Source organism: Streptomyces sp. NPDC002809, assembly GCF_040295435.1.
Classification (GTDB): Bacteria; Actinomycetota; Actinomycetes; order Streptomycetales; family Streptomycetaceae; genus Streptomyces.
This window is the reverse complement of record NZ_JBEOVJ010000053.1, coordinates 1-56,305: the sequence shown is the minus strand read 5'-3', so window position 1 is coordinate 56,305 and position 56,305 is coordinate 1. Positions and strand designations below refer to the sequence as shown.

The 56,305-nt window shown below is 70.6% G+C and carries 51 protein-coding genes, 1 tRNA gene and 2 pseudogenes (1 of these 54 cut by a window edge); 26 read left to right on the top strand and 28 right to left on the bottom strand.

Features of this window, described 5'->3' with window-relative positions; genetic code table 11:
* Positions 1-368: the 3' portion of a transglycosylase SLT domain-containing protein gene (locus ABT025_RS26750; protein WP_350999483.1), read on the top strand. The gene continues 400 nt to the left of window position 1, outside the view; 368 of the gene's 768 nt are visible here — the last part of the coding sequence; the start codon falls outside the window, past its left edge; its stop codon occupies positions 366-368.
* An 80-nt stretch (positions 369-448) separates the two neighbouring features.
* Here ABT025_RS26750 and ABT025_RS26745 read toward each other — a convergent pair whose 3' ends face one another.
* Positions 449-2,992: an ABC transporter ATP-binding protein/permease gene (locus tag ABT025_RS26745; protein ID WP_350999481.1), complete on the bottom strand. Its 2,544-nt coding sequence runs from the start codon at positions 2,990-2,992 to the stop codon at positions 449-451.
* Positions 2,993-3,275: 283 nt separating this feature from the next.
* Between ABT025_RS26745 and serB the strand changes: the two genes are divergently transcribed.
* Entirely contained in the window at positions 3,276-4,532 is a 1,257-nt protein-coding gene (gene serB, locus ABT025_RS26740) for a phosphoserine phosphatase SerB (protein ID WP_350999479.1), read from the top strand.
* 82 nt (positions 4,533-4,614) lie between these two features.
* Here the strand turns inward: serB and ABT025_RS26735 are convergent, their stop codons facing one another.
* The 4 genes from ABT025_RS26735 to ABT025_RS26720 form a co-directional block, all read right to left on the bottom strand.
* Complete coding sequence (locus ABT025_RS26735; protein WP_350999476.1) at positions 4,615-5,133, bottom strand: SixA phosphatase family protein; 519 nt, start codon at positions 5,131-5,133, stop codon at positions 4,615-4,617.
* 73 nt (positions 5,134-5,206) lie between these two features.
* On the bottom strand, positions 5,207-5,413 hold the full coding sequence (locus ABT025_RS26730) for a hypothetical protein (protein WP_350999473.1): 207 nt from the start codon (positions 5,411-5,413) through the stop codon (positions 5,207-5,209).
* Positions 5,414-5,561: 148 nt separating this feature from the next.
* A complete protein-coding gene (locus ABT025_RS26725; RefSeq protein ID WP_266786054.1) occupies positions 5,562-5,672 on the bottom strand; it encodes an SGM_5486 family transporter-associated protein in 111 nt (36 codons plus the stop codon).
* Positions 5,673-5,698: 26 nt separating this feature from the next.
* Positions 5,699-6,985: a CynX/NimT family MFS transporter gene (locus tag ABT025_RS26720; protein WP_350999470.1), complete on the bottom strand. Its 1,287-nt coding sequence runs from the start codon at positions 6,983-6,985 to the stop codon at positions 5,699-5,701.
* Between the two features lie 116 nt (positions 6,986-7,101).
* On the opposite strand from ABT025_RS26720, the gene ABT025_RS26715 reads away from it, so the two are divergent.
* The gene (locus ABT025_RS26715) at positions 7,102-7,776 is read left to right on the top strand and encodes a FadR/GntR family transcriptional regulator (protein ID WP_350999468.1); all 675 of its coding nucleotides are present in this window, start codon (positions 7,102-7,104) and stop codon (positions 7,774-7,776) included.
* 98 nt (positions 7,777-7,874) lie between these two features.
* Here the strand turns inward: ABT025_RS26715 and ABT025_RS26710 are convergent, their stop codons facing one another.
* The 4 genes from ABT025_RS26710 to fabG all read right to left on the bottom strand — a co-directional run bounded on the left by ABT025_RS26710 (position 7,875) and on the right by fabG (position 11,611).
* Complete coding sequence (locus tag ABT025_RS26710; protein WP_350999466.1) at positions 7,875-9,413, bottom strand: hypothetical protein; 1,539 nt, start codon at positions 9,411-9,413, stop codon at positions 7,875-7,877.
* A 154-nt stretch (positions 9,414-9,567) separates the two neighbouring features.
* Positions 9,568-9,960, bottom strand: a complete 393-nt coding sequence (locus ABT025_RS26705; protein WP_350999463.1) for a hypothetical protein — start codon at positions 9,958-9,960, stop codon at positions 9,568-9,570.
* 158 nt (positions 9,961-10,118) lie between these two features.
* Positions 10,119-10,886, bottom strand: a complete 768-nt coding sequence (gene fabI, locus ABT025_RS26700) for an enoyl-ACP reductase FabI (RefSeq protein WP_350999460.1) — start codon at positions 10,884-10,886, stop codon at positions 10,119-10,121.
* Between the two features lie 5 nt (positions 10,887-10,891).
* A complete protein-coding gene (fabG, locus tag ABT025_RS26695; protein ID WP_350999457.1) occupies positions 10,892-11,611 on the bottom strand; it encodes a 3-oxoacyl-[acyl-carrier-protein] reductase in 720 nt (239 codons plus the stop codon).
* Between the two features lie 269 nt (positions 11,612-11,880).
* On the opposite strand from fabG, the gene ABT025_RS26690 reads away from it, so the two are divergent.
* The 3 genes from ABT025_RS26690 (at position 11,881) to tyrS (ending at position 16,381) form a co-directional block, all read left to right on the top strand.
* Positions 11,881-13,404, top strand: coding sequence for a TldD/PmbA family protein (locus ABT025_RS26690; RefSeq protein WP_350999455.1), 1,524 nt, complete (start codon positions 11,881-11,883; stop codon positions 13,402-13,404).
* A gap of 82 nt (positions 13,405-13,486) precedes the next feature.
* Entirely contained in the window at positions 13,487-14,881 is a 1,395-nt protein-coding gene (locus ABT025_RS26685; protein WP_350999452.1) for a metallopeptidase TldD-related protein, read from the top strand.
* 231 nt (positions 14,882-15,112) lie between these two features.
* The gene (gene tyrS, locus ABT025_RS26680; protein WP_350999449.1) at positions 15,113-16,381 is read left to right on the top strand and encodes a tyrosine--tRNA ligase; all 1,269 of its coding nucleotides are present in this window, start codon (positions 15,113-15,115) and stop codon (positions 16,379-16,381) included.
* Positions 16,382-16,459: 78 nt separating this feature from the next.
* On the opposite strand, the gene ABT025_RS26675 is transcribed toward tyrS, so the two are convergent.
* A complete protein-coding gene (locus tag ABT025_RS26675) occupies positions 16,460-16,735 on the bottom strand; it encodes a GlsB/YeaQ/YmgE family stress response membrane protein (RefSeq protein WP_350999446.1) in 276 nt (91 codons plus the stop codon).
* A gap of 245 nt (positions 16,736-16,980) precedes the next feature.
* On the opposite strand from ABT025_RS26675, the gene ABT025_RS26670 reads away from it, so the two are divergent.
* Entirely contained in the window at positions 16,981-17,358 is a 378-nt protein-coding gene (locus tag ABT025_RS26670) for a DUF3099 domain-containing protein (protein ID WP_350999443.1), read from the top strand.
* Positions 17,359-17,578: 220 nt separating this feature from the next.
* Positions 17,579-17,836: a hypothetical protein gene (locus tag ABT025_RS26665; protein ID WP_350999440.1), complete on the top strand. Its 258-nt coding sequence runs from the start codon at positions 17,579-17,581 to the stop codon at positions 17,834-17,836.
* 11 nt (positions 17,837-17,847) lie between these two features.
* Here ABT025_RS26665 and moaA read toward each other — a convergent pair whose 3' ends face one another.
* From moaA to ABT025_RS26650, 3 genes are all read right to left on the bottom strand, one after another.
* Positions 17,848-18,837 (bottom strand): GTP 3',8-cyclase MoaA, encoded by a 990-nt coding sequence (gene moaA / locus ABT025_RS26660; protein WP_350999437.1) that lies wholly within the window; start codon positions 18,835-18,837, stop codon positions 17,848-17,850.
* Positions 18,838-19,023: 186 nt separating this feature from the next.
* Positions 19,024-20,664 carry a monocarboxylic acid transporter gene (locus ABT025_RS26655; protein WP_350999434.1) on the bottom strand — a complete coding sequence of 547 codons (1,641 nt, stop codon included), beginning with the start codon at positions 20,662-20,664 and terminating at the stop codon, positions 19,024-19,026.
* The gene (locus ABT025_RS26650) at positions 20,661-21,026 is read right to left on the bottom strand and encodes a DUF485 domain-containing protein (protein ID WP_328948045.1); all 366 of its coding nucleotides are present in this window, start codon (positions 21,024-21,026) and stop codon (positions 20,661-20,663) included. The genes ABT025_RS26655 and ABT025_RS26650 overlap by 4 nt, the downstream gene beginning before the upstream one ends.
* A 291-nt stretch (positions 21,027-21,317) precedes the next feature.
* Here ABT025_RS26650 and ABT025_RS26645 point away from each other — a divergent pair, with 291 nt between their 5' ends.
* Both ABT025_RS26645 and ABT025_RS26640 read left to right on the top strand, forming a co-directional pair.
* Positions 21,318-22,853 (top strand): S8 family peptidase, encoded by a 1,536-nt coding sequence (locus ABT025_RS26645; protein WP_350999431.1) that lies wholly within the window; start codon positions 21,318-21,320, stop codon positions 22,851-22,853.
* A 200-nt stretch (positions 22,854-23,053) separates the two neighbouring features.
* Positions 23,054-24,475 (top strand): CoA transferase, encoded by a 1,422-nt coding sequence (locus tag ABT025_RS26640; RefSeq protein ID WP_350999428.1) that lies wholly within the window; start codon positions 23,054-23,056, stop codon positions 24,473-24,475.
* Here ABT025_RS26640 and ABT025_RS26635 read toward each other — a convergent pair.
* The 3 genes from ABT025_RS26635 to ABT025_RS26625 are packed head-to-tail and all read right to left on the bottom strand — an operon-like array spanning position 24,465 to position 27,112.
* The gene (locus tag ABT025_RS26635) at positions 24,465-25,508 is read right to left on the bottom strand and encodes a zinc-dependent alcohol dehydrogenase family protein (protein WP_350999425.1); all 1,044 of its coding nucleotides are present in this window, start codon (positions 25,506-25,508) and stop codon (positions 24,465-24,467) included. The two genes, ABT025_RS26640 and ABT025_RS26635, sit on opposite strands and share 11 nt — an antisense overlap.
* 21 nt (positions 25,509-25,529) lie before the next feature.
* Positions 25,530-26,222: a lysoplasmalogenase gene (locus ABT025_RS26630; RefSeq protein WP_350999423.1), complete on the bottom strand. Its 693-nt coding sequence runs from the start codon at positions 26,220-26,222 to the stop codon at positions 25,530-25,532.
* On the bottom strand, positions 26,219-27,112 hold the full coding sequence (locus ABT025_RS26625; protein ID WP_350999420.1) for a sterol desaturase family protein: 894 nt from the start codon (positions 27,110-27,112) through the stop codon (positions 26,219-26,221). The genes ABT025_RS26630 and ABT025_RS26625 overlap by 4 nt, the downstream gene beginning before the upstream one ends.
* Positions 27,113-27,260: 148 nt before the next feature.
* Here ABT025_RS26625 and ABT025_RS26620 point away from each other — a divergent pair, with 148 nt between their 5' ends.
* On the top strand, positions 27,261-30,359 hold the full coding sequence (locus tag ABT025_RS26620; RefSeq protein ID WP_350999417.1) for an NACHT domain-containing protein: 3,099 nt from the start codon (positions 27,261-27,263) through the stop codon (positions 30,357-30,359).
* 10 nt (positions 30,360-30,369) lie between these two features.
* On the opposite strand, the gene ABT025_RS26615 is transcribed toward ABT025_RS26620, so the two are convergent.
* From ABT025_RS26615 to ABT025_RS26595, 5 genes are read right to left on the bottom strand one after another with little or no spacing between them, the layout of a single operon-like run.
* Positions 30,370-31,083 (bottom strand): VIT1/CCC1 transporter family protein, encoded by a 714-nt coding sequence (locus tag ABT025_RS26615; protein ID WP_350999414.1) that lies wholly within the window; start codon positions 31,081-31,083, stop codon positions 30,370-30,372.
* 25 nt (positions 31,084-31,108) lie between these two features.
* Positions 31,109-32,335 carry an amidohydrolase family protein gene (locus ABT025_RS26610; RefSeq protein WP_350999411.1) on the bottom strand — a complete coding sequence of 409 codons (1,227 nt, stop codon included), beginning with the start codon at positions 32,333-32,335 and terminating at the stop codon, positions 31,109-31,111.
* On the bottom strand, positions 32,332-33,609 hold the full coding sequence (locus ABT025_RS26605; protein ID WP_350999409.1) for an amidohydrolase family protein: 1,278 nt from the start codon (positions 33,607-33,609) through the stop codon (positions 32,332-32,334). The genes ABT025_RS26610 and ABT025_RS26605 overlap by 4 nt, the downstream gene beginning before the upstream one ends.
* Before the next feature lie 17 nt (positions 33,610-33,626).
* A complete protein-coding gene (locus tag ABT025_RS26600) occupies positions 33,627-34,511 on the bottom strand; it encodes an SDR family NAD(P)-dependent oxidoreductase (protein ID WP_350999406.1) in 885 nt (294 codons plus the stop codon).
* On the bottom strand, positions 34,508-35,308 hold the full coding sequence (locus tag ABT025_RS26595) for an acetoacetate decarboxylase family protein (protein ID WP_350999403.1): 801 nt from the start codon (positions 35,306-35,308) through the stop codon (positions 34,508-34,510). Before ABT025_RS26595 ends, ABT025_RS26600 begins: the two co-directional genes overlap by 4 nt.
* Before the next feature lie 112 nt (positions 35,309-35,420).
* On the opposite strand from ABT025_RS26595, the gene ABT025_RS26590 reads away from it, so the two are divergent.
* From ABT025_RS26590 to ABT025_RS26550, 9 genes are all read left to right on the top strand, one after another.
* Entirely contained in the window at positions 35,421-36,047 is a 627-nt protein-coding gene (locus tag ABT025_RS26590; protein WP_350999400.1) for a TetR/AcrR family transcriptional regulator, read from the top strand.
* Positions 36,048-36,116: 69 nt separating this feature from the next.
* Entirely contained in the window at positions 36,117-37,160 is a 1,044-nt protein-coding gene (locus ABT025_RS26585) for a DEDDh family exonuclease (RefSeq protein ID WP_350999398.1), read from the top strand.
* 64 nt (positions 37,161-37,224) lie between these two features.
* On the top strand, positions 37,225-37,458 hold the full coding sequence (locus ABT025_RS26580; protein ID WP_073735263.1) for a metallothionein: 234 nt from the start codon (positions 37,225-37,227) through the stop codon (positions 37,456-37,458).
* Between the two features lie 71 nt (positions 37,459-37,529).
* Positions 37,530-38,333 (top strand): SURF1 family cytochrome oxidase biogenesis protein, encoded by an 804-nt coding sequence (locus ABT025_RS26575; protein ID WP_350999491.1) that lies wholly within the window; start codon positions 37,530-37,532, stop codon positions 38,331-38,333.
* A gap of 94 nt (positions 38,334-38,427) precedes the next feature.
* On the top strand, positions 38,428-40,239 hold the full coding sequence (locus ABT025_RS26570; protein WP_350999396.1) for a glycoside hydrolase family 15 protein: 1,812 nt from the start codon (positions 38,428-38,430) through the stop codon (positions 40,237-40,239).
* A 4-nt stretch (positions 40,240-40,243) separates the two neighbouring features.
* Entirely contained in the window at positions 40,244-40,999 is a 756-nt protein-coding gene (locus ABT025_RS26565) for an SDR family oxidoreductase (RefSeq protein WP_350999393.1), read from the top strand.
* Between the two features lie 133 nt (positions 41,000-41,132).
* On the top strand, positions 41,133-41,708 hold the full coding sequence (locus ABT025_RS26560; RefSeq protein WP_148017459.1) for a TerD family protein: 576 nt from the start codon (positions 41,133-41,135) through the stop codon (positions 41,706-41,708).
* Between the two features lie 69 nt (positions 41,709-41,777).
* The gene (locus tag ABT025_RS26555; protein ID WP_350999390.1) at positions 41,778-42,911 is read left to right on the top strand and encodes a DUF475 domain-containing protein; all 1,134 of its coding nucleotides are present in this window, start codon (positions 41,778-41,780) and stop codon (positions 42,909-42,911) included.
* A 153-nt stretch (positions 42,912-43,064) separates the two neighbouring features.
* Positions 43,065-43,799, top strand: coding sequence for a TerD family protein (locus tag ABT025_RS26550; RefSeq protein WP_350999387.1), 735 nt, complete (start codon positions 43,065-43,067; stop codon positions 43,797-43,799).
* Between the two features lie 168 nt (positions 43,800-43,967).
* On the opposite strand, the gene ABT025_RS26545 is transcribed toward ABT025_RS26550, so the two are convergent.
* Complete coding sequence (locus ABT025_RS26545; protein ID WP_350999385.1) at positions 43,968-44,801, bottom strand: TerD family protein; 834 nt, start codon at positions 44,799-44,801, stop codon at positions 43,968-43,970.
* 221 nt (positions 44,802-45,022) lie between these two features.
* On the opposite strand from ABT025_RS26545, the gene ABT025_RS26540 reads away from it, so the two are divergent.
* The 4 genes from ABT025_RS26540 (at position 45,023) to ABT025_RS26525 (ending at position 50,587) form a co-directional block, all read left to right on the top strand.
* Complete coding sequence (locus tag ABT025_RS26540; RefSeq protein ID WP_350999382.1) at positions 45,023-46,186, top strand: HpcH/HpaI aldolase/citrate lyase family protein; 1,164 nt, start codon at positions 45,023-45,025, stop codon at positions 46,184-46,186.
* Positions 46,187-46,213: 27 nt separating this feature from the next.
* Positions 46,214-48,805 (top strand): phosphoribosyltransferase, encoded by a 2,592-nt coding sequence (locus tag ABT025_RS26535; protein ID WP_350999380.1) that lies wholly within the window; start codon positions 46,214-46,216, stop codon positions 48,803-48,805.
* Positions 48,802-49,635: an HAD family hydrolase gene (locus tag ABT025_RS26530; RefSeq protein WP_350999377.1), complete on the top strand. Its 834-nt coding sequence runs from the start codon at positions 48,802-48,804 to the stop codon at positions 49,633-49,635. Before ABT025_RS26535 ends, ABT025_RS26530 begins: the two co-directional genes overlap by 4 nt.
* Before the next feature lie 292 nt (positions 49,636-49,927).
* The gene (locus ABT025_RS26525; RefSeq protein WP_350999374.1) at positions 49,928-50,587 is read left to right on the top strand and encodes an O-methyltransferase; all 660 of its coding nucleotides are present in this window, start codon (positions 49,928-49,930) and stop codon (positions 50,585-50,587) included.
* 25 nt (positions 50,588-50,612) lie between these two features.
* On the opposite strand, the gene ABT025_RS26520 is transcribed toward ABT025_RS26525, so the two are convergent.
* From ABT025_RS26520 to ABT025_RS26505, 4 genes are all read right to left on the bottom strand, one after another.
* Positions 50,613-50,828 (bottom strand): FmdB family zinc ribbon protein, encoded by a 216-nt coding sequence (locus ABT025_RS26520; protein WP_350999371.1) that lies wholly within the window; start codon positions 50,826-50,828, stop codon positions 50,613-50,615.
* An 86-nt stretch (positions 50,829-50,914) separates the two neighbouring features.
* The gene (locus ABT025_RS26515) at positions 50,915-51,502 is read right to left on the bottom strand and encodes a DUF4383 domain-containing protein (protein WP_350999368.1); all 588 of its coding nucleotides are present in this window, start codon (positions 51,500-51,502) and stop codon (positions 50,915-50,917) included.
* A 336-nt stretch (positions 51,503-51,838) separates the two neighbouring features.
* On the bottom strand, positions 51,839-53,242 hold the full coding sequence (locus ABT025_RS26510) for a hypothetical protein (protein ID WP_350999365.1): 1,404 nt from the start codon (positions 53,240-53,242) through the stop codon (positions 51,839-51,841).
* 71 nt (positions 53,243-53,313) lie between these two features.
* A complete protein-coding gene (locus ABT025_RS26505) occupies positions 53,314-54,108 on the bottom strand; it encodes a DUF4097 family beta strand repeat-containing protein (protein WP_350999362.1) in 795 nt (264 codons plus the stop codon).
* 192 nt (positions 54,109-54,300) lie between these two features.
* Between ABT025_RS26505 and ABT025_RS26500 the strand changes: the two genes are divergently transcribed.
* A tRNA-Val gene (locus tag ABT025_RS26500) sits at positions 54,301-54,375 on the top strand.
* Between the two features lie 68 nt (positions 54,376-54,443).
* Here the strand turns inward: ABT025_RS26500 and ABT025_RS26495 are convergent.
* Positions 54,444-54,624: pseudogene (locus ABT025_RS26495) on the bottom strand (tyrosine-type recombinase/integrase); the annotation flags it as partial.
* Between ABT025_RS26495 and ABT025_RS26490 the strand changes: the two are divergent.
* Positions 54,572-54,814, top strand: a complete 243-nt coding sequence (locus ABT025_RS26490) for a GNAT family N-acetyltransferase (protein ID WP_350999359.1) — start codon at positions 54,572-54,574, stop codon at positions 54,812-54,814. The pseudogene ABT025_RS26495 and the gene ABT025_RS26490 sit on opposite strands and share 53 nt — an antisense overlap.
* 1,406 nt (positions 54,815-56,220) lie before the next feature.
* On the opposite strand, the pseudogene ABT025_RS26485 reads toward ABT025_RS26490, so the two are convergent.
* Positions 56,221-56,305, bottom strand: a pseudogene (locus ABT025_RS26485) (IS5/IS1182 family transposase); the annotation flags it as partial.

Genomic DNA, 56,305 nt, shown 5'->3' with positions numbered 1-56,305 from the left:
GCAACACGCAGGCCGCCAGCCGCTCCGAGTCGCGTTCCCCCGTGTACGCGAACAACCTGGACGGGTGGATCAAGGAGTCCCTGGCCATCATGAAGGCCAAGGGCATCCCGGGCACCTACGACGGGCTGCACCGCAACATCATCCGTGAGTCCAGCGGCAACCCGAACGCGATCAACGACTGGGACGTAAACGCCCAGAACGGCGTGCCGTCGATCGGTCTGCTCCAGATCATCAAGCCGACCTTCGACTACTACCACGTCAGTGGTACCCCCCACACCCAGTACGACCCGGTCGCCAACCTCACCGCCGCGGCCAACTACGCCGCGGACAAGTACGGCTCGATCGACAACGTCAACAGCGCGTACTGAGCAGTTCCGGACCACGCCGAAGGGCGGCACCCCGTGTGGGTGCCGCCCTTCGGCGTCGGGCTGTGCGCAGGGGCGCCCCGCTACTTGCGCATGACCTCGGGCTCGTGGCGGCGCAGCAGTCGCGCGACCGCCACCCCGCAGATGATGCCGAGGACCAGCAGCACCGCGACGTTCATCCCCCACTGTCCGGCCGTGTGCTCCCACAGCGGGTCCAGGTCCGTGGGGTTCTTCTGGTCCCACGGCGGCATGAGGTGGGCGAGGTCGAGCGTGGAACCCGCGCCGGCGATGGCCCAGCGGGACGGCATCAGCCAGGCGAACTGCTCCAGGCCGGGCGATCCGTACACCTGGAACAGGATGCCGGTGAAGACGACCTGGACGATCGCGAACATGACCAGCAGCGGCATGGTCTTCTCGGAGGTCTTCACCAGCGAGGAGATGACCAGGCCGAACATCATCGAGGTGAAGCCGAGCGCGATGATCGTCACGCAGAGTTCCACGGCCGGCGGCATGATCAGGCCCTCCGCCGGCAGATCGCGGGTGGCGAAGCCGATGCCGCAGATGATGACGCCCTGGATGGCCGTGATCACGCCGAGCACGATCACCTTGGACATCAGGTAGGCCGAGCGGGAGAGGCCGGTGGCCCGTTCCCGTTCGTAGATGACGCGTTCCTTGATCAGTTCTCGTACGGAGTTGGCCGCGGCGGAGAAGGTCATCCCGATCACCAGGATCAGCATGATCGTGCCGGCATCGCCGTTGAAGCGGGACGGCGGCTTCGGCGGGGCGAGGCCGAAGTCGGCCGGGATGACCACGCTGACGATGCCGAGCACCGCGGGCAGGATCACCATCAGGCCCATGAAGCCCTTGTCGGACGCGATCACCGAGACGTAGCGGCGCATCAGCGTCCACAGCTGCGTCATCCAGCCCTGCGGCTTCGGCGGGCGCATCTGCTGGTGCGGCGGCATGTGCACGGGCTGTGCGGCGACGGCGTCGATGTCCGCGGCGTACATCTGGTAGTGCTGCGAACCGCGCCAGCGGCCCGCCCAGTCGTAGTCGCGGTAGTTCTCGAACGCGGAGAAGACGTCGGCCCAGGTGGAGTAGCCGAAGAAGTTCAGCGCCTCCTCCGGCGGACCGAAGTAGGCGACGGCGCCGCCCGGCGCCATCACCAGGAGCTTGTCGCAGATGGCCAGCTCGGCGACCGAGTGCGTGACGACGAGTACGGTACGGCCGTCGTCGGCCAGGCCGCGCAGCAGCTGCATGACATCGCGGTCCATGCCCGGGTCGAGGCCTGAGGTCGGCTCGTCCAGGAAGATCAGCGAGGGCTTGGTCAGCAGCTCCAGGGCCACGGAGACGCGCTTGCGCTGGCCACCCGAGAGCGAGGTGACCTTCTTGTCCTTGTGGATGTCGAGCTTGAGCTCGGCGAGGACCTCGTGGATCCGGGACTGGCGCTCGGCCTCGGTGGTGTCCGCGGGGAAGCGGAGCTTGGCCGCGTACTTGAGGGCCTTGGTGACCGTGAGTTCCTTGTGCAGGATGTCGTCCTGCGGGACCAGGCCGATGCGCTGGCGGAGCTCGGCGAACTGCTTGTACAGATTCCGGTTGTCGTAGAGGACGTCGCCCTGGTTGGCGGGCCGGTAGCCGGTGAGCGCCTTGAGCAGGGTGGACTTTCCGGAGCCGGACGGGCCGATGACCCCGATCAGCGACTTCTCCGGGACGCCGAACGACACGTCCTTGAGGATCTGCTTGCCTCCGTCGACCGTCACCGTCAGATGGCGCGCGGCGAAGGAGACCTCACCGGTGTCGACGAACTCCTCGAGCCGGTCTCCGACCAGCCGGAACGTCGAGTGGCCGACGCCGACGATGTCGTTCGCGCCGATGAGCGCGGAGCCGGACTTCGAGAGCGGCTGGCCGTTGACGTACGTGCCGTTGTGGGATCCGAGGTCGCGGATCTCGAAACGGCCGTCGGGTGTCGCGTGGAACTCGGCGTGGTGGCGCGAGACCTGCAGGTCGGAGACGACCAGCTCGTTCTCCAGCGCACGGCCGATCCGCATCACCCGGCCGAGGGCCAGCTGATGGAAGGTGGTGGGGCTCCGGTCGCCGTACATCGGCGACGCCCCCGCCGCGCCGCCGTGAGGTGCCGGTGCCATGCCCTGCTGCTGCGGCACGTGGGGCTGCTGCGGCCGGGCCTGAGGTGTCTGCTGCCAGGCCTGCTGCTGGGCGGGCGGCTGCTGCCCGCCCGCTCCTCCCTGGTGCGGGGCCTGCTGCGGCGGCTGCGGCTGCTGGACGGGGGCCTGGGCACCCGCTGCGGCCTGCCCGCTGTACACATCGGCGCCGCTGAGGCTCAGCCGAGGTCCGTCGGTGGCGTTGCCCAGGTGCACGGTGGAGCCGGGCCCGATCTCCATCTGATGGATCCGCTGGCCCTGCACATACGTGCCGTTGGTACTGCCGTGGTCCTCGATGAGCCAACCGCGCCCGCTCCAGCTGATCGTGGCGTGCCGCCACGACACCCTGGCGTCGTCGATCGTCATGTCGCCCTGCGGATCACGTCCGAGGGTGTACGGCCTGGACGGATCGAGCGTCCAGGTCCTGCCATTCAATTCCAGTACGAGTTCCGGCACTCCGCGCCCCACTAGTTGTCCCCCGAATTACCCCCGTTGCAGGGAGTCTAGGGATGCTGAACATCGTGGGGAACTATTCCAGGAGCAGTCCCCGATACGAAAGCCGGGCGGGTGGATGACCGAACCGAGACCGCACTGTTGCGAACGCCCCGGCCCGAACGGCTGCCTAAGGCCACGAATGGGCATGCGAACGAACAGGTCGCAACAAACTTAGACATTACGGATGTCAGGTCGCTGTCCGGCCCTCGGGACGGGCCGTCGGGGGCGCACGGCGGACCGATACGGTGGAAGCACCATGAGCGCATCTCAGCCCCCTCAGCCCTCCCTGTCTCCTGAGCCTCCTGAGTCACGTCGGGACGCAGACACGCCCACCCTTCTCGTGAAGATCTTCGGGAAGGACCGGCCCGGAATCACGGCCGGCCTCTTCGACACCCTGGCGGCCTACTCGGTCGATGTCGTCGACATCGAGCAGGTCGTCACCCGTGGCCGCATCGTCCTGTGCGCACTGGTCACCACCCCGACCGCGGGCGGGACCACCGCGGGCGACCTGCGGGCCACCGTGCACAGCTGGGCGGAATCGCTGAAGCTGCAGGCCGAGATCATCTCCGGTACGGGTGACAACCGCCCGCGCGGCGACGGCCGTTCCCATGTGACGGTGCTCGGGCACCCGCTCACCGCGGAGTCGACCGCCGCCATAGCGGCCAGGATCACCTCGACCGGCGGGAACATCGACCGGATCTTCCGGCTGGCGAAGTACCCGGTCACCGCCGTCGAGTTCGCGGTGTCCGGCACCGGAACCGAGGCGCTGCGCACCGCACTGGCCGTCGAGGCCGCCGGCATCGGCGTCGACGTGGCGGTCGTCTCGGCCGGGCTGAGCCGCCGGGCACAGCGGCTCGTCGTGATGGACGTCGACTCGACGCTCATCCAGGACGAGGTCATCGAGCTCTTCGCGGCCCATGCCGGCTGCGAGGCCGAGGTCGCAGCGGTGACCGAGCAGGCGATGCGCGGTGAGCTCGACTTCGAACAGTCGCTGCACGCGCGGGTGGCGCTGCTGGCAGGGCTGGACGTATCGGTGGTGGAGAAGGTGCGCGCCGATGTCCGGCTGACGCCGGGCGCCCGCACCCTGATCCGTACGCTGAAGCGCCTCGGCTACCAAGTGGGCGTCGTCTCCGGCGGGTTCACACAGGTGACGGACGATCTCAAGGAGCGGCTCGGGCTCGACTTCGCCTCTGCCAACACTCTGGAGGTCGTCGACGGGAAGCTCACCGGCCGGGTGACCGGGGACATCGTCGACCGGGCGGGCAAGGCCCGGCTGCTGCGCAGCTTCGCCGCGGAGGCCGGGGTGCCGCTGGCGCAGACGGTGGCGATCGGTGACGGGGCGAACGACCTGGACATGCTGAACACCGCGGGGCTCGGGGTCGCCTTCAACGCCAAGCCGGTGGTCCGCGAGGCCGCGCACACCGCGGTGAACGTGCCGTTCCTGGACACCGTGCTCTATCTGCTCGGCATCACGCGCGAGGAGGTCGAGGCCGCCGACGGCCTCGTCGAATAGGGGCGCGAGCCCGGCACGTACACAGGGCCCGGGTGCACACGCCGAAGCGTGCGCATCCGGGCCCTGTCGGCAGCCGGGGCGGTCAGTCGTTCGGAGTCCAGTACTCGACGAGCTTGCCGACGCCGTGCTCCACGCTCTTCCAGGTACCGGGGACCTCGACCACGGCGAACGCGGCGGTCGGGAAGCCGCCGCGGGTCATCCGCGCCAGGGCGTCACCCTCGGCCCCACCCGCCAGGGCGTCGGCGACGGCGTGCATGCCCGGGTTGTGGCCGATGACCAGCAGATCGCGGACGTCGTCGGGGGTCTCGTTGATCAGCGCGATCAGCTCGCCGAGCGAGGCCTCGTAGAGCCTCTCCTCGTAAACGGTCCTGGGGCGCTCCGGCATCTCGTGCACGGCCAGCTTCCACGTCTCGCGTGTCCTGGCCGCGGTCGAGCAGAGGGCCAGATCGAAGACGATCCCGGAATCGGCTAGTTTGCGGCCCGCCACGGGGGCGTCCTTGCGGCCGCGCTCCGCGAGCGGTCGCTCATGGTCGGAGTCCTGCGACCATTCCGCCTTTGCATGCCTGAGAAGGACGATCCTGCGAGGTGTATCGACGCTCATACACCTCAGCTTCGCATGAAATGTGCCACCTGGCGCAGGGTGTTGGAGGGCTCCTTCGCCCTGCTCCCGGGCGTCAGGGGGTCAGCAGCTCCACGATTCGCTCGAGCAACCGGCCGACCGCGGGATCGCCCGTGGCGGCGTGTGCCTGCCCCGGTCCGGCGATCAGCAGGAGGAGCGCGCCGAAGGCCACGGCGGGCAGCGCGACCGCCCACCACGGCAGCCGGACCTCGACGCCGGCGGCGTCCGGGCGGGCGGAGCGGGTGTGCGTACGGGTCGGCATGTCCGCCTCCGTGGGTCCTGGATTCCGATACTCAGAACCTACGGATCCGGGGACGCCGCTCCCATCCGGTGACCCACCCACTTCACCCTGACCCTGGCCCCCTAGGGGATGGTGGGGCCAGCCCCACCATCGCGCCGGGAGCCGTGCGTCACGGGGAGGCGATGGAGGCGATCACGCCGATGACGACCGTGATCAGCAGCATGGCCCCGAAGACCATGAGCAGCTTCTTCTGACCGTTCTGGGGATTCGGATCGAGCACAGGAGACATGGCCCCAGTCTCGCATCTCAGCATTCGTCCTCGATCGTCCGGTCCCGGCCGGCCAGGACACCCGCCACCATCTGGGGCACCATCAGGGCCGCCATGAGCGCGATCGGCAGCCCCCAGCCGCCGCTGTGCTGGTAGAGCACACCGACCAGGAGCGGGCCGGGGATGGAGATGAGATAGCCCGTGGACTGGGCGAACGCGGACAGCCGTACCACTCCGGCGCCGCTGCGGGAGCGCATGCCGATCATGGTGAGGGCGAGCGGGAAGGCGCAGTTCGAGATGCCCAGGAGCAGCGCCCAGGCCCAGGCCCCGCCGGAGGGGGCGAGGTAGAGGCCCCCGTAGCCGATGAGGCCGCAGGCGCCGAGGAAGACGACGATCGGCCCCTGGTTCTTCATCCGGGCGGCGACCCTGGGGATGACGAAGGCCAGCGGTACGCCCATGGCCATGGTGACGGCGAGCAGGACGCCCGCCGTGCCGGCCGAGACCCCGGCGTCGCGGAAGATCTGCGGCATCCACCCCATCGTGATGTACGCGGCGGTGGCCTGGAGGCCGAAGAAGCAGGCGAGGGCCCAGGCGGTGCGGCTGCGGGTGATCCGGAGCGCGGGGGCCTCCGGCCGCTGGGCCGCTCGGTGGCCGGTGCCGCCGCTGCGGTCCCTTGCCAGCGGGATCCAGGGCAGGATCGCGGCGGCGGCGAGGGCGGCCCAGATGCCGAGACCGGCCTTCCAACTGCCGCCCATCGCCTCGGTCATGGGTACGGTCACGGCCGCGGCCAGCGAGGTGCCGAGGGCGAGGGCCATGGAGTAGAGGCCCGTCATGGAGCCGACGCGGTCCGGGAACCAGCGCTTGACGATCACCGGCATCAGGACGTTGCTGACGGCGATGCCCATCAGGGCCAGCGCGCTCGCGGCGAGGAAGCCTGCGGTGCCACCGACGAGGGGCCTGATCGCCAGACCCGCGGTGATGGCGACCATGCCCGCGCAGACGACCGCGCCCGGTCCGAAGCGGCGGGCCAGGCGCGGCGCCATGACGCCGAAGACGGCGAAACAGAGCGGCGGAACGGAGGTGAGCACCCCGGCGACGCTGCCGCTCATGTGCAGCCCGTCGCGTACCTCTTCGAGGAGGGCGCCGAGGCTGGTGATGGCGGGGCGGAGGTTGAGCGCGGCGAGGACGAGCCCGACGACGACCAGGCGGAACACCCAGGGGGCGGGGCCGGCCGCCCGGGCGGGCGACTCGAGGCGGGGGGCCGCGGGCGCGGCCGGGTCCAGCGTCCTGGTGGGGGTCCGGGGAGGGGTTACGTCGTCATGCATGGGGCCATCATAGAATCATGGGATGATTACTTGTCCAATGCTCTGAGAAGATTCGGATACCTCCGCGAGACGGCAGCGGCCACCGCCGCCCGCCGCACACCCGAGCAAGGAGCACCATGGCGTTGACGTCCCCGGGGCGTTCGGCACTCGCCGACCAGGTGATTGCCCAGCTGCGGAACCAGATCACGTCGGGCGAGTGGCCCGTGGGTTCGCGCATCCCCACCGAGCCCGAGCTGGTCGAACAGCTCGGGGTGGCCCGCAACACCGTCCGCGAGGCGGTCCGCGCGCTCGCGCACAACGGGCTGCTCGACATCCGGCAGGGTTCGGGCACCTATGTGGTGGCCGTCAGCGAGCTGGCCGGGGTGATGCACCGCCGGTTCGCGTCCGCCGATCCCCGACATGTGGCCGAGCTGCGCTCGACGCTGGAGTCGTCGGCGGCGCGCCTGGCCGCCGGCCGGCGCACCGAGCGGGACCTGAAGCAGCTGGACGCGCTCATGCGGCGCCGGGAGGAGACCTGGGCGGCGGGGGACGCCGAGGCGTTCGTGGCGGCGGACGCGACGCTGCATCTGGCCGTGGTCGCCGCCTCGCACAACGAGGTGCTCACCGGGCTCTACGCCGACCTGGGTGATCTGCTGCGGGACTATCTGCGAGTCGACATCGGCCATGAACTGCGGCCGGAGAACCACATGGACCACAGCCAGCTCGTCGAGGCGATCCGGGCCGGTGACGCGGAGGCCGCCGCCGCGGAGGCCGCGAGCCACGCGCTGAGCTGCCTGGTGGACCGGGTCTGACGCGTCGGCCGGACCCTGTGCCGTTCAGGCGCCCGTTCGCTCCGGGGGTTCCGGCCCGGCGTACGGGGCCGGCGGCGTGCCGGTACGTCCGGGTTGCCTCATGAGCCCGGACGGGCCCGGACCGGGGCGCTGTCCGGCGGCGGGAACAGATAGGCGCTGTACGGACCCCCGTCCCGGGTCTCCGCCAGGAAGACGGGCGGCCCCGAGGGTGCGTACGCCGGCCGGGGGCCGCCGCCGGCGACGAGTACGGCCGTCGGGACCCGTCGGGCGGCGTCCCTGAGACCCGCGGGCGTGATGCTGCCGTCGTGCCCGGCGGTCTGCCGTGAGGCACAGCCCGTGTAGTAGGCGATCGGGACCGCCTGCTCGCCGCTGATCACGCAGGGCGGGCGGATTCCGTTGCGGTGGAGCGCGGCGGCCACGGCCGCGAAGTTCGCGCTGGTCGAATGGCTGCTGGCGGACACCCTGCTCGTCACCTGGATCTGTACGGCCAGGTGGGCGGCGAGGACGGCGGCGAGCGCGACGACGCGCCACTGCCCCGTGACGGTACGCCTCGGGCTCCCTGCACGGCGCGCCCAGGCGTACAGGCGCACCAGGCACTCCGCCACCGGCAGGGACAGCAGTGCGTAGGCGGGCAGCAGGAAGCGGGGTGCGGCGTACTCGATCAGGAAGAGGTACGGCACCGCCAGTGATACCGCCGTCCCGGTCGCCAGGAGGATCACCGTGCCCCGGCCCGCCCTGCGTGCGACGAGGGCCCCGCCTGCGGCCAGGAACGGCAGCAGGGCCCACCAGACCGTCGTGCCGGGCCGCTTCCACGGGATGGCGCAGGGACGGCAGAGCGTGCGTCCCTCCAGCGCCTTGGCCTGGTCGTCCACCGCCAGGTTCCAGCCCAGGCCGCCCTGGATCTCGCTGGCCCGGTGCAGCCGGGTGAGCGGCCCCCCGTAGTGCGCGAACGCCTCCACGATCCACGGCGCGGCGCCCGCGATGAGCCCTACGGCCAGCGCGGCGAACATCCGAGGCCGCACCACCGTGACCAGCAGCAACGGCAGAGCGAGCCATGCCCCGTCGGCCGGCCGCATCAGGACGACGACGGCCACCGCCGCCCCCGCACCGAGGAGCTCGGCCCGCCCCGCCCCGCGCAGCAGGGCGCGCGCGACCCAACCCGTCGCGGCCAGGGCGCCCAGCGCGCACCAGAGGTTCGGCATGGCCATGGAGCCGTAGAACAGGGTCGGCCAGAGAGTGGCGAACAGGACCCCCGCGCAGACCAGGACACGGCCGGGCACCAGGGTCCGCCAGACCTGGAAGGCGCCGACGAGCGCGCCGGCCGAGAGGACGGCGAGGTAGATCCGCAGGACGGTCGTGGACGCGGTGAGGGCGGTGACCGGAGCGACCAGGTAGGAGATGCCCCGGGCGCGAGGGGCGCTGAAGAACGCGGCCGGGGTGTCGCCCCCGGCCTGGCTGACGTAGACGGTCTCGTCCCACCCGAGGCCCGATCCCGGTACGACGAAGGCCAGTTGCACGGCGACGCCGACCACCGCGATGGCCGCAAGCCAGGGCAGCAGCAGCCGCGGCGAGGACGCGGGGGCCGGATCCGTCGACGCGCGCACCCGGGCAGGGCTCGGGGCCCGTAACTCGTACATGACCGCTCCTCGGCAGGGCAGTTGGGATGAGCCCTGACCGAGGCCAGCCTGCCCGATCACCGTGTGCCGAAGAGGCCGGGCGCGCCGTACCGGCACGAGACCTTGTCCCCGGGCCTTCGCCCGGGAGACCGTGGCCCTGCTCGCTCCTGCGCGTCTAGGACTCCTCGGCCCTGTACGTCTCGGTGGCGTGGGTGACCCAGGCGGAGCGCACTTCCTTCCAGCAGCGGTCGTCCAGCCGTACGGTCCGGCCCGCGGGGACCTCGACCGGCCTGGAGTCGGCGTCGACGTCCCACCAGCGGGCGCACTCGGTGTGCAGCTGGACCCGGTCGGTGGAGGGGTAGGGGTTGTGGCAGTAGGCGACGACTCGGGATCCCTTCACCGATGTACGGCATTCGGCGCCGGAGGGTTCGGGGGCGGCCGCGGCGGGCGCGGCCGAGCCTGCGGCGCCGACGTGACCCGCCGCGTACAGGCCGACGGGCACGAGCAGCCCGGCGACGACGGCGGAGGCCACCAGCAGGGATCGGGTTCGGTGACGTGTGCCGCGCACAGCGATCTCCTCCCCTCAGCCTGACCAGAAGTCCGGTTCCTCCACATTCTGCGGTGAATCGACCAGCTTTTCGACCTGAGCGCCCGGAGGCCGGGCGGGGCAAGGAAAACGGCCGCCCACCACCTCCGGAGAGGTGGTGGGCGGCCGGGGTGCGAGGGTCAGGCACCCATCATGTGCACGCCACTGTCGACGTGGATGATCTCGCCCGTCGTCCTCGGGAAGAAGTCCGAGAGCAGCGCGACGACGCCGCGGCCGGCCGGCTCCGGGTCCTTCATGTCCCACGCCAGCGGCGCGCGGGTGTTCCACACGTCGGCGAGCTCACCGAAGCCCGGGATGGACTTGGCGGCCATGGAGCCGATCGGTCCGGCCGAGATCAGGTTGCAGCGGATGCCGTCCTTGCCCAGGTCACGGGCGAGGTAGCGGGAGGTGGCCTCCAGCGCGGCCTTCGCCGGGCCCATCCAGTCGTACTGCGGCCAGGCGTACTGCGCGTCGAAGGTGAGGCCGACGATCGAACCGCCCTCGCTCATCAGCGGCTTGCACGCCATGGCGAGCGACTTCAGCGAGAACGCCGAGACGTGCATCGCCGTGGCGACCGACTCGAACGGGGTGTTGAGGAAGTTGCCGCCGAGTGCGTCCTGCGGCGCGAAGCCGATGGAGTGGACGACGCCGTCGAGCGAACCGAGCTCGTCCCGCACCAGACCGGCGAGCCGGTCGAGGTGCTCGGTGTTGGTCACGTCCAGCTCGATGACCTTGGCCGGCTTGGGCAGCTTCTTGGCGATGCGCTCCGTCAGCGTGGGCCGCGGGAAGGCGGTCAGGATGACTTCGGCGCCCTGCTCCTGGGCCACCTTGGCGGTGTGGAACGCGATGGACGACTCCATCAGCACCCCGGTGATGAGGATGCGCTTGCCGTCGAGAATTCCGCTCATGGTGATCAGTGACCCATGCCCAATCCGCCGTCAACGGGGATGACGGCTCCAGTGATGTACGACGCGTCGTCGGAGGCGAGGAAGCGCACCGCGGCGGCGATCTCCCCGGGCTGCGCGTAACGCGCGAGCGGCACCTGGGCGACGATGCCCTTGCGCTGCTCCTCGGTGAGCGCCTGCGTCATGTCGGTGTCGACAAAGCCGGGCGCGACGACGTTGAACGTGATGTTCCGCGAGCCGAGCTCACGGGCGAGCGACCTCGCGAAGCCGACCAGACCGGCCTTGGACGCGGCGTAGTTGGCCTGTCCGGCCGAGCCGAGGAGGCCGACGACGGAGGAGATGAGGACGACGCGGCCCTTCTTGGCGCGCAGCATGCCTCGGTTGGCGCGCTTGACCACCCGGAAGGTGCCGGTGAGGTTGGTGTCGAGCACGGACGTGAAGTCCTCCTCGGACATCCGCATCAGCAACTGGTCCTTGGTGATACCGGCGTTGGCGACCAGTACCTCCACATTGCCGTGCTTCTCCTCGACCTCCTTGTAGGCCTGCTCCACCTGCTCGGCGTCGGTGATGTCGCAACGGACCGCGAGAACACCGGCCTCGGCGAGCTCCGCAGGCGGCTCGCCGGAACGGTAGGTGATCGCGACTTTGTCGCCGTTGTCGGCGAAAGCGCGGGCGATGGCGAGGCCGATGCCCCGGTTTCCTCCGGTGACGAGAACCGAGCGGCTCAACGGATCACCCTTTCCTTGGCGGTCTGGTACATCGAAAACCTATCGGTACCGTCGTCTCCACGAGGAATCGGCCCCTGACAGCGCCTTCCCCCGGTCACTGTGGGGTTCCTACAGAGACGTACCCGGCCCGGCAGGCCACGACCGGACCGGGGGCCGCCGGACGGTCCGCCCTCGCGCGCGGCCCGGAATTCGACCGCGACGCCCCTGCGGCCGTGCTTCACTGCCTCGTAAACGATCCGAGGGTATGTGACGCAGAGGAGAGGCCGCCCGTGCCCCATGAGGTAGATGAGTCGTTCCTGGCCCTCCCGCTACGGCCGCTCGCCGACGCGGCGCTGGCCCGCGCGCGGGCGCTCGGCGCCGTGCACGCCGACTTCCGCTTCGAGCGGGTGCGCAGCGCCACGTGGCGGCTGCGGGACGCCCGGCCGGCCGGGTCGTCGGACACCACCGATCTCGGGTACGCGGTGCGGGTGGTTCACGGCGGGGCGTGGGGGTTCGCCTCCGGGGTGGACCTGACGATGGACGCCGCGGCGAAGGTGGCCTCGCAGGCCGTCGCCATGGCGAAGCTGTCGGCGAAGGTGATCGCGGCTGCGGGTTCGGACGAGCGGGTGGAGCTGGCCGGCGAACCGGTGCACGGGGAGCGGAGCTGGGTGTCGGCGTACGACGTCGACCCCTTCGACGTGCCGGCCGAGGAGAAGGCGGGGCTGCTCGCCGAGTGGAGCGGCCGGCTGCTGGGGGCGGAAGGCGTGGCCCATGCGGATGCCTCGCTGATGACCGTCCACGAGAACAAGTTCTACGCCGACACGGCGGGCACCGTCACCACGCAGCAGCGGGTGCGGATCCATCCGCAGTTCACCGCGGTCGCGGTGGACGCGACGACCGGCGAGTTCGACTCCATGCGCACGATCGCGCCGCCGGCGGGGCGCGGCTGGGAGTACCTGACCGGCACCGGCTGGGACTGGAACGCGGAGCTGGAGAGCATCCCCGGGCTGCTGGCCGAGAAGATGCGGGCCCCGAGCGTGGAGGCGGGGACGTACGACCTGGTCGTCGACCCGTCCAACCTGTGGCTGACCATCCACGAGTCGATCGGCCACGCCACCGAGCTGGACCGGGCACTGGGGTACGAGGCGGCGTACGCCGGGACCTCGTTCGCCACGTTCGACCAGCTGGGGAAGCTGGCGTACGGCTCCCCTGTGATGAACGTGACGGGTGACCGAACCGCCGAGCACGGGCTCGCGACGATCGGGTACGACGACGAGGGCGTCGAGGCGCAGTCCTGGGACCTGGTCAAGGACGGGACGCTGGTCGGTTACCAGCTGGACCGCCGGATCGCGAAGCTGACGGGCCTGGGCCGGTCCAACGGGTGCGCGTACGCGGACTCGCCGGGCCATGTCCCCGTACAACGGATGGCGAACGTGTCGCTGAAGCCGGATCCGGGCGGGCTCTCCACGGAGGATCTGATCGGCGGGGTGGAGCGCGGGATCTACGTGGTCGGCGACCGGTCCTGGTCGATCGACATGCAGCGGTACAACTTCCAGTTCACCGGGCAGCGGTTCTTCCGGATCGAGAACGGACAGCTGGCCGGGCAGTTGCGCGATGTCGCCTACCAGGCGACGACGACGGACTTCTGGGGCTCGATGGAGAAGGTCGGCGGTCCGCAGACTTACGTCCTGGGCGGCGCCTTCAACTGCGGCAAGGCCCAGCCGGGCCAGGTAGCGGCCGTCTCGCACGGCTGTCCCTCCGCCCTCTTCCGGGGCGTGAACATCCTCAACACGACGCAGGAGGCCGGGCGATGAGCGGCGACCACGGAATCGGCCGGGGGTCCGGGGGTCGCTCCCCGGGCAGGCACAGTCTCAACACGACGCAGGAGGCCGGGCGATGAGCCGCGTCAGCAAGCCGCACGAGATCGTCGAGCGCGCGCTCGAACTGTCCACCGCCGACGGCTGTGTGGTCATCGCCGACGAGGAGTCGTCGGCCAATCTGCGCTGGGCCGGCAACGCGCTCACGACGAACGGCGTGACGAGGGGCCGCACCCTGACCGTCATCGCCACCGTCGACGGTGCCGAGGGCGCCGCCTCCGGTGTCGTGTCCCGGTCCGCCGTCACCGCGGCCGATCTGGAGCCGCTGGTGCGGGCAGCCGAGGCCGCCGCGCGCGGGGCCGGTCCGGCCGAGGACGCGCAGCCGCTGGTCACCGGGGTGCCGCAGTCCCCCGACTTCACGGACGCGCCCGCGGAGACGGGCTCCGACGTCTTCGCGGCGTTCGCCCCCGCGCTCGGCGACGCCTTCGCCCGGGCCCGTTCCGGCGGTCGCGAGCTGTACGGCTTCGCCAACCACGAGATGACCTCGACGTACCTGGGTACGTCGACGGGGCTGCGGCTGCGTCACGACCAGCCGAACGGGACGCTGGAGCTGAACGCCAAGTCCCCCGACCGGTCGCGCTCCGCCTGGGCGGGACGCTCGACCCGTGACTTCAAGGACGTCGACCCGGCGGAGATGGACGCCGAGCTCGCGCGGCGGCTGGTCTGGGCGGAGCGCCGGATCGAGCTGCCCGCCGGGCGGTACGAGACGCTGCTGCCGCCGACCGCCGTCGCCGACCTGCTGATCTACCAGCTGTGGTCGGCGACCGCGCGGGACGCCGTCGAGGGCCGGACGGTGTTCTCCAAGCCGGGCGGCGGCACACGGCTCGGCGAGACCCTGTCGCCGTTGCCGCTGACCCTGCGCAGCGACCCGAACGTGCCGGGGCTCGAATCGGCGCCGTTCGTCATCGCCCACTCCTCGGGGGACGGCGGCTCGGTCTTCGACAACGGGCTGCCGCTGGGCCGGACCGACTGGATCAGGGACGGCCGTCTCGACCGGCTGACGACGACCCGGCACACGGCGGGGCTGACGGGGCTGCCGGTCGCTCCGGCGATCGACAACCTGGTGCTGGAGGGCGGCGGTGAGCGGTCCCTGGAGGAGATGGTGGCCGCGACGACCGGCCGCGCACTGCTCCTGACCTGCATGTGGTACATCCGGGAGGTCGATCCGGCGACGCTGCTGCTGACCGGGCTGACCCGCGACGGGGTGTATCTCGTGGAGGACGGCGAGGTGGTCGGCGAGGTGAACAACTTCCGTTTCAACGAGTCCCCCGTGGACCTGCTGTCGCGGGCCACCGAGGCGGGCCGCACGGAGAAGACGCTGCCGCGCGAGTGGGGCGACTGGTTCACCCGGGCCGCGATGCCCGCGCTGCGCATCCCGGACTTCAACATGAGCTCGGTGAGCCCGGGCGTATGACCCGCCTAAGGGCTGTCCCGTAATCCGTGGTGGATCAGCGCGCGGCGTCGGCTGCGGTGCATCGCAAGGCGGAGGAGCGTCCGCATACTGGATGTATTCGGACGTTCCGACAACGCGGCGAGGTGCCGTAGCTGTCGTCGCGCGCCCGCCAGGGATTACGGGACAGCCCTTAGACTGACTGTTGCCTTTCGATACACGTATCGACACACGTAGCCGAGGAGACACGGAACAGTGACGGACATCGTCGACGAGCTGAAGTGGCGCGGGCTGTTCGCCCAGTCCACTGACGAGGACGCCCTGCGCAAGGCTCTCGCGGACGGTCCTGTCACGTTCTATTGCGGCTACGACCCCACCGCGGCGAGTCTGCACGTCGGCCATCTGGTGCAGGTGCTCACCATGCGCCGGCTCCAGCAGGCCGGCCTGCGCCCGCTCGCCCTGGTGGGCGGGGCCACCGGCCAGATCGGTGATCCGCGGCCGACCGCCGAGCGCACGCTGAACGACCCGGAGACGATCGCCGCCTGGGTGTCGCGGCTGCGGTCCCAGATCGAGCCGTTCCTGTCCTTCGAGGGCGAGAACGCGGCGGTCATGGTGAACAACCTGGACTGGACCGCGGGCATGTCCGCGATCGAGTTCCTGCGGGACATCGGCAAGCACTTCCGGGTCAACAAGATGCTCACCAAGGAGTCCATCGCCCGGCGGCTGGAGTCCGACGAGGGCATCAGCTACACCGAGTTCAGCTACCAGCTGCTCCAGAGCATGGACTTCCTGGAGCTGTACCGCCGCCACGGCTGCACCCTCCAGCAGGGCGGCAGCGACCAGTGGGGCAACCTCACCGCGGGCCTCGACCTGATCCACCGCCTGGAGCCGGGCGCCGAGGTCCACGCGCTGGCGACGCCGCTGATGACGAAGGCGGACGGCACCAAGTTCGGCAAGTCCGAGAGCGGGGCCGTCTGGCTCGACCCGGAGATGACCACGCCGTACGCGTTCTACCAGTTCTGGCTGAACGTGGACGACCGCGACGTCTCCCGCTACATGCGCATCCTCAGTTTCCAGACCCCTGCCGAGCTGGAGGAGCTGGAGAAGGCCACCGAGGAGCGGCCGCAGGCGAGGGCCGCGCAGCGCGCGCTGGCCGAGGAGCTGACGACGCTGGTGCACGGCGCGGACCAGTGCGCCGCGGTCATCGCCGCGTCGAAGGCGCTGTTCGGTCAGGGCGAGCTCGGCGAGCTGGACGAGGCGACGCTGAGTGCCGCCCTGTCCGAGGTGCCGCACGCCCAGGTCACCGAGCTCGGTCCGCTGGTCGACCTGCTGGTCGAGGCCGGTCTGGCGCCGAGCAAGTCGGGTGCCCGGCGCACGGTCAAGGAGGGCGGCGCCTACGTGAACAACGTGAAGGCCCTCGACGGTGAGGCGGCACCGCTCCGCGAGGAGCTGCTGCACGGGCGCTGGCTGGTGCTGCGCCGGGGCAAGAAGAACCTCGCGGCGATCGAGGTCACGGCCGGCTGAGCCGTAACGGCCGCACCACAGCGATACGGCGGGGCACGCATGCTGCGTGCCCCGCCGTATCGCTGTGGTGGGCGTGGGTCAGGTCTTCTGCCTGGTGCCCTTGATCGAAGCCCAGAGCATGTCGCCGACACCGACCACCACCACGGCTCCGATCAGCTGGAGCACATGACGTGTCCAGTCGATTCCCTTGGTGTCGTTGACACCGATCCACGTGGCGACAGCATTGCCGAGGATGCTGCCGATCATGCCGAAGATGACCGTCAGCCAGAGTGGGATCTCCTGCTTGCCCGGCAGGATCGCCTTCGCGATCAGACCGAGCACCAGGCCCACGATGATTGCCCACAACCAGCTCATGTCGCCTCCTTGTGCGACGCGGTGTCGCGCATGTCCGCCCAGTCTCGGTGCTGGGTCTGTACGCCGCATGTCGGACAGAGCCGTACGTGCGGTGGGGCGACGCGGCGTACGTATGCGGCGCGCCCCGGTCTCGAACCGGGGGGAGGCCGGGCGTACCGTGGGATCCGGTCCGGTCCGGGGAGCGTCCGGCGCAGGAACGGGGTCTCCCCCAGTTCGTCATGAGCTCGGGGAAGGTTGGTGGAGACGTGTTGGGGAAGCAGAGCGGTGCAGAGGTCTTCCGGATCACGGGGGCGCGACAGGGGCTCGCGGAGGATGTGCGCGGCAGGCAGCGGCGCTATGTGATCTCGATGTCCGTGCGCACGGTTTCGGTGGTCGCCGCCGCGGTCCTGTGGAACGTGGAGCGTCATGTGGCGATCGTGGCGCTCGCGCTGGGGGTTCTGCTCCCCTACGTCGCGGTCGTCATCGCCAACGCGGGCCGCGAGAACAGCCCTTCGATTCCCTCGACCTTCGTGCCGGCGCCGACGCGGCTCGCGCTGGATGCCGCTCCGGTGGCCGGTCCGGCGGAGCCCGGTCCGGAGAGCGGACACGTCTTCCGGAGTCCGGATCCGCAGGAGCACAACTGAGCCCTGCAGTGGCCCAAGCTCAAGAAAAGCTCAGATCAATCATGAAGTTCCAGTGCACCGCACCCCGGTCTGCGTGACATACTTCGTTAGCGCTCCGCATCCCCCGTCGGAGCGACGGACCGACGCCGGGCAGCTCCCCCCGTGGCTGCTCGGCGTCGCCATTTCTCCGGCGGGGATGCCGCAGGGCCCGGCCTCCGGCTCAGGCCCTAGGGTTGAGTCCGTGAACTCCACCGAATCCGGTTCCGCGGCCGAGAGTGCTGCCACCGCCCCCGTCTGTTCGGCCAAGGGCTGCCGCACCGATGCCGTGTGGGTACTGGCCTGGAACAATCCGAAGCTGCACACCCCCGAGCGCCGCAAGACCTGGCTGGCCTGTGACGAGCACCGGGAGCATCTCTCCTCGTTCCTGGGGGTGCGGGGCTTCCTGAAGGACGTGGTGACACTGGCCGCGTGGGAGTCGTCGAACCCGTCGGACTCGTAGCGGCTCGGGCGCTACCCGCCGATCGCCGACATCGGGCGGTCCGGCTGGAGGAACGACGGGTCGTCGAGGCCGGATCCGGCCTTCTTGCCCCACATGGCGAGCTTCCAGAGCCGGGCGATCTCCTCGTCCGGTGCCTCCGAGCGCAGTGCGCCGCGCAGGTCGGTCTCCTCGCGGGCGAACAGGCAGGTGCGCACCTGTCCGTCGGCGGTGAGCCTGGTGCGGTCGCAGGCCCGGCAGAACGGGCGGGTGACGGAGGCGATGACGCCGACCCGGTGGGGTCCGCCGTCCACGAGCCAGCGCTCGGCGGGGGCGGAGCCGCGCTCGCCGTCCTCCTCGGCGGTGAGAGCGAAGCGGGTGCGCAGCGATTGGAGGATGTCGCCTGCCGTGATCATTCCGTCGCGCTTCCAGCCGTGCTGGGCGTCGAGCGGCATCTGCTCGATGAAGCGGAGCTCGTACTCGTTGGCCACGGCCCAGGCGAGCAGGTCGGGCGCCTCGTCGTCGTTGAGCCCCGGCATCAGGACGGTGTTGACCTTGACGGGGGTGAGGCCGGCGTCGCGCGCGGCCTCGAGTCCGGCCAGGACGTCGTGGTGGCGGTCGCGGCGGGTGAGGGTCTTGAACACGTCGGGGCGCAGGGTGTCCAGGGAGACGTTGACCCGGTCCAGGCCTGCGGCCTGGAGCGCGGCGGCGGTCCGCTTCAGTCCGATGCCGTTGGTCGTGAGCGACATCTTCGGGCGGGGTGTCAGGGCCGCGCACTGCTGGACGATGGAGACGAGTCCGGGACGCAGCAGCGGCTCTCCGCCGGTGAAACGGACTTCGGTGATGCCGAGCTGCGTGACCGCGATGCGGACGAGCCGGACGATCTCGTCGTCACTCAGCAGGTCGGGCTTGGCCAGCCACTGCAGGCCCTCTTCGGGCATGCAGTAGGTGCAGCGCAGATTGCAGCGGTCGGTCAGCGAGACACGCAGGTCGGTGGCGACCCTGTCGTAGGTGTCGATGAGCATGGTGGGCCCCCTCCCCCCGGTGACTTCCCGGTTGCGGTATCTGACTCTTCCGAGACTACGCGAGACCTGTGACAGCGGAGAGGCCCGTTTGACACGAGGAGCGGCGCGGCCGCGTCGTAGGACTCTACGACGCGGCCGCGGCGACGGAGTGGTGCGGACACCCGACTCCTCTGTGAACTTCTGCTCTCAGTGGGCTCCGATGCCTGTGAGGGACTTGACCTCCAGCTCGGCGTACTTGCCCTTGTCCGGCTCCTCCTTCGACAGGAGGGAGCCGATCCAGCCGAGCAGGAAGCCCAGCGGGATGGAGATCAGGCCCGGGTTCTCCAGTGGGAACCAGGCGAAGTCGACGCCCTTGAACATCGAGGTCTTCGCGTTTCCGGAGACGACCGGCGAGAACAGCACCAGGATCACCGAGCTGGCGAGACCTCCGTAGATCGACCACAGCGCGCCCTGGGTGGTGAACCGCTTCCAGAAGAGGCTGTAGAGGAGCGTCGGCAGGTTGGCCGAGGCGGCGACGGCGAAGGCGAGCGCCACCAGGCCGGCGACGTTCATGTCGCGGGCGAAGGCGCCCAGCAGGATCGCGGCCGCACCGATGAAGACGGTGGCCCAGCGAGCCGCTCGCATCTCCTCCTTCTCGGTGGCCTTCCCCTTGCGGATGACGTTGGCGTAGATGTCGTGGGCGAAGGACGACGAGGAGGCGAGGGTGAGTCCCGCGACGACGGCGAGGATCGTGGCGAAGGCCACCGCGGAGATCACGGCGAGCATGACGGCTCCGCCGGTGGAGCCGACCCCGCCGAGGTACTCGGCGAGCTGCGGGGCCGCCGCGTTGCCTGCGGGGTTCTTCGCCTTGATCTCGTCCGGGCCGATGAGGGCCGCTGCGCCGAATCCGAGCGCGATCGTCATCAGGTAGAAGGCACCGATGATGCCGATGGCCCAGTTGACCGACTTACGGGCCGCCTTGGCGGTCGGCACCGTGTAGAAGCGGATCAGGATGTGCGGCAGACCGGCGGTGCCCAGCACCAGGGCGATGCCGAGGGAGAGGAAGTCCAGCTTCGACGTGCCGGTGGCGCCGTACTTCAGCCCGGGCTCGAGGAACGAGGCGCCGTGGCCGCTCTTCTCGGCGGCGGTGCCCAGCAGGTCCGAGACGTTGAAGTCGAACTTCCACAGCACCATGAAGGTCATCAGGATAGCGCCCGCGATCAGGAGCACGGCCTTGACCATCTGCACCCAGGTGGTGCCCTTCATGCCGCCGATGGTGACGTACACGATCATCAGTACGCCGACCAGCGCAACGATGAGGATCTTTCCGGCGTCACTGGTGATCCCGAGGAGCAGCGAGACCAGAACTCCCGCGCCTGCCATCTGTGCCAGCAGGTAGAAGATCGAGACGACGATGGTGGAAACACCCGCGGCGGTGCGGACCGGGCGCTGGCGCATCCGGTAGGCGAGAACATCGCCCATGGTGTAGCGGCCGGAGTTGCGCAGCGGTTCGGCGACCAGCAGCAGCGCCACCAGCCAGGCGACGAGGAAGCCGATCGAGTAGAGGAAGCCGTCGTAGCCGAAGAGGGCGATGGCTCCGGCGATACCGAGGAACGACGCGGCGGACATGTAGTCACCGGAGACCGCGAGGCCGTTCTGGAAGGCGGTGAACTGGCGGCCGCCCGCGTAGAAGTCGGAGGCGCTCTTGGTCTGGCGGCCGGCCCAGACCGTGATGCCGAGGGTCGCGGCGACGAAGATCCCGAAGAGCGAGATGATCAGCGGCCGGTGCTCGCTGGTGGACGAGGCGGCGAGCGTCACGACGGTGTGGGAGTGGTACGCGGCGCTCATACGTCGGCCTCCATACGGGACTTGATGGCCTCGGCCTTCGGGTCGAGTTTCGCGTTGGCGTGCCGCGAGTAGAACCAGGCGATGAGGAAGGTGGTGAGGAACTGGGCCAGGCCGAAGACGAAGGCGACGTTGAAGTTGCTGTACACCTTGGTGCCCATGAAGCCGCCGGCGTAGTTGGAGAGCAGCACGTACAGCAGGTACCAGAGGACGAAGGCGATGGTCAGCGGAAAGGCGAACGAGCGGTACGAGCGGCGGAGTTCGCCGAATTCCTGGCTCGCCTGCTCCGCGACGAACGCCTCGGTCGTGGGCTGGGCGGGGCCGGTCTCCGTACTGCCCTCGGGCGGCGGTGCATCGGTAGCCACGGAATCTCCTCGCGACGCGGGTGCGGTGGTGGTGGGGACGGTGGATTTCACTGGGGACCTCGATATCGGGGAGTGGTGGTGCGCCTCCCCTGACAACGGCACGCAGCGCGCGGCGAAGCGGTTCACCACGGTTTCCGCCTTCTCCGTGTCACCCCTTCGGACGCTCCGGCGGAAACCGGATCTCTCGAACTCATTGATGAGCGGGGATGATCGGCGATAGCTTCACTCGTCATGTACGCGACTGGACACACCCCGTGGCCGGTCGACTGACACGGATGAAGTGGAGACCCCATGGCTCATCTGGGATCCAGACGGAAGCGCGCACTGACGCTGCCCCTCGGATTGGCCCTCACCGCATCGCTCGGCTTCCTGCCGACGGGCCCCGCCTCCGCCGCTCCGGTGGAGGACACGCCCTCGGCAGCGGTGTCGGCGGACGGTCCGAAGCTGTCGTACGTGGTCAACACTCGCGGCGGTCACGGCACCGTCAAGCAGGTGCGCAAGGCGATCGAGCGGGCCGGCGGCACGGTGGTGATCGCCTACGACCGGATCGGGGTCATCGTGGCCCACTCGCAGAACCCGCAGTTCGCGCAGTCGATGCGCCGCGTCAAGGGCGTCGATTCGGCCGGAGCCACCCGTACCAACCCGATCGTCCCGCAGGCAACCAAGGACATCGGGGTCGATCAGCCGCTGACCGCGCAGCAGGAGCGGACCGCGGCGGCGCAGGCGACGGCCGGCCAGGACCCCATGGAGCCGCTGCAGTGGGACCTGCCCGCCATCAAGGCGGACAAGGCGCACGAGAAGTCACTGGGCAGCCCGAAGGTCACGGTCGCGGTCATCGACACGGGCGTGGACGACACCCACCCGGACCTCGCCCCGAACTTCGACCGCTCCGCCTCGGCGAGCTGTGTGTCCGGCGCCCCGGACACGACGGAGGGCGCCTGGCGGCCGGCGGCCGGTGAGAGCGACCACGGCACGCATGTCGCGGGCACGATCGCCGCAGCGAAGAACGGCATCGGGGTGACGGGCGTCGCTCCGGGTGTGAAGGTCGCCGGTATCAAGGTGTCGAACCCGAGCGGGTTCTTCTACACGGAGTCCGTCGTGTGCGGCTTCGTCTGGGCTGCCGACCACGGCGTCGATGTCACCAACAACAGCTATTACACGGACCCGTGGCTGTACAACTGCAAGAACGACCCGGACCAGGCCGCACTCGTCGAGGCGGTCGCCCGGGCCACGCAGTACGCGGAGCGCAAGGGCGCGGTCAACGTCGCCGCGGCGGGCAACTCGGCCGAGGACCTCGCGGCCGACACGCTGGAGGACACGACGAGCCCGAACGACACCACCCCGGTCACCCGGACCATCGACCCGAAGCAGTGCTTCGACATCCCGACGATGCTGCCGGGTGTCGTGACGGTCTCGGCGACGGGCGCGAAGGGGCTGAAGGCCTCGTACTCGAACTACGGCAACGGCGTCATCGACGTGGCCGCGCCGGGCGGCGACTCGACGATCTACCAGGCACCCGAACCGCCGGCGACGAGCGGTCTGATCCTCTCCACGCTGCCGGGCGGCAAGTACGGCTACAAGGGCGGGACCTCGATGGCCTCCCCGCACGTCGCGGGGGTCGTGGCCCTGATCAAGTCGACGCATCCGTACGCGTCGGCTGCCGCGGTCAAGGCCCTGCTGACACTCCAGGCCGATGCCAAGGCGTGCGGCGAGCCGTACGACATCGACGGCGACGGCAAGATCGACGCGGTCTGCGAGGGCGGCAAGAACCGTAACGGCTTCTACGGGGCCGGAGTGGTGGACGCGCTGGACGCGGTGCGCTGGTAGCGGGTCCGGTCGGTGCGGGGGCCGGGACGGTCCCCGCGCCGACCGGGGTACGCGGGGCCAGCACGGTCCCCGCGCCGACCGCGGTACGGGGACCGGACGACCCCTGGCCCCCGCACCGACCCGGGTACGGGGGCGGCCGTGCCCGGCTCCCGCCGGCCGACCCCTACCCCGTGGGTGGCACTCGGTGCCATAGTGCGGGGATGACGTCTGCCCCCACCTCCGCCACCGAGCAGGCCTGGGCCGCCCTCGGCGGTGACCCCGCGCTTCTCGGCCGTATCGGGACCTCGGGACCGGCCGGGCTGCTGCCCTCCCGGCTGCCCGTGCGGGAGCTGGCCCGCGCCGCTGTCGCGGTCTGTTCCCTGGCCGCCGCCGAGCTCGCGGCCCGCCGCACCGGTGGACCCGTACCCCGCGTCCCGATCGACGACGGGGCGGTGGCCACCGCGTTCGTCAGCGAGCGCCATCTGCGCGTCGACGGCCGCGCCCCGACCAATTTCGCCCCGCTGTCCCGGTTCTGGCGCACGGCCGACGGCTGGGTCCGTACGCACGCCAACTACCCGCACCATCGAGCTCGGTTGCTCGGCACGCTGGGACTGCCCGCGGACACCGCCGACGACGTGGCAGTCGATGCTGCGGCCGCGTCCTTCGCGGGGCGCAGCGGGGCCGAGATCGAGGAGACGGTGTACGCGGCGGGCGGCCTGGCCGTCGCCGCCAGGACGCCCGGGGAATGGGCCTGCGACCCGCGCCGCCTCGCTCTCCGCGGCGTGCCGCTGGTGGAGCGGGCACGGATCGACGCCGCTCCGGTGCGCCGGACCGCTCCGCTCACCGGCACACCGCTGCGGCCCGCTGCCGGGCTGCGCGTCCTGGACCTCTCCCGGGTCCTCGCGGGGCCGGTGGCCACCCGTACGCTCGCGCTGCTCGGCGCGGACGTGCTGCGCGTCGACGCCCCGCAGCTCCCGGAGAGCCAGGACGCGCACAGTGACACGGGGTTCGGGAAGAGGTCGGTGAGCATCGATCTGACGAGCGCTGCCGGCCTCGGTGTCTTCGACGAGCTGCTGGCCGGGGCGGACGTGGTCGTCACCGGATACCGGCCCGGTGCGCTGGAGCGGCTGGGGCTGACACCGGAGTCCCTGGCCGCGCGCAGGCCGGGGCTGGTGATCGGCAGGCTGTCGGCCTGGGGGCACGGCCCGTGGGACCGGCGGCGCGGTTTCGACAGCCTGGTGCAGGTCGCCACCGGCATCGCGGTGGCCGAGAGCGGGCCGGGAGCGCACGAAGGCCCGCCGGGTGCGCTGCCCGCCCAGGCGCTGGACCACGGCACGGGCTATCTGCTGGCCGGGGCCGTACTGCGGGCACTGACCGAGCAGCACGACGAGGGCGGCTCGCGGCTGGCCACGCTCTCGCTCGCCCGCACCGCCGCCTGGCTGACCGACGAGATCCCGGCACCGCCGGACCGGGCGGCGCAGGACGGCACGTACGACCCCGAGAAGTGGCTCACCGAGACCGGCAGCCCGCTGGGACGCCTGCGCCACGCGCTGCCGCCGGTCACCTTCGACGGGGCACCCGCCGGCTGGTCGCGTCCGCCCGGCCACCTGGGGGCGGACGCGGCCGCGTGGCTCACGGCTTGATGAGGACCTTCAGCGCCGTGCGCTCGTCCATCGCCTTGTAGCCGGCCGGTACCTCGTCGAGGCCGATGGCCAGGTCGAAGACGGGTGACGGGTCGATGGTGCCGGACAGGACGTCGGGGAGCAGTTCCGGGATGTAGGTGCGGACGGGTGCGACCCCGCCGCGCAGGGCGATGTTCCGGTCGAACATGACGCCGAGGTCCAGTCCGGTGCCGCTGCCGTGCGGCACGCCGACGTAGCCGATGGAGCCGCCGTCGCGGGTGATGTCGACCGCCGTGCGCATCGACTGCTCGGTGCCGACGGCCTCGATCACCGCCTGCGCGCCGTCTCCGCCCAGCAGTTCCCGTACGGCGGCGACGGCCGCCTCGCCGCGCTCGGCGACGACGTCCGTGGCACCGAAGGTGCGGGCGATGTCCGTGCGCGCCCGGTGGCGGCCGAGCGCGATGATCCGCTCGGCACCGAGCCTCTTGGCGGCGATGACGCCGCACAGGCCGACGGCGCCGTCACCGACGACGGCGACCGTGGAGCCCGGCTTCACACCGGCGCCGACGGCCGCGTGGTGGCCGGTGCCGAGGACGTCGGAGAGGGCCAGGAGCGCGGTGAGCAGGTGGTCGTCGGAGGCCGCGGCGGCGGGGAGCTTGACCAGCGTGCCGTCGGCGAAGGGGACACGCACGGCCTCGCCCTGCCCACCGTCGGATCCGACCGAGCCCCAGAAGCCGCCCTGCGGGCAGGAGGTGGTCAGGCCCTCGGCGCAGTAGGTGCAGGTGCCGTCGGACCAGACGAAGGGGGCGACGACGAGGTCGCCGACGGAGAAGCCGTTGACCTCGGAGCCCGCCTCCTCGACGATCCCCAGGAACTCGTGGCCGATGCGCTGGCCGGGCTGCCGGGCGGACTCGCCGCGGTAGGCCCACAGGTCGCTGCCGCAGATGCAGGCCCGCAGGACCCGCAGCACCACATCGGTGGGCTGCTGGATCACCGGGTCCGGGACCTCCTGCACGCGGATGTCGTGGGGTGCGTGAATGACAGTGGCGCGCATGCGTGGGGGTCCTTGCTGATCTCAGATGCTGATACTCCGCTCACGGTACGCCCCGAAGACTGCACCGGCCCCTTTCGCCCCCGGCGCGAGCACGCCCAGGGTCAGCAGGAACTGCGCCGCCACGTAGGTGAGCATGATCCAGAAGTCGGCTGCGGGCAGCTGCGGCCAGTCGGCGATGCCGGTGGCGATCAGCGCGTCGGAGAGCAGGAAGAGCGCGCCTCCGGCGGCCGCGTACCGGCCGAGGACGCCGGAGCGGTACGCCATGGCGGTCAGCAGCAGGCTGTAGCCGGCCATCGGGACCCGCAGCCCGGGCGGCAGCCCGTCCCAGAGCAGGGTGATGAAGACGGCCAGGACGACCGCGTACCCGATGCCGGGCAGCAGGGCGCCCCGGGCCCGGCCGAAGAGCCGCAGGTAGCAGACGTGTCCTGCGGCGAAGCCGCCCATCCCGACGAGGAAGGCGAGGTCGGCGTCGGCCAGCAGGAACACGTCGCCGATCCAGCCGCAGAGCAGCGCGGCGATCAGCAGCCGGGGCCCGCGCCGGGCGACGGCGTACGCGGCGAGGAGCGGCATCAGCAGCGGCTTGGCGACGAGGTGGAGGAGGTCGCTGCCGGTGAGGACTCCGGCGAGGTCGGCGGCGCACGCGACGAGGAAGGCGAGGAGCAGGGGACGTACCCAACGCTCCCGCCGGCCGTCCGGGAACGGGGCGGCGCTCATCCGGTGCGCTCGCGCGCGGGGGCGGCCGTGACGGCCTTGCCGCTGCCCGGCAAGGCCGCGGCCGGTTGCCAGCCGGGCCCGCGGAAGACCCGCCCGGCCCGCTCGCTCCAACTGCCCGCAGCGCGCACGTCGCGGGCGATGGCGGCGTACTCGTGGGTGGCGACCCGCAGCGGGTTGAACGTGTCGATGTTCTTGGTGAGTCCGAACACGGGCCGCTCCGTCTCCGCGGTGAAGGAACCGAACCACCTGTCCCACACGATCAGGATGCCGCCGAAGTTCCGGTCGAGATAGCCGCCCTGGGAGGCGTGGTGGACCCGGTGGTGGGAGGGCGTGTTCAGAACGTACTCGAAGGGCCGGGGCAGCTTGTCGATGCGCTCGGTGTGCACCCAGAACTGGTAGACGAGGCTGGCCGACGAACAGAAGGCGAGCGCCGCCGGGTGGACGCCGAGGGCGATGAGCGGAAGGTAGAACGGCCACACCGTCAGCGAGGTCCAGGGCTGGCGCAGCGCGGTGGAGAGGTTGAACTTCCGGCTGGAGTGGTGGACCACGTGGCAGGCCCAGAGGATCCGGATGACGTGGTGGCCGCGGTGGGACCAGTAGTAGAAGAAGTCCTGCCCCAGCAACATCAGCGGGACGGTCCACCACAGGACGGGGATGTGGAGCGGGGTGAGCTCGTACACCGCGGTGTAGATCGCGACGATGGGCACTTTCCACAGCAGGTCGAAGGCCAGGCTGCCCAGCCCCATGGTGATGCTGGTGGTGGCGTCCTTCGCCTCGTATCCGGCGGCGTCCTCGTCGGGGTGGAAGTGGTGGAGCGCCATTTCCAGAACGGTGAGCAGGACGAAGGCCGGTATGGACCAGAGCACTACATCGGGCAGGTTCGTCGGCATGACTGCACCGTAGAGCGGCAGGTCGGCGGGGACCAGACGTTGTTACCAACAAGTATGCGAGACGTGTTGTCAGCAGTCTTTGGCACCTTCTGACAGCACGGCCGTCGTACGATCCCTCCACCGGGGTTCGACAGGGGGAGGAACTGCCGTGCAGGGTCTGGAAGTTGCGCTGGTCCGGCTGGCGACGACGGTGATCGGCACGGTGGCCAGGTCACTGGTCACGCCGAGGCCGGGCGCGGGCCTGGTCCCGGATCCGGTGCGCCCCCTCCCCCGCCCGGCGAAGCCGGACCGGCTGGCGCGGGTACTCGGCGGCCGGCTGGCGGAGTCGTACGCCGGGCTGCCGGAGAACGAGCGGCTGGCCGCCGTGGACGCGGTCCGGGACACCTTCGCATCGGCGGGCGAGCTGACGGCCGACCGGCTGTTCGGCCTGAACCTGGACCGTGAGCGGCTGTCCGCCGAACTGTCGGCGCCCCCGGCCGGGCTGTCGGACCGGGCGGCCGGGCTGTACGGGGAGCTCCTGGACCGCTGCTGCGCGCACGTCGTGGAGCAGCTGACCGCCGAGCCGTCGTTCATGGCACGGGCGGCGGTGGAGCAGGTGCGCGCGGCAGAGCGGACGCGGGAGCTGGTGGCGGACGTACGGGAACGGGTCGGCCCGCACCCCGACACGGCGGCGCTGGAATTCGAGCGGCGGTACACGGACTTCGTGGCGGCGACGCACAGCCGGATGGGGCTGTTCGGGCTGACGCTGGGGCGGTCGGCGGGTGAGTGGCCGCTGGAGACGGCGTACATCAGTCTGGCGGTGACCTCCGAGGAGACAGGGCCCGGCTGGTGGGAGGGGTCCGCACAGGGGCCGGTGACCGTCAGCGCGGAGCAGGCTCTCGCGGAGACCGACCGGCTGCTGCTGCGCGGCCCCGCCGGTTCGGGCAAGAGCACCCTGGTGCAGTGGCTGGCGGTGAACGCCGCCCGGCAGACCTTCGGCAGCGAGCTGGCGGACTGGAACCGCTGCGTGCCGTTCGTCCTGCGGCTGCGCGCGTTCACGTCGGACGGGAAGCTGCCCGGCCCGGAGGACTTCCTGCGGGCGACGGGCGTCCCGTTGCACGGCGCGGCGCCCTCGGGCTGGGCGGACCGGCTGCTGTCGCAGGGCCGGGCGCTGGTCCTGGTCGACGGGGTGGACGAGGTCCCCGCAAGGCTGCGCACCCACACCGAACGCTGGCTCAAGAACCTGATCCTGGCCTACCCGCAGGCCCGGTACGTGGTGACGACCCGGCCCTCCGCCGTCCCCGAGGGATGGCTCGGGCAGCAGGGCTTCGTCGCCCACTCGCTGCTGCCGATGGAGCGGGACGACATCCGCGCGTTCATCGAGCACTGGCACGACGCGGCCCGGCTGGAGTGCCCTCCCGCCGAGCGCGAGCGACTCGGCATGTACGAGGCGTCGTTACGGCGAGCGGTCGGCATGCGGCGCGATCTCGGCCGGCTGGCGACGAACCCGCTGATGTGCGCGCTGCTGTGCGCACTGAACCGGGACCGGCGCACTCAGCTGCCGCGCGCTCGCAAGGAGCTGTACGACGCCGCGCTGGACATGCTGCTGGTACGGCGGGACACCGAACGCGAGATCGCGAACGTCGAGGGGGTCGACCTCACCAGGGAGGAGCAGACAGCCCTGCTCCAGCGGCTGGCGTACTGGCTGATCCGCAACGGTCAGCTGGAGGCGGACCGCGAGGAGGCGGTCGCGTTGGTGGCGGAGTGGCTGCAGTCCATGCCCCAGGTGCGGGGCACGGCCGCGCAGGTGTTCTCGCACCTGCTGATCCGCAGCGGGCTGCTGCGCGAACCGGCGCCGGGCGCCGTGGACTTCGTGCACCGGACGTTCCTGGACTACCTCGGGGCGAAGGCCGCGGTGGAGGCGCGTGACTTCGGGGTACTTGTGCGCAACGCCCACGACGGCGGATGGGACGACGTGGTCCAGATGGCGGTCGGGCACGCCCGCGTGGACGAACGGGCCCTGCTTCTGAACAAGTTGTTGCACCGTTCCGAGGAGGAGCCGGAACACCGGCATCGTCTGGTGCTCCTGGCGGCGGCGAGCCTGGACCACGCACCGGAACTGCATCCCGGTGTGCGCTCCGAGGTTCAGACGCGGACGGAGGAACTGCTGCCCCCGCTGCGTACCGAGGATGCCGACGAACTCGCCAAGGCGGGTGAGCTGGTGCTCGGCCTGCTCCCGGGGCCCGGCACTCTGAGCGAGGGCACCGCGGCCGCGATCGTACGGACGGCGGCACTCATCGGGGGAGACGCCGCGTTCGAGGTGCTGGCCGGGTTCAGGGAGGACGGGCGACCGGAGGTGTCCCGCCAGCTGGCCGAGGGATGGGGCGCCTTCACCGCCGACGAATACGCCCGGGAGGTACTCTCCGCCAACTCCTGGACCACGTCGTATCTGTACGTACGCAGGGCCGATCAGCTCGGCGCCCTGCATCACACGCGCGGGGCCCGGCGGATCCATGTGAGTGGTGACCATGCCGATCTCCGCCCCCTGCTCCGGCTGGATGCCCCGGAGGCGCTCTTCCTTTACGACAACCGCGGACTGACGGACCTCTCCGTCCTGGCCTCCATGCCCTCGTTGACCGAAGTGGGGCTGAGCCGCTGTGACCGGATCCGGGACCTGGGCCCGTTGGCCTCCCCTGGGCTGAGGAGCCTCCTGCTGTACGAGATCGACCCCGACGTGTCCCTCGATCCGCTGCGCGACATGACCGGGCTCAGGGACTTCACGGCACAGCACCCTCTGCTCTTGGACAACGTCGGCGAACTGCCCATCGGCCCTCAGCTCGTCAATCTGTCGTTCTCCCGTCAGACCCGGTATCTGAGCCTCGACGGCATCGAGCGCTGGCCGGGCCTGGACTCGCTGACGATCGGGGGCCGGACCCAGCTCCGCCAGTTGGAACGGCACCCGTCCCTGTCCATGCTCACAGGACTGGGAGTGCACGAGGTCGATCACTTCGAACCCCGGCTGATCTCCACCCTCACCGGGCTGCAGCGGCTCTTCCTGTTCCGCTGCGGGACCGTCGCCGATCTGGCCGCCCTGCACGAACTGCCCGACCTCACCTCGCTCCGGCTGAGCAGCTGTGCCGAGGACGCGCCTCCCATCGATCTGAGTCCGCTGGCCGGCATGGAGCGCCTCACCCTCACCCTGCTGGGCGGCACGCGGACCATCGGCGACGACCTCTTCCCGCCCGAACGAATCGTGCGCCTGCACTGAGGGACACGCCCTACACCCCCGCCGCCCCCAGCAGCTCCCCCGCCGCGTAGGTCACGGCCATCGCCACCGCGCCCCCGCCCATGTTCCGCAGCACCGCCGGGCCCGCCAGCGCGTCGCCCAGCCGGGCGCTCCACCAGCCCGTCAGGGCCAGCGCCGCGAGGACCGACAGCACGGTCACCAGGAGGCGCAGCGAGGACGGCGGCAGCACGATCGCCAGCAGGGGAAGCAGCGCGCCCACCGTGAACGCCAGGAAGCTGGCGCCGGCCGCGTGCCACGGATTCGTCAGGTCGTCCGGATCGATGCCCAGCTCGACCTCGGCGTGGGCGCGCAGCGCGTCGCGTTCGGTGAGCTGGACGGCGGCCTCGCGGGCCACCTCCCGGCTGAGCCCCTTGCCCTCCAACAATCCTGTGAGTTCGGCGAGTTCCTCCTCCGGGGCCTCCTGGAGCTCCCGTTTCTCCGTCGCCAGCGCGGCCTTCTCCGAGTCGCGCTGGGTGGAGACCGACACGTACTCGCCGGCCGCCATCGACATGGACCCGGCCAGCAGCCCGGCCAGGCCCGCCGTCAGCAGGGTGCCTCGGTCACCGGTGGCGCCGGCGACGCCGACGACGAGGCCCGCGGTGGAGACCACACCGTCGTTGGCCCCGAGGACCGCGGCACGCAGCCAGTTGAGCCGCGCGCCCAGACCGTTGCCGTGAGGTTCGTCGTGCGCCGGGGAATCCGTCATCCGGGGATGGTCTCACCTCTCGGCGTCACCAGACGCGTACCGACCCGCCCGGCGCGAAGGCCGGGCTGGTGGCGTCCTGCGGCACCTCCTTCAGGGGTTCGGCTATCTCCTCGACCGTCGGGCCCACTTCCGCCGCGACACGGTCCAGCGCCGTCAGGTCGAAGCCGTAGACACGGGCCGCGTTCCCGCCGGTCATGGCCGCGATCTCCGCCGGCGGCAGTCCCGCATAGGCGATCCGCAGGCCCTCTCGTGAGTACGGGGCGGTGCCCTCGTCGTGCGGGTAGTCGCTGCCCCACATGATCTTGTCGAGGCCGATGCGGTCGCGCAGCGGCACCTCGTGCGGCCGCATGAAGCTGGCGCCCACGTAGCAGTTCTCGCGCCAGACCTCGCTGGGAGGCGCGCCCATCGAGGCGGCGAGTCCCGCACCGAACTTGGACTCGGCGGTGGCCGCCCGGGAGGCCGCCGCGACGAGCCGCCCGTGGTAGTAGTCCAGCATCTCCACGATGCCCGGGATCCAGCCGGAGCCCTGTTCGGTGAGGACCAGCCTCAGCCCGGGGTGGCGGCGGAAGGCGCCGCCGAAGATCAGGTGCCACAGCGCGCGGTGCGAGAACCAGGTGGTCTCCACCATGAAGACGGCGCGGGCCGCCGGTTCGTCGCCGAGCGGCGGGGAGGCGGAGCCGCCGTGGTGGTTGACCGGTACGTCCAGCTCCTCGCAGACCGCCCACAGCGGGTCGTACACCTGGGAGTACAGCTCCGGGATGCCGCTGCCCGGCGGTGCGCCGGGCAGCAGGATGCCGCCGGTCAGGCCGGCCTCCTTGGTGCGGCGGATCTCGCGGACCGCCTCGGCCGGGTCGTTGAGGAGGATCTGGGCGACGCCCGCGCGCCGGCCGGGTGCGGCCGCGCAGAAGTCGGCGAGCCAGCGGTTGTGGGCACGGAGCCCCGCCCAGCGCTGTTCGTACTCCTGCCGGGAGGGGGCCGGTGCCATCAGGGAGGCGGAGGGGAAGAAGGGCGGGATGGTGTTGGGGAAGACGACCTCCGCGACGATGCCGTCGGCCTCCAGTTCGGCGAGGCGGCGCTCCGAGTTCCAGTTGCGGTCGGCGGTGTCGGCGACGAGATCCTCGTACGGGTTGACGTAGGCGGCCGCCCAGGCGTCGAAGTCCTCGTGGTGCTTCGACTCCAGGTAGGGCCGGTAGTCGAGGAGGTCGGCGCCGGCGTGGCAGTCGGCGGAGATCACCGTGTAGCGGTCCGTCATGACGCCCCCAGGACGGGGAAGTCGTGGTCGGTCAGCCAGTGCCGGCCGACCTCGCGCGAGCGGGCCCAGGATGCCTCGACCGCGCTCTGGTCGGCGCTCTGGCCCAGGTCGGCGGGGGTGGGACCGATGCGTGCGGCGATGGGGGCGAGCTTGTCCGTGTCGAAGCCGAAGACCTCGGCTGCGGCGAGGCCCAGCATCACGCGGGTCTCGGCGACGGGGATGTCGTGGAAGGTGTTGCGCAGCCAGTTCGCGGTGTCCGGCCAGGTGCCCTCGGGGTGCGGGAAGTCGCTTCCCCACAGGATGTTGCCGACGCCGATCTCGTACCGCTGGGCGAGCTCCCGGCGTTTGGTGTTGGTGGCGCAGATGAAGACCTGCCGGTCGAGGTACTCGTGCGGCGGGCGCTTCAGTTCGGCGAACGGGGAGAGCTTCTTGCCGCCGTGGGCGCCGAGGTAGAGCCGGTCCATGAACCACAGGAGGTTCGGCAGCCACCAGCAGCCGGACTCGGCGACGCCGAACTTCAGCCCGGGGTGACGTTCGAAGGCACCCGACCAGAGGAGGAACCAGAGCGGGCGGGAGGGCCACCAGGTGACCTCGGAGACGTAGATGCCGAGGTGGTCGCCGTACTCGTGGCGCGGCGCCGCCCCTGAGTGGGTGACGACCGGCATCGCGGTCTCGGCGGCGGCCGCCCACACGGGGTCGTAACGGCGGTCGTGGTACGGAGCCTTGTCCACCCACATGGAGGGGATCATCAGCGCGCCGAGGCCGGACTCCTTCGCCCGGTGGATCTCGGCGACGACCCGGTCCACGTCCCCGGTGACGGGCAGCAGGGCGACGCCGCAGTGGCGTTCGGGGTGCTGCGAGACGAAGTCGGCGAGCCAGCGGTTGTGGGCCTGCGCACCGGCCATGCCCAGCTCGGGGTCCTGGTCGCCTGAGAGGCCGAGGCCGACTCCGAAGGGGGCTGCGGTGCGACTGTCGACGGCGTCCGCGTCGGGGAAGACGACCTCGGCCGCCACCCCGTCGCCGTCGAGCTCCTTGAGCCGCTGCCCGGTGTCCCAGCCGCCCTTCAGTCCCTCCTCGTTGTCGTGGAACCACTTGTCGGCGAAGGCCTCGTTGCGTACGCCGAGCCGGGTCATCTCCTCGCGACGGCGGTCACGGCCGGCCAGGAAGTCGTCGAACTCACGGTGGAAGCGGCGGTCGAGGTAGGGCCGGTACTCCTCGGTGGGCAGCCCGGCGTGGCAGTCGGAGGAGACGATCAGGTACGGGTCGTCAGTCATCGCTAGGTCCCAGCTCCTCAGTCGAGTACGAAGCTCTCCAGGTACGACGGGTTGGCCCGCTCCAGCATCGACTGCGACCTGGCCCGGATCTGCCGGTCGCTGTGCTCGCTGTCGGGCAGCATCCAGAAGCGGCCGGCGCGTATCCCGTCCACGACGGTCTCGGCGACCTCCTCCACCGGTGTGAACTCCACCTCGTGGCCCGCCGACCTCATGGCGGTCTCCCACTGGTCGAGGCTGCGGTACGGGGTCCGGCGCGGGCGCTCCTTGGCGTACCGCTCGGGCCGGTTGCGGTGCGACTCCCACAGTCCGGTGCGCAGCATGTGCGGGCCGGGGAAGAGGACCGAGGCGCCGACCGCCGCGCCCTCCGCCCTCAGGTGTGCGTACAGCGACTCGGTCATCGTGACGACGGCGGACTTGGTGACCGCGTACACGGACGCGGTGGGCAGCGGGGCGATTCCGCCGTCGCCGGACGAGGTGTTGACGACGTGTCCGGGGGTGCCGGCAGACAGCATGCGCGGCAGGAAGGCCTGGATGCCGTGGAAGACGCCCCACACGTTGACGGCGAAGGCCCACTTCCAGTCGTTGGGGTCGTGCTCCCACATCCGGCCCTCGGCGCCGGAGCCGACGCCGGCGTTGTTGCACAGCACGTGCACGGCGCCGAAGGTGTCGTACACGGTGTCGGCCAGCGCGGTGACGGAGTCGCGTTCGCTGACGTCGACGACCGCGGCCAGCACCTGGGCACCGTCCCGGCGCAGTTCGCCGGCCGCCTTGTCGAGTGCGCCTTCCTCGACGTCGGCGAGCACGACCCTCAGCCCCTCGGCCGCGAACCTGCGCGCCATCGCGAGGCCGATGCCGCTCGCGGCGCCGGTGACGACGGCGACCTGCCCCTCCTGAAGCCTCATCGGACACTCCCCCTCGGCGGGCCGTCGTGGATCTGCTGCGGGTCGTCGTAGCGCTGGTGGATGTACGGCAGCAGCGCGTCGGCGCTCACGCGCTCGACGGCCCGGCCCTGCTGGTCGCTGGTCTTCTCGCCGATGGTGAGGTCGACGACGCGGAGCACGGGGAGGTCGGCGACCGGGTCGTACATGGACTCGCGCAGCACCACGTCGCCGGTGATCCGTTCCAGCCGGCGGACCTTCTCGTGGCGGGTGCAGTGGATCAGGACGGGGCCGGCGTCGAAGCCCTCCCCGTCCACCGCGGGCAGGAACTTGAAGTAGAAGTCGAGCTTGGTGGCCGGTGCGGGCAGCGGGAGCGGTTCGCCGACCGCGCCTCGGACCTCGACGAAGGCGATGCCGTGGCGGGCGAGCGAGGCGTGCACGACGAGTCCGTCGCGCTCCAGGCTCACCTCGCCGAGCTTCTTCGGCTCACCGAACACCTCACGGCCGCCGGTCAGGGCCCGCTCGTGGGTCATCGGCATGACCAGCGGGTACCAGCCCTCGTGCCCGTCATGGACGGCGGCGACGGCGACGGAGCCCGCGCCGAGGGGGTACCCGGGGAGATCAACCTTGCTGATGCTCGCCCGGACGAGTGGACGTCCGGAGGGTTTCAGGGGCGGCGGGAGGACGGCCGCCACCGCGTCGGGGTCGCTCTCCCAGACGGCGCTCACGCCGGTGGACCAGATGTCGGGGAGCCGGGAGCGGGCCTCGCGGGCCGCCGCGATCTCGGCCTCGGTGCGCGCGCCGTACCGTACACGTGCCATGCGGTGCCACCCTTCTCGGTTGTCCGTGCCGGGTTCTGTAACACAGTTACACCGGAGCCCCTGAAGGGTAAATAGCCGTGCATGTAACGGAGTTCTGGAGTCTGGAGGAGCTGTGGCTCGATCGTCGCTGACGCGCGAGGAGGTCCTCGCGGCCGCTGCGGGACTCGTGCGGCAGCACGGCCCGCAGACCCTGACCATGCGCAAGCTGGCCGCCGAACTGGGTACCGCCGTCACCTCGATCTACTGGCACGTGGGCAACCGCGAGTCGCTGCTGGACGCCCTCGTCGAGCGGACCGTCCAGGAGATGGGCACCCTGCGCCCCACCGGCCGTGTCCCGGCCACCCGGATCGTCTCCGTGGCGCGCGGGCTCCGGCGGGAGCTGCGCGCCCGGCCGCATCTGATCGCGATGGTCCACGAACGGGGACTGACGGAACGGATGTTCCTGCCGGCCCAGCAGGCGCTCGCCCACGAGGTGCACGCCGCCGGCCTGCGCGGCGCCCGGGCGGCCGCCGCGGTGCGGGCGGTGCAGTTCCACACCGTCGGCTTCCTGCTCGTCGAACGCAACCGGGAGCGGTCCCCCGTCCAGTCACCGGCCGAGGGCGATCTGTGGAGTGCGGAGACGGCCGGCGGCGACCCGGCACTGGCCCGGGCGCTGGCCCGGCCGGCCGACCATGACCGGCTGTTCGTCACGTCCCTGCGGGCCCTGGTGGACGGGCTGCTGGCCGCCCGCGGGGGATAGTGCGTGCCGTGCGGAGCGGTCCCGGGTGCCAGCCGAATAGGGGACTGTCGGTCGCGGCCCGTATTCTCTGTGACCATGCTCGACGACCGCCAGACCGCAGCACCGTGGCCGACCGCCTACCCGCAGGGGTACGCGGTCGTCGACGTGGAGACCACCGGACTCGCACGGGACGACCGGATAATCTCCGCCGCCGTCTACCGCCTGGACGCGCAGGGCAACGTCGAGGACCACTGGTACACCCTCGTCAACCCCAGGCGCGACCCCGGTCCCGTCTGGATCCACGGGCTGACGAGCGATGTCCTGGAGGACGCCCCGCTCTTCCCCGAGGTCGCCGCCCAGCTCTCCGAGCGGCTCGCCGACCGCGTGCTCGTCGCGCACAACGCCGCCTTCGACTGGTCGATGCTCGCCCGGGAGTACGCGCGCGCCTCGGTCGTCGCCCCCGTGCAGCAGCGGCTGTGCACCATCGCGCTCTCCAAGGAGCTGCGGCTGCCGCTGCCCAACCACAAGCTGGAGTCGCTGGCCGCGCACTTCGGCGTGGTGCAGGAGCGCGCGCACCATGCGCTGGACGACGCCCGGGTGCTCGCCGAGGCGTTCCGCCCGAGCCTGCACGCGGCCGCGCGGGGCGGGGTGCGGCTGCCGCTGCTGGAGTGCCGGCCGCTGACCGAGTGGTCGGACTCCCCCGTCACGCCGCGGATCGGCTACCAGGCCTCGCACGGCGCGCAGAACAGCTGGCGCCCCTCGCGCAAGCGCCCGGCCTGCCCGTATCCGAATCCGGGGCGGTACGAGAAGGACAAACCTCTCATGCAGGGCATGCGGGTGGCGTTCTCCGGAGACACCTCCGTCGACCGCGAGCTCCTGGAGGACCGGGCCGTGGAGGCGGGTATGCATGTCGCGACGAGCGTCTCCCGGCTGACGAGCCTGCTCGTCACCAACGACCCGGACGCGGCGACGTCGAAGACGGTGAAGGCGAAGTCCTTCGGCACCCCGATCCTCGACGAGAGCGCCTTCACCCATCTGCTGCGGGACGTGGCCGCGGCGGCCACCGGCGGCGCTCCCGCCGGCCCTCGCGGGCGAGGACCTGAGGTACCGGCCCCGACGCCGTCATCGGAGTGAACCGGGGGCGACTCGCCCGCCCGCCGCTCGCCCGCCGCCACCCCGGCGTCCCACCCTGTGGCGCATGGCACGTTGCGAAGTATGCGGAAACGACTACGGGATGTCCTTCGAGGTGCACGCGCAGGGCGCGATTCACGTCTTCGACTGCTTCTCCTGCGCCATTCACCGCATGGCGCCCATCTGTGAGCACTGCCGGGTCCAGGTCATCGGCCAGGGTGTCGAGGTCGACGGGCACTGGTTCTGCGGCGGCCACTGCGCCCGCGCGGAGGGGAAGGTGGGCATCATCGACAAAGTCTGAGCACCGGGCACCACGCCCTTTCCCCCACCCCCTCCGCAATGCACCCCATGACGCAGTTGTACCGTCATGGGGTGTACCGCTTCCTGTTGACCCGGCAGTGGCTGATTCTCGCCCTCATCGCCCTCGTACTCATTCCTACGATGGTCGAGCTGGGCTTCTGGCAGCTGCACCGGCATGAGCACAAGGTCGCGCAGAACGCCCTGATCTCGCGGAACCTCAAGGCGGAGCCCGTACCTGTCGCCACGCTCACCTCCCCCGGTCACACCGTTCCGCGCTCCGACTACTGGCGTGCGGTGAGCGCCACCGGGACGTACGACGAGAAGCACGAGGTCGTCGTACGCCGCAGGACCGCGACCGACGGCTCCATCGGCGTCCATGTGCTGATCCCGTTCGACCTCAAGGGCGGCGGCACGGTCATGATCAACCGTGGCTGGGTCCCCTCCGCCTCCGACCAGTACGCCTTCCCCGACGTCCCGGCCGTGCCCAAGGGCGAGGTGACCGTCACGGGGCGGCTCAAGGCCGACGAGACGACCGGTGCCAGTGGCATCAAGGACCTCTCGGACCTGCCGGACCGCCAGGTGATGCTGATCAACAGCTCCCAGCAGGCGAAGCTCCTGTCCCGGCCGGTGTTCGGCGGCTACATCGAGCAGACGGGACCGGAGCCGAAGGGCGACAGCCCCGAGCTGATCGAGGCTCCCGACGACGGTTCGATCGGCCCGCACATGGCGTACGCCGTGCAGTGGTGGCTGTTCGCCGCCGGTGTCCCGGTCGGCTATGTGGTGCTGGCCCGCCGGGAGAAGCGCGACCGGGCGGCGGCGGCCGCCACGGCCGCCGCACGGACCGAGGCGGCGGAACCCGAGACCGCGAAGGCCTGACGGCACGTCCGGACCCCAGTCCGCCGGGGTGACTCCCGCCTCTCCTGACCCCGAGTCTGCTTAGCGGGGACCAGGTTCGGGAACACGCCACAACGTGACCCCACGCATCGAGGACTACGCCCTCATCGGCGATCTCCAGACAGCCGCCCTCGTCGGCAGGAACGGTTCTGTCGACTGGCTCTGTCTGCCGCGCTTCGATTCGGGCGCCTGCTTCGCCGCACTGCTCGGCGACGAGGACAACGGCCACTGGCGCATCGCCCCCAAGGGTGCGGACACCTGCACCCGGCGTGCGTACGCGGGCGACTCCCTCGTCCTGGAGACGTTCTGGGAGACCCGCACCGGCACGGTCAAGGTCATCGACTTCATGCCGCAACGCGACCACGAGCCCGATGTGATGCGGATCGTCGAGGGTGTCAGCGGCACCGTCGACATGGCCTCGGTGATCCGGCTGCGCTTCGACTTCGGCTCCGTGGTGCCGTGGATGCGCCGCTCGGACGGCCACCGGGTGGCGGTCGCGGGGCCGGATTCGGCGTGGCTGCGCAGCGAACCGCCGGTCAAGACCTGGGGCCAGCAGTTCTCCACGTGTTCCTCGTTCAGCGTCTCCGCCGGGGAGCGGGTGGCCTTCGTCCTGACCTGGCACCCCTCGCACTCGCCCCGGCCCGATCTCGTCGACCCGTACGAGGCGCTGGAGAACACACTGTCCGACTGGGCCGACTGGTCCGCCCGCTGCAAGTACGAGGGGCCCTACCGGGAAGCCGTGATCCGGTCGCTGATCACTCTCAAGGCGCTCACCTTCGGCCCCACGGGCGGCATCGTGGCGGCCCCCACCACGTCGCTCCCGGAGGAGATCGGCGGCGTACGGAACTGGGACTACCGCTTCTGCTGGCTACGGGACTCCACCCTCACCCTCGGCGCGCTGATCTCGGCCGGATATCTGGAGGAGGCGGCGGCGTGGCGGGACTGGCTGCTGCGCGCGGTGGCCGGGGACCCGGCGGATCTGCAGATCATGTACGGGCTCGCGGGCGAGCGCCGGCTCCCGGAGTCCGAGCTGCCGTGGCTGCGCGGCTACGAGCACTCCGCCCCGGTCCGGATCGGCAACGCCGCCGTCAGACAGCGCCAGCTCGATGTGTACGGGGAGGTCATCGACTCGCTCCGGCTGGCCCGGGACGCCGGTCTCGACGACAAGCCGCACGCCTGGAGCCTGCAGCTCAGTCTGCTCGGCTTCCTGGAGTCCACCTGGCGCGAGCCGGACGAGGGGCTGTGGGAGATCCGCGGCCAGCGCCGCCACTTCGTGCACTCCAAGGTGATGGCCTGGGTGGCGGCCGACCGCGCGGTGCGCAGCCTGGAGGAGGACCCGTCGCTGACCGGCGACGCCGACCGCTGGCGGGCGATGCGCGACGCCGTGCACCGGGAGGTGTGCGAGAAGGGGTACGACCCGGTGCGCAACACCTTCACCCAGTCGTACGGGTCACGGGACCTGGACGCCGCGACGCTGCTGATCGCACGGACCGGGTTCCTGCCGCCGGACGACCCGCGCGTCATCGGGACCGTGGACGCCGTGCGGGACGAACTGGGCAACGACGGGCTGGTGCGCCGGTACAGCACGGACGGCACCTCGATCGACGGGCTGCCGGGCGGTGAGGGCGCCTTCCTCGCCTGCTCGTTCTGGCTGGCGGACGCGTTGCGGATGACGGGCCGCACCGAGGAGGCCACCGAACTCTTCGAGCGACTGCTCGCACTCCGTAACGACGTGGGGCTGCTCGCCGAGGAGTACGACACCGCGGGCATGCGCCAACTGGGTAATTTCCCACAGGCCTTCAGCCACATCGGTCTGGTCGGTACGGCGGTGGCGCTGGCCGAGGCGCAGGCCGCCGAAGACGTGGCGAGGGACGACGCGGCAGGATAGGGCCATGGATCTTGGACTGAAGGACCGCGTGTACATCGTCACCGGAGCGACCCGGGGGCTCGGCAACGCCACGGCACGCTCGCTGGTCGCCGACGGCGCGAAGGTGGTCATCACCGGCCGCGACGAGAAGGGCGTCCGGGAGGCGGCCGACGAGCTGGGCCCGGACGCCGTCGGACTCGCCGCCGACAACGCCGACCCGAGCGTGGCGCAGCGGCTCGTGGAGGCCGCGCAGGAGGGGTTCGGCCGGCTCGACGGCATCCTCATCAGCGTCGGCGGTCCGGCGCCGGGCTTCCTCGCGGACAACACCGACGAGCAGTGGCAGTCGGCCTTCGAGTCGGTGTTCCTCGGTGCGGTACGGCTGGCCCGGGCGGCGGCCGCGGCACTCGGCGAGGGCGGGGTCATCGGTTTCGTGCTCTCCGGCTCCGTCCACGAGCCGATCGCCGGGCTGACCATCTCAAACGGGCTGCGCCCCGGTCTGGCCGGCTTCGCCAAGTCGCTCGCGGACGAGCTCGGCCCCCGGGGCATCCGGGTGGTGGGCGTGCTGCCCGCCCGCATCGACACGGACCGGGTACGCGAACTGGACGCCCTGTCCGGCGACGCGGAGGCGGCGCGCACGGCCAACGAGGCGCGCATCCCGCTGCGCCGCTACGGCACCCCGGAGGAGTTCGGCCGGACCGCAGCCTTCCTGCTCTCGCCTGCCGCCTCGTATCTGACGGGCATCATGGTGCCGGTCGACGGCGGGTCCCGGCACGGCTTCTGAGCCACCCGCGGCACGCCGGAGGGGCCGGACGACGACGGTCGGGCCGGCCCCCCCCCCGGGGGGGCCCCCGGACGCGCTCGGCAGACTGATTCACCGGTTCAGCAACGGTTCATCGACTCGGGGAGGACACACCATGGGCGTCACGCTCGCCAAGGGAGGCAATGTCTCCCTCTCCAAGGCCGCACCCAATCTCACCCAGGTGCTCATCGGGCTCGGCTGGGACGCACGATCCACGACGGGGGCGGATTTCGACCTCGACGCCAGCGCACTGCTGTGCCAGTCGGGCCGGGTGCTCGGCGACGAATGGTTCGTGTTCTACAACAACCTCACGAGCCCCGACGGTTCCGTCGAGCACACCGGTGACAATCTCACGGGTGAGGGCGAGGGCGACGACGAGTCGGTCATCGTGAACCTCAACGAGGTGCCGGCCCACTGCGACAAGATCGTCTTTCCGGTCTCCATTCATGAGGCCGACAATCGCGGACAGACGTTCGGCCAGGTCAGCAATGCGTTCATCCGCGTGGTCAATCAGGCCGACGGCCAGGAACTCGCGCGTTATGACCTCAGCGAGGACGCCTCCACGGAGACCGCGATGATCTTCGGTGAGCTCTACCGGTACAACGGCGAGTGGAAGTTCCGTGCAGTGGGACAGGGGTACGCGTCGGGACTGCGAGGCATCGCTCTAGACTTCGGGGTCAACGTTTCGTAAAGCCGCGCACGGCGCGGGGGAGCCCCGTGCACTTCGGGGGAGACCCTTACACACATGATGGGGTAGCCAGTGGTTCTGAAAACCTTCGGCTGGTCGCTCGCGATTACCGCGATCGGCCTGGTCGCAGCGTGGTTCTACGGGGGGTGGGAAGCCTTCGGAGTGGTGGCGATCCTCTCCGTCCTGGAGATCTCGCTGTCCTTCGACAACGCGGTGATCAACGCCGGAATCCTGAAGAAGATGAGTGCCTTCTGGCAGAAGATCTTCCTCACGATCGGTGTGCTCATCGCGGTCTTCGGTATGCGGCTGGTGTTCCCCGTCGTGATCGTGGCCGTCACCGCCAATCTGGGACCGATCGAGGCTGTCGATCTTTCCTTCAACGATCCGGACCGCTACAAGGAACTGGTCACCGACGCCCACCCGGCGATCGCTGCTTTCGGTGGCATGTTCCTGCTCATGATCTTCCTCGACTTCATCTTCGAGGAGCGTGACATCCAGTGGCTTCGCTGGATCGAGCGCCCGCTCGCCAAGCTCGGCAAGGTCGACATGCTGTCGGTCTGCATCGCGCTGATCGTCCTGCTGATCTCGGCACTGACGTTCGCCGGCTCGGCTCATCAGCACGGCGGCGGACACGCGGACAAGGCCGAGACGGTCCTGCTCGCCGGTGTCGCCGGTCTGATCACCTACCTCATCGTCGGCGGTCTCTCCGGCTACTTCGAGAACAAGCTCGAAGAGGAGGAGGAACGCGAACACGAGCAGGAGGAAGAGGCCAAGCGGACCGGCAAGAAGATCTCCGCGGTCGCTCTCTCCGGCAAGGCCGCGTTCTTCATGTTCCTCTACCTGGAAGTGCTCGACGCGTCCTTCTCGTTCGACGGCGTCATCGGCGCCTTCGCGATCACCAACGAGATCGTGCTGATGGCCCTGGGCCTCGGTATCGGCGCCATGTACGTCCGTTCGCTCACGGTCTACCTGGTCCGCCAGGGCACCCTGGACGACTACGTCTACCTGGAGCACGGCGCCCACTACGCGATCGGCGCCCTTGCGGTCATCCTGCTCGTCACGATCCAGTACGAGATCCACGAGCTCATCACCGGTTCGGTCGGCGTCATCCTGATCGGCTGGTCCTTCTGGTCGTCGGTCCGGCGCAACAAGGCGATCGCGGCCGATGGAGGCGAAGGCAGCACGGAAGTCTCCGCCGGGGTGTGACCCGGTAGCGAATGAGGAACGCTCTCTGCGGGGCGGCTCGTACGGCAACGGTTCCGGGGAAGACCCGGAACCGGCCCGGAGCCGCCCCGCAGCGGTGAGTGCGTCGCACGTGCCGCGTGCGACAGGTGAGGCCGACATGTGTGGGGGTTGGGGATGGCGTTCTGGAACAGCCTGTGGCCGGGGCGGGAATCACAGTTCGAGTCGGGCAGTGCGGCCACCAACTCCATCGTGCTCTCCCGGCGGCACGCCACGGTCTCGCTGACCAAGCAGGGCGCGCTGAGCGGCAATCTCCGGGTCAACCTCTCCTGGCAGATGCGCACGTCCGACATCGAGGGCCGGTCCCGGCAGAACGGCCGGCTGCTGCGGCCGCTGAAGCTCTTCCAGCCCGATGTGGTCCAGGCCCACACCCAGGGCGTGGCCAACGTCGACCTGGACCTGGGCTGCATGTACGAACTGACGGACGGCACCAAGGGCGTGGTGCAGCCGCTCGGCAATCTGCTCGGTGACCTGAACGCGCCGCCGTACATCAAGCTCAGCGGCGACGACCGTTTCGGGTCGGCGTCCGGGGAGACCGTCTACGTCAACCTCGACCAGCGTGAGCAGATCAAGCGGATGCTGTTCTTCGTCTACATCTACGACCAGACTCCGGCCTTCGAGCGCACGCACGCGAAGGTGACGCTCTACCCGGGCAACGGGCCGCGCATCGAGATCGAGCTGGAGGAGCGGGCCCCGCAGGCCCGCTCGTGCGCCGTGTTCACGCTGGAGAACGTCAAGGACGAGCTGATCGTGCGGCGCGAGGTGAAGTTCGTGTACGGCTTCCAGTCGGAGCTGGACCGGCTGTACGGGTACGGCATGCAGTGGGGACGCGGCTACAAGACCCGCGCCTAGGACCTCTCGTCCGAATCATGCCGGGCTCCCGGGCCCCGGTGTGCACGCCTGCCGCGTTGTCGTCGGTCGCCAATGCTCCGCAGTGGCTTCTTCCTCTGCCTTGCGGCCGCACGCACCGCCACCCCGATCCCCGGTCCGGCCGGGCTCGCGGGGTGGTTCCCGTCCGGATCAGGGCCGTATGAACTGAGGCCCCTGCGGTGGCAGGGCGAAATTCGGGTCGGGTGCGTAGGCTGCGGCCGCAGCCGGCTGCGGGTAGCCGTAGGCGGGCTGTGTGGTGGCCGGCTGGGGGTAGCCGTAGGCGGGCTGCGGGGCGGGCGCGGCGGGGGCCGCAGTGGGCTGCGGGTAGCCGTAGGCCGGCTGCTGGTGCTGGACCGTGGTCTGCGCGTCGGGGCCGAGTGCCGGTGCGGGCGGGAACGCGGGGGCGGGCGGCGGCGTCGGGTCGGGCTCGGCGGCGGCCTCCGCCTCGTCCACCGAGATGCCGAAGGCGGTCGCGAGCCCGATGAGACCGGTCGGATACCCCTGTCCCACGGCCCGGAATTTCCAGCCATCGCCGCGCCGGTACAGCTCGCCGCAGATGATGGCGGTTTCCTCGCCCGTATCCGGCCGCACGTCGAAGACCGCGAGCGGCTCCCCGCCCGCCGCTGCGGCGTCGTAGAGCAGGATGCGGAGGTCGCGAACGTGCTCGAAGGGGGCCCCGTCGGAGGACGCGGCGATGACGACCTGGTCGACCGAGGGGTCGAGCGCGTTCAGGTCGGCCTCGATGGTGTCCGTCAGGCCCTCGGGCAGGCTTCGCTTCGGCAGCCGTCGTACCAGGCCGGAGGGGTGCCGGGGCTGGTTGTAGAAGACGAAGTCCTCGTCGGAGCGCACGCGGCCGCCGGAGCCGAGCAGCAGGGCCGAGGCGTCCACATCGGGTACCCCGGTGCCCGGGGTCCAGCGCAGCACGGCCCGTACAGCCATGGCGTCGAGTGGGACGTTCGAGCCTTTCACCATCGCGTGCGTCATGCCCGTCATCCTGCCTGCTGGCTGCCCGTGCGGACAACGTGGGGGTCGCAAGCCGTGTCTCGCGAGAATGTCGGAACGATTCCCTCCGTGCCCTTGGCAACCATCGCTAAATGGACGAGTTACCCGGAATTCATGTGTGCAGGGAACTGCCGACACCCGTCCGTACGTACTATTACCGGCCACACGTTGTCCGGCCGACCAGGTAGTACGGGGGGAATCACATGCGTCATTTCGGGCATATCGCGCCTGCCGTGAGGGGCGATCTGTTCTTCCGGGAGCCGAGCGCCTTCGACGCCGGGTCGCCGGCTCCGGTCCTCGCGGCCGCCCTGGGTGCCACGCTCTACAGCCCCGCCACCCGGCCCAGGCTCGCCGACGACGTCATCAAGCAGGCCCGCCGCGGAGTCGTCTCCATGGTGCTGTGCCTGGAGGATTCGATCGATGACTCCGAGGTGCCGGCCGCCGAGGAGAACCTGGTCAGGCAGTTCGCCGACCTCGCGGCGCGCGGCGGCGAACCGCCCCTGCTGTTCATCCGTGTCCGCGAACCGCACCAGATCACCGATCTCGTGCGCCGGCTCGGCGAATCCGTCCGATTGTTGTCCGGTTTCGTACTTCCCAAGTTCACGCAAGAGCGTGGCATTCCGTTCATGGAAGCGCTCACCAAGGCCGAGTCCGCGTGCGGCCGGCGGCTCTTCGCCATGCCCGTCCTCGAATCCCCCGAGCTGCTGCACCTGGAGACCCGCCAGGAGGTCCTCCAGAAGATCGCCCGCACCGTCGACACCCACCGTGACCGGGTGCTTGCCCTGCGCCTCGGCGTCACCGACTTCTGCTCGGCGTACGGACTGCGCCGGGCGCCCGACATGACGGCCTACGACGTCCGGATCGTCGCCGACGTCATCGCCGACGTGGTCAACGTGCTGGGCCGGGCGGACGGGACGGGCTTCACCATCACCGGCCCCGTCTGGGAGTACTTCAGGCTTCAGGAGCGCATGTTCAAGCCACAGCTGCGCCGCAGCCCCTTCCTGGAGGGCAGCGCGGAGGAGCTTCGTACGACCCTGATCGAGCACGACCTGGACGGACTGCTGCGGGAGATCGAGCTCGACCGGGCCAACGGCCTGCTCGGCAAGACCTGCATCCACCCGTCGCACGTCGCACCCGTGCATGCGCTGTCCGTGGTCAGTCACGAGGAGTTCAGCGACGCGCAGGACATCCTGCGGCCCGAGCGCGACGGTGGCGGGGTGCTGCGCTCGTCGTACACGAACAAGATGAACGAAGTGAAGCCCCACCGGGCCTGGGCCGAACGCACGCTGCGGCGGGCCGAGGTCTTCGGCGTGGCGAAGGAGGACGTCGGTTTCGTGGACCTGCTGGCGGCGAGCGTCGCGGAGTAGCGGTGTGCCCGCGCGCGCAGGCGCGTGATGCTTGAGGGACGGGTCCGCGTGGGCGGGCGTGTGAGAGGCCAACGGAAAGAGACAGCGAACGTGGTGTGGTCGGGTAGCTGGGTCGCGGAGCGGCTGGGCGTCGAGCTGGTGGGCGACGGGGAGCTCCGCGAGCTGCTGGGCCTCGCCCTGCGGCGCAACCCCAAACGGGCACATCTGCTCGTGTCCAACGTGCTCGGCAAGCATGTGCCGCAGAGCCCCGCGGTGGTGTACGGCGCCGGGGTCGAGCTCGGCCGCCGGGTGCGCGAGCTGCTCGGCGAGGACGGGGCGCGCCGCGCGGTCGTGCTCGGTTACGCGGAGACGGCCACCGGCCTCGGCCACGCCGTCGCCGACGGCCTCGGATCGGCGCCCTACCTCCACTCGACGCGACGCCCCGTCGAGGGCGTGGCGCGGGCGGGCGGCTTCGAGGAGTCGCACTCGCACGCCACCTCGCACCTGCTGCTGCCGGAGGACCCGGACCTGCTCACGGGCGACGCGGGCGACGACGACGCCCCGGACGCGACCCTCGTCCTCGTGGACGACGAGTTCTCCACCGGCAACACCGTTCTCAACACCATCCGCGCCCTGCACGAGCGGTACCCGCGCAAGCGGTACGTCATCGTGGCCCTGGTCGACATGCGCTCACCGGCCGACCGGGGGCGGCTCGCCGAGTTCGCCGAGGAGATCGGGGCCCGCGTCGACCTGGTGGCAAGGAACACGGGCACGGTCCGCCTGCCGGAAGGTGTCCTGGAGAAGGGGCAGGCCCTGGTCGCCGAGCAGGAGGCGGCTCAGGCGGCGGCAGAGCCCCGCGTGGGGTGGCCCGGGGGAAAGCCCGAGCCGCTGTGCATCCTCCCGCGCCCCCACACCCGGATCGACCTCCAGTGGCCCGCCGGAGTGCCCGACGGCGGCCGGCACGGCTTCACCCCCGCACACCGCGCACTCCTGGAGCCCGCCCTCCCCGCCATGGCGGACCGCATCGCGCAGGCGCTGGGCGAGCACCCCCGCCGCGTCCTGGTCCTCGGCTTCGAGGAGCTGATGTACGCGCCGCTGCGCCTGGGCACCGCCCTGGAGGAGCGCATCGGAGCCGAGGTCCGTTACTCGACCACGACCCGCTCCCCGGTCCTCGCCGTGGACGACCCGGGCTATGCGATACGCACCCGGCTGGTCTTCCCGGCCCACGACGACCCGGCCGACGGCCCGGGCGAGCGCTACGCGTACAACGTCGCGGGCGGCGGCTTCGACGCCGTGGTCCTCGTCGTCGACTCCACCGCCGACACCCACGCGCTGCACGGCCCGCACGGCCTGCTGCAGCGGCTCACCCCGCATGCCGCCCACGTCCTGCTGGCGGTCGTCCCCTCGTACGTACCGCCCGGGGCATCTGCCGCCGAGCCGGCCCCGTCGTACACCCCCCAACGGCAGGAAGAGTCCGCCATGCTGCCCGAGCCCCTCCGCGGCCCCGACTTCTCCTCCTACGCACCGGACGAGGTCGGCTGGCTGCTCCAGGACCTCTCGGACACCGAACTGGAGGCGCCCACCGAGGAGCGCGAGGAGGCGATACAGAGCGGCGGCGCGCACTACGCCGAGTCGCTGCCCGTCGAGTACCAGCCCTCCGAGCAGTACCAGGACCTGTTCAAGGCGGCCCTGGACCTGTCGGCCGCCCGCATCGCCCGCGCCGTCGGCACCGTCACCGAGACGGTCCTCGCCGAGCGCGGCCCCCGCCCCGTGCTCGTCTCGCTGGCTCGGGCCGGCACCCCCGTCGGTGTGCTGATGCGCCGCTGGGCCCGCCTCCGGCACGGCATCGACCTGGCGCACTACGCCGTCTCCATCGTGCGAGGCCGCGGCATCGACGCCAACGCCCTGCGCTGGCTGGCCGCCCACCACAACCCGGCCGATGTCGTCTTCGTCGACGGCTGGACCGGCAAGGGTGCCATCACTCGCGAACTGGCCGCGGCGATCGCGGAGTTCGAGGAGTCCGACGGGACCGAGGGCTTCAACCCGGAGATCGCGGTCCTGGCCGACCCGGGCGGCTGCGTCCGCACGTACGGCACCCGCGAGGACTTCCTGATCCCCTCCGCCTGCCTCAACTCCACCGTGTCCGGGCTGATCTCCCGTACGGTCCTGCGCTCCGACCTCGTCGGACCCGACGACTACCACGGCGCGAAGTTCTACCGCGAGCTCGCCGGATCCGATGTCTCCGGCCACTTCCTCGACACGGTCACCGACCGGTTCGGCGATGTCGCCGACGCCGTGGACGCCGAGGTCAAGGAGCTGCTCACCGCCGACCGGGCCCCGACCTGGGAGGGCTGGGCCGCGGTGGAACGCATCAGCGAGGAGTACGGCATCCACGACGTGAACCTCGTCAAGCCGGGCGTCGGCGAGACGACCCGCGTCCTGCTGCGCCGCGTCCCGTGGAAGATCCTCGCCAAGCGGGGCGCCGGCGCCGACCTGGAACACATCAGGCTGCTGGCGCAGCAGCGCGGCGTGCCGGTCGAAGAGGTCGACGAACTCCCTTACACCTGCGTCGGACTGATCCACCCCAAGTACACGCGCGGGGCGACCGGCGCGGACGGCCGGGCGGTGGAGTCCAAGTGACCTCGCCCGTGACGCTGGTCGCCAGCGACCTCGACCGCACCCTCATCTACTCCGCCGCGGCCCTCCAGCTCCCGATGCCGGACGCCGAGGCCCCCCGCCTGCTCTGCGTCGAGGTGTACGACAGGAAGCCCCTCTCGTACGTCACGGAGACGGCGGCCGCGCTGCTCGCCGAGCTGACCCGCTCCCCGTCCACGGTCTTCGTGCCGACCACCACCCGCACCCGTGAGCAGTACCACCGCATCCATCTCCCGGGCCCTGCGGCAGAGTTCGCGATCTGCGCCAACGGCGGACACATCCTGGTCGACGGCGAGTCCGACCAGGGCTGGCAGCGGACCGTGGCCGGCCGACTGGCCGAGGAATGCGCCTCGCTCGCCGAGGTCCGCGCCCACCTCGTCTCCGCGGCCGACCCCGCCTGGCTGCTCAAGGAACGGATCGCCGAGGACCTCTTCGCCTACCTCGTCGTCGAGCGGTCACTGCTGCCGGCCGACTGGACGAAGGAGCTCGCCGCATGGGCGGAGCCGCGCGGCTGGACCGTCTCGCTGCAGGGCCGCAAGATCTACGTCGTACCGCGGCCGCTCACCAAGAGCGCGGCGATGCGCGAGGTGGCCCGCCGCACCGGCGCCACGCTCACCCTGGCCGCCGGTGACTCCCTCCTCGACGCAGACCTGCTTCTCGCCGCCGACCGGGGCTGGCGCCCCGGCCACGGCGAACTGGCCGACGCCGGCTGGAGCGCCCCGCACGTGACGGCGACCGCCGAGAGCGGTGTGGCCGCGGGCGAGGAGATCCTGCGACGCTTCCTGGAGGCGTCGAGCTTGCGCCGGGCGGCCTGAGCGGAGGGCCTGCCGGTGCGTACCGCCGGGTCGAGGGCGCGTCGGTGCGTACCGCTGGGTGGGTGGAGGGCACGGCGGTGCCGTACTGCCGGTTCGAGGGCACGTCGGTGCGTACCGGCGGTTCGAGGGCATGTCGACGGCGCGCGTACCGCTGAGCGGAGGGCCCGTCGGTGCATGCCGCAGACAGGCTTTCGACGCGCCGCCGGATTCGCTCGAACCGGCCCTGCCCGGCGGTTACAGTCACCGCGTTCCGCCCCTCGGCGGAGCACTCGGCAGAGCGGGGAGCGGCGCGATGACCAAGGGCAACGAAACCAAGATCACGGACGAGCTGTACGCGTACATGCTCGCCCACAATCCGCCGCTGGACGCGGTGCAGCGCGAACTCGTGGAGACCACGTACGCCAAGCTTCCCGACCACGCGGGCATGCAGTCGGCCGAGGAACAGGGCCCGCTGCTCGCCTTCCTCGTCCGGCTGACGGGGGCACGGCACATCGTGGAGGTCGGGACCTTCACCGGGTTCTCCGCCCTCGCGATGGCCCAGGCACTGCCCGCCGGAGGCCGGCTGATCGCGTGCGACATCTCGGAGGAGTGGACCGACTACGGCCGTGAGGCCTGGGCGAAGGCAGGCGTCGCCGACCGGATCGAACTGCGGATCGCCCCGGCCCTCGACACCCTGCGGGCCATGCCCGCGGAGCCGCACATCGACTTCGCCTACCTGGACGCGGACAAGGAGAACTACATCGCGTACTGGGAGGAACTGGTGCCCCGGATGCGCCAGGGCGGCCTCATCACCACGGACAACGTGCTCTTCCACGGCGGTGTGACGGACCCGCGGGCGACCGGGGCGGCGGCAGCCATCCAGGAGTTCAACAACCACGTGTCGGCCGACCCGCGGATGGACAGCGTGCTGCTCACGGTGTCGGACGGACTGACGCTGTCACGCAAGCGGTGACCCCGGCCGCCGCCTTCCGCGGGGCTCAGCCGCAGCAGCCCCCACCACAGCAACCGCCGCCACCACCGGCCGAGGGTGCGGGACCGGAACCGGCCGAGCCGCCCACGGCGACGGCCGAGAGGAGTTTCACGGTGTCCTCGTGCCCGGCGGGGCAGGAGGCGGGGGCCGAGGACTCGGCCATCGGACGGCTGAGCTCGAAGGTGTCTCCGCAGGAGCGGCAGCGGTACTCGTAACGAGGCATGTCCCCAGGCTATCGGCCGGGACGGGCAACGGGCATACCCGAACCCGGTCATCGACCGGGCCGGACGGCGGGATTCTCGGGCCCGGCTAACGGCCGGGCCGGACGACCGGCATTTCCCCGACCGCCCGCCGCCGCGCGAGCCGCTCCTCACGCGCGGCTTCCTCGGGATGGCGGGCTCGCCAGTAGGGATTGTCATGGGGGAGCCCGCCGCTGACACGTCCGTACATTCCGAACATCATCAGCAGCAGACCGACCACGAAGCTGAAGAGCACGTTCTGTATCTCGAAGGCGAGGAAGTTGAGCCCGGTGTCCAGCAGGGCGAGATTGACGAAGCCGCTGAGGACGAAGGCGATGCCCAGCACCATGTTGAGCGTCGAGGCGAAGTTGCCGCCGATGACCATCCCGATGAAGAGCAGCAGTCCGACGCAGATCGACAGGACGCTGAGCGCGCCATTGGTGCTCAGACCTGCGACGGTGTCGCCGCCGGTGTCGAAGAAGCCGACCTTGTCGATCAGCCCGAGGATGCCGAAGGCGAGCAGCACCAGACCCATCAGCCCGGCGCCGATCCGGTAGACGCGGCTGAGCCGGTGGTCCACGGGCAGGTGCTCATCGAGCATGGTGGCCTTGCGATGGGCGGCCGGCCGCCGGGCGGGACGCAGTACATGGGTGGCCATGGAGCCTCCTTCGCGTACTACCAGGATCCCGCGGGCCCGGGGCCGCCGCACGTCAGGGCGGCCGCGAGGGTGGGGGTGGGGTGGGGTGGGGTGGGCGTGGTGGGGGTGCGGAGCGAGTACGGGCCGGGTGCGGGGCGAGATCCGGGCGGGTGGCGAGCATGGGCCGGGTGCGGGCGAGACCGGGGCGAGAACCGGGGCGGGTGCGAGGCGAGACCGGGCGGGTGCGCGCCCCGCTCACCCCCGCCTCCGCCGCCCCCGGAGACCAGGTGTCGGTCGGCCGGCCCCGCGAACGTCAGGTGCCGGCCCCCTGCAGATCAGATGCCGGCTCCTGGCACGTCAGGCACCGGCCCCGCGCTCCTCACGGATGTCGGAGACGACGCGTGCGGCGGTCTGCCGTACGCCCTCCGTCACGGTCAGGAAGTGCCAGTAGTCGGGGTGGCGACCGTCGAGGGCGGTGACGGCCTGGTCGAGCCGGGCCACCGCGTCGTCGAGCGGCCGGGCGTGGCGCGGCTCGGGTGTGTGGCGCCCGGCCATGGCGAGGCGCTGGGCGTCGCGGATGGCGAACCGGGTGCGCTGGATCTCCTGCTGCGGGTCCTTGGCGACGGCGTCCAGCCTCTGCAGCCGGTCACCGGCCGCGGACACCGCCTCGTCCGTGGCGTTGAGCAGGGCCCGTACCGTACTCAGCCGCGACGTGGCATCCGCCCAGCGCTGTTCGTCGCGCGCCTTCGCGGCCTCCTTGAGCTTCTCCTCGGCCTGGCGCACATTGACGGCGGCCTGCTCGGGAACCGGCTGGAGATCCTGCCAGCAGGCCGCCGAGAACCGCCGCCGCAGCTCGCTGAGCACGGGCTCCACGGAGGCGGACCGGGTGGTCAACGCCTGGGCCCGCGTACGCAGCGTCACCAGCCGCTTGTCGATCTCGGCGGCCCGCTCGGGCAGCTGCGCCGCCTCGGCGCGTACGGCTTCGGCATCGCGCAGCACCTGATCGGCGCGCTGGAGGGTCTCGGGCACGCCGTGCCGGCCGGCGCCCTGGTTGAGCTTGGTCAGCTCGGGGGCGAGGGCGGCCAGCCGCGCGGCGAGATCGTCCGCCCGCAGTCCGGACGCGCGCACCGCGTCGAGAGCATTGCTCGCGGCCAGGAGCGCCTGCCTCGCCCGCTCCACGGCGGGGGCGAGCCGGGCCAGCTGAGTCTCGGCGGTCCCCAGCAGCGGACCGAGCCCGGCGGCGAACCGGTCGAGCTCGCCCTTGACGCGTACGAGCTCGTCCTTGGCGGCCGACAGCTCGGTCCGGGCACGGGAGGCGACCGAAGGCTCAAGATCATCCCGGTCGAGATCGTGCGTGTCGACGGCCGTGATGTACGCGTGGCTGGCCTCGTCGATGCGTCGCCCGAGAGCGGCGAAGTCGTCGACGGCCTTCCGGGCGGCCGGCGAACTGTCCACGGCCGTGATGGTCTCGATGGAGATCTGCAGATCGCGCTGGGCGGTGTCGAGCTCGTAGAAGGCCTCGGCGGCTGCATCCTTCGCGGCCTGAGCCTCGGCCCGCTGCCCCTCCCCGCGCCCGCCGAACCAACGCCGCGTACCGCCCCCGGTGACGGCGGCAGGCAGCGCCGCGGCAAGCAGGGGCACGGGCAGCAGCATCAGGAGCAGGACGTCCCGCACGCCGCGGCCGTACCGGCTGGCATGGACATCACTGACGGCGGAACTCCCACCCGCTCTCGCCTGCGGCTTCGCGTGTGTCGCCGTCACATCCCTCTCCCGTGCTGTTTCGCCCTGCCCGGTACATTCTCCCACCAGGTAAGGACGAACACACGGGCCGGTTAGTTCGCGCTTCGCACAGTGACTTCGCCGTTGTCGCTGTGCGCCTTCACCGCATGCGGGCTGTCGTCACTGCGGGGCACGGCCACGGAGACGTGCCCGTTGTCGGCCGACGCGGACACGGCGTACCGGTCCTTGCCCGCGGGCAGATCGATGGTGATGCTCCCGTTGTCACTGACGCTGTCCACCAGATCCGGAACACGGCTGAAGTCGAGCTTCACCGAACCATTGTCCGAGCGGGCCACCACGGAAGCCGCCGAGATCCGCTCGCCCCGGACGGTGCCGTTGTCGCTCTTCAGCTCGAGCGGCCCGGTGACATCGCGCACGACGACCCCGCCGTTGTCGGAGAAGAGCTTGAGCGGAGTACCGAACCCGGACGCGGTGACCTTCCCGTTGTCGGCATCCACGGTCAGCGCGAGCCCACGAGGCACCTTCACCCGGTGCTGCGCCCCGCAGTCACTGATCAACGCATCACACTTCACGCGAAGCGTCAGCGTGTCGCCCTCCAGCTTCCACACGGGCTTCGGTCCGCTCCCGAGCACGACCCACCCGTCGACCCTGCGAGTCACCTCGATCCGCTCCACATCGGCGGGCACGACCTCCACGGTGGAGTTCTCCGCATCGATGGTCAGCGCCTTCCCGCTGTACGCGAACGACTTGTGCTCGGCGGGGGCGTCCTCGACGTCGGTGCTGCCGCACCCACTGAGCGCGCCCACGAGGAGAACGGTTCCCCCGGCGGCCACGAGGACGTTGGCACGGGCCCGGGCACGGGTGCGGGTACGGGTACGGATGGTCATGGCGATGGTCCCCCTGGCTGGCGCTGCCGATGTGCCTCCACCGTATGCAGCGCCCACCCTCGGGACGATCCGGACGGCTACCGTCTCGGAGGTGGGGGTAACCCCCGTACGGCCTGCGAGGCCGGCCTGCCCGGCCCGGGTAACCGATTGTCGACGGGTGCCGTGAGGCATGTAACCTGTTGCTTCATCCACGGGTGCGTAGCTCAGGGGTAGAGCGCTGCTCTTACAAAGCAGATGTCGGCGGTTCGAAACCGTCCGCGCCCACCAGTACAAAGGCCCCCAACCGATCATGGTTGGGGGCCTTTGACATCCAGCTTTGACATCAACGGGTGCGGTCACTCGCGGTCGGGACGCCGCTTGAGCATGCGGTCCAGATAGCTCACGGCCTCGCGCTGTGTGTCCTGGACGACGTGGGCGTAGATGTTTCATCGTGACCGCGATCTGACTGTGCCCGAGGATCTCCATGACGACGCGGGGCGGGACGCCGGCCGCGGTCAGCAGCGTCGCGCAACCGTGCCAGCACCTCATGGACGCAGCAGTGTCCTACGCCAGAGCGAACAAACTGCACTTGGTCCTTGAGGTGTTGACGAAGGATGCCGCAGCGATCCGCTTGTACGAACGCCTCGGCTGGCAGCGATTCGGTGAGACAGTGCATACCTTTGCCCGCGAGCGTTTTGACGCGGCCTGCTTTGTGGCCCCCGCCTGACAACGCGAGCTGTCACAGGTTTCTCTACCTCATCAAGTGCCCGCGCAAGGCGCGGGCTGGCCCCTTGTGCCCGGCCCTCTGCGCTTGCGGCCCCAGGCCGGGCCCCTGGGGCCGCAGCGAACTACGGCCCCTGAGTCGAGAACCAAGCCCGCGGCTTCAAGACATGCCTCCGGCGGGGGCGCTCAGACTCCGGGATGGGAGGGGCGCCGTTCGCGGGTGCCGGCGGATTCGTAGTGAGCGTCGTGGGGCTCCCATCCCGACCTGAACCGCGCCCGCTCCACGGCGTGTGGGTCGAATGCGGACGGAATGGGAGCTGGGGTAAGTGGTGGGTTGGCGTACGTGGTGAAGATGGGGCAATCGGCGCTACAGTCCCGGACATGAAGCCGGGGAGACTGAGGCAGTTCGGCGCGTCGTACATTGCGATGGTCAGGCACATTGTCCGGCGCCCCTTGCTTATCCTGCTCCTGGTGCTGATCGTCGTGGGGACCAGGTGGTTCCAAACCACGTTGCCGCAGCCATGGGACGGCGTGCCTTTCGGGTTCGGCATGCTCGCTGGCGTGTGGGCCATTCGATCGACCCTCCCTCGAAGTCAAGAAGATCAGCAGGCCGGCGATTGAGTGTGAGACGACGTGCGATGCCTGACATCACCGGCTGACACCAACAAGGACGAAAAGCAGCGGTCGGCGTCAGATCTCAATGGACGATCGCCCGAGGAGCAGGCGCGGTTGGTCTAGGTTGGCAAACCCAGTGATTGACCTGATAAGGATGAGGCCAGAGCTCAAAGTTGGATCCCGACAGGAGCGCCGCCTAGCCTGTGCTCAGGTCGCCACGTGTACCTGTTCCAAGGCCCAGGGCAACTGTTCAGCCGACACGGCCCATTCAAGAACTGCCCCAGTCGAAGCGACTACGCGCACGATGACTGCCTGAGGACTCACCGACCAGACTTCCCTGCCCTTGGCCCGCCTTGGGTCTGTTGCGTCGAGCCCCGTGATCCGGACGACGATTCCACCCATTTCGATAAGTCCCGGTGACAGCTGAGCGGTGCTATGCATCCACATCCCCGCTGGCACCCGGGGATGACTGCCCGACAGGACGCGGAGGCCACACTCGACCTTTCCGTCCTTTGCTAGCCGCTCGCCCCGCTTCTTGAGGACGCGATCCCCGGCCAGACCTCCCAACAGATTCCCCAGCAAGCTCAGTATCACAAACCGCCCCCTTCGCACGGTTGTATCGGGAACGTGAGCGGTAAGCAAGATCGGATCAGCCCGACTGATCACGCTTCCGAGACGCACTGCGCGGTGCAGCAGCTAAGCACAGCAACCCCCGTGGCCGGCCAAGACTAGAGCTACCCCGAGGGGCCGAACCGCGACCTTGTATGGCCCTCGCTGACCGACCTCTTACAACGGCTAACACAATGAGGTGATCTGTCGGTGGGTGATGAGGCAGCAGGCGAGTTTGAGGAAGGCTTCGTGGATGTCTGCTCGTCGTTCC

Coding starts and splice junctions, on each gene's coding strand:
- ABT025_RS26685 (WP_350999452.1), top strand. CDS start 13,487: ATGAGCCGCGTCAGCAAGCCGCACGAGATCGTCGAGCGCGCGCTCGAA.
- ABT025_RS26615 (WP_350999414.1), bottom strand. CDS start 31,083: ATGACGGATTCCCCGGCGCACGACGAACCTCACGGCAACGGTCTGGGC.
- ABT025_RS26715 (WP_350999468.1), top strand. CDS start 7,102: ATGGCGTTGACGTCCCCGGGGCGTTCGGCACTCGCCGACCAGGTGATT.
- ABT025_RS26675 (WP_350999446.1), bottom strand. CDS start 16,735: ATGAGCTGGTTGTGGGCAATCATCGTGGGCCTGGTGCTCGGTCTGATC.
- ABT025_RS26520 (WP_350999371.1), bottom strand. CDS start 50,828: ATGCCTCGTTACGAGTACCGCTGCCGCTCCTGCGGAGACACCTTCGAG.
- ABT025_RS26505 (WP_350999362.1), bottom strand. CDS start 54,108: ATGACCATCCGTACCCGTACCCGCACCCGTGCCCGGGCCCGTGCCAAC.
- ABT025_RS26515 (WP_350999368.1), bottom strand. CDS start 51,502: ATGGCCACCCATGTACTGCGTCCCGCCCGGCGGCCGGCCGCCCATCGC.
- ABT025_RS26560 (WP_148017459.1), top strand. CDS start 41,133: ATGGGCGTCACGCTCGCCAAGGGAGGCAATGTCTCCCTCTCCAAGGCC.
- ABT025_RS26565 (WP_350999393.1), top strand. CDS start 40,244: ATGGATCTTGGACTGAAGGACCGCGTGTACATCGTCACCGGAGCGACC.
- ABT025_RS26720 (WP_350999470.1), bottom strand. CDS start 6,985: ATGCATGACGACGTAACCCCTCCCCGGACCCCCACCAGGACGCTGGAC.
- ABT025_RS26630 (WP_350999423.1), bottom strand. CDS start 26,222: ATGAGCGCCGCCCCGTTCCCGGACGGCCGGCGGGAGCGTTGGGTACGT.
- ABT025_RS26640 (WP_350999428.1), top strand. CDS start 23,054: ATGACGTCTGCCCCCACCTCCGCCACCGAGCAGGCCTGGGCCGCCCTC.
- ABT025_RS26730 (WP_350999473.1), bottom strand. CDS start 5,413: ATGCCGACCCGTACGCACACCCGCTCCGCCCGCCCGGACGCCGCCGGC.
- ABT025_RS26655 (WP_350999434.1), bottom strand. CDS start 20,664: ATGAGCGCCGCGTACCACTCCCACACCGTCGTGACGCTCGCCGCCTCG.
- fabI (WP_350999460.1), bottom strand. CDS start 10,886: ATGAGCGGAATTCTCGACGGCAAGCGCATCCTCATCACCGGGGTGCTG.
- moaA (WP_350999437.1), bottom strand. CDS start 18,837: ATGCTCATCGACACCTACGACAGGGTCGCCACCGACCTGCGTGTCTCG.
- serB (WP_350999479.1), top strand. CDS start 3,276: ATGAGCGCATCTCAGCCCCCTCAGCCCTCCCTGTCTCCTGAGCCTCCT.
- ABT025_RS26535 (WP_350999380.1), top strand. CDS start 46,214: ATGCTTGAGGGACGGGTCCGCGTGGGCGGGCGTGTGAGAGGCCAACGG.
- ABT025_RS26635 (WP_350999425.1), bottom strand. CDS start 25,508: ATGCGCGCCACTGTCATTCACGCACCCCACGACATCCGCGTGCAGGAG.
- ABT025_RS26545 (WP_350999385.1), bottom strand. CDS start 44,801: ATGACGCACGCGATGGTGAAAGGCTCGAACGTCCCACTCGACGCCATG.
- ABT025_RS26735 (WP_350999476.1), bottom strand. CDS start 5,133: ATGAGCGTCGATACACCTCGCAGGATCGTCCTTCTCAGGCATGCAAAG.
- ABT025_RS26605 (WP_350999409.1), bottom strand. CDS start 33,609: ATGACTGACGACCCGTACCTGATCGTCTCCTCCGACTGCCACGCCGGG.
- ABT025_RS26595 (WP_350999403.1), bottom strand. CDS start 35,308: ATGGCACGTGTACGGTACGGCGCGCGCACCGAGGCCGAGATCGCGGCG.
- ABT025_RS26710 (WP_350999466.1), bottom strand. CDS start 9,413: ATGTACGAGTTACGGGCCCCGAGCCCTGCCCGGGTGCGCGCGTCGACG.
- ABT025_RS26645 (WP_350999431.1), top strand. CDS start 21,318: ATGGCTCATCTGGGATCCAGACGGAAGCGCGCACTGACGCTGCCCCTC.
- ABT025_RS26550 (WP_350999387.1), top strand. CDS start 43,065: ATGGCGTTCTGGAACAGCCTGTGGCCGGGGCGGGAATCACAGTTCGAG.
- ABT025_RS26610 (WP_350999411.1), bottom strand. CDS start 32,335: ATGACGGACCGCTACACGGTGATCTCCGCCGACTGCCACGCCGGCGCC.
- ABT025_RS26580 (WP_073735263.1), top strand. CDS start 37,225: ATGGCACGTTGCGAAGTATGCGGAAACGACTACGGGATGTCCTTCGAG.
- ABT025_RS26490 (WP_350999359.1), top strand. CDS start 54,572: ATGACGACGCGGGGCGGGACGCCGGCCGCGGTCAGCAGCGTCGCGCAA.
- ABT025_RS26525 (WP_350999374.1), top strand. CDS start 49,928: ATGACCAAGGGCAACGAAACCAAGATCACGGACGAGCTGTACGCGTAC.
- ABT025_RS26540 (WP_350999382.1), top strand. CDS start 45,023: ATGCGTCATTTCGGGCATATCGCGCCTGCCGTGAGGGGCGATCTGTTC.
- ABT025_RS26600 (WP_350999406.1), bottom strand. CDS start 34,511: ATGAGGCTTCAGGAGGGGCAGGTCGCCGTCGTCACCGGCGCCGCGAGC.
- ABT025_RS26625 (WP_350999420.1), bottom strand. CDS start 27,112: ATGCCGACGAACCTGCCCGATGTAGTGCTCTGGTCCATACCGGCCTTC.